General features: G+C 62.6%; 56 protein-coding genes (2 of these 56 only partly in view). 25 read left to right on the top strand and 31 right to left on the bottom strand.

The window, feature by feature from the left end; genetic code table 11:
- The 6 genes from AC1Q61_RS03760 to AC1Q61_RS03785 form a co-directional block, all read right to left on the bottom strand.
- A protein-coding gene (locus AC1Q61_RS03760) for a Gfo/Idh/MocA family protein (protein WP_492650934.1) crosses the window boundary here: on the bottom strand, positions 1-190 show its 5' end (the start). Its footprint begins 905 nt before the window's first position; only the first 190 of its 1,095 coding nucleotides appear in the window; the start codon lies at positions 188-190; its stop codon lies beyond the left edge, outside the window.
- The gene (locus AC1Q61_RS03765; protein WP_492650933.1) at positions 190-1,014 is read right to left on the bottom strand and encodes an aldo/keto reductase; all 825 of its coding nucleotides are present in this window, start codon (positions 1,012-1,014) and stop codon (positions 190-192) included. Before AC1Q61_RS03765 ends, AC1Q61_RS03760 begins: the two co-directional genes overlap by 1 nt.
- Positions 1,011-2,963, bottom strand: coding sequence for an oxidoreductase (locus tag AC1Q61_RS03770; protein ID WP_042921743.1), 1,953 nt, complete (start codon positions 2,961-2,963; stop codon positions 1,011-1,013). The genes AC1Q61_RS03765 and AC1Q61_RS03770 overlap by 4 nt, the downstream gene beginning before the upstream one ends.
- A 44-nt stretch (positions 2,964-3,007) precedes the next feature.
- The gene (locus AC1Q61_RS03775) at positions 3,008-3,889 is read right to left on the bottom strand and encodes a shikimate dehydrogenase (protein WP_133727967.1); all 882 of its coding nucleotides are present in this window, start codon (positions 3,887-3,889) and stop codon (positions 3,008-3,010) included.
- A gap of 63 nt (positions 3,890-3,952) precedes the next feature.
- The gene (locus AC1Q61_RS03780) at positions 3,953-5,329 is read right to left on the bottom strand and encodes an MFS transporter (RefSeq protein ID WP_020908842.1); all 1,377 of its coding nucleotides are present in this window, start codon (positions 5,327-5,329) and stop codon (positions 3,953-3,955) included.
- Between the two features lie 139 nt (positions 5,330-5,468).
- Positions 5,469-6,386 (bottom strand): LysR family transcriptional regulator, encoded by a 918-nt coding sequence (locus tag AC1Q61_RS03785; protein WP_020970528.1) that lies wholly within the window; start codon positions 6,384-6,386, stop codon positions 5,469-5,471.
- 134 nt (positions 6,387-6,520) lie between these two features.
- Here AC1Q61_RS03785 and AC1Q61_RS03790 point away from each other — a divergent pair, with 134 nt between their 5' ends.
- Positions 6,521-7,213 (top strand): SDR family NAD(P)-dependent oxidoreductase, encoded by a 693-nt coding sequence (locus tag AC1Q61_RS03790; protein ID WP_029256054.1) that lies wholly within the window; start codon positions 6,521-6,523, stop codon positions 7,211-7,213.
- Between the two features lie 22 nt (positions 7,214-7,235).
- Here the strand turns inward: AC1Q61_RS03790 and AC1Q61_RS03795 are convergent, their stop codons facing one another.
- Entirely contained in the window at positions 7,236-8,009 is a 774-nt protein-coding gene (locus AC1Q61_RS03795) for a hypothetical protein (RefSeq protein ID WP_019744985.1), read from the bottom strand.
- Positions 8,010-8,114: 105 nt separating this feature from the next.
- On the opposite strand from AC1Q61_RS03795, the gene AC1Q61_RS03800 reads away from it, so the two are divergent.
- Positions 8,115-8,942, top strand: a complete 828-nt coding sequence (locus AC1Q61_RS03800; RefSeq protein WP_019744984.1) for a crotonase/enoyl-CoA hydratase family protein — start codon at positions 8,115-8,117, stop codon at positions 8,940-8,942.
- Complete coding sequence (locus AC1Q61_RS03805) at positions 8,939-10,477, top strand: AMP-binding protein (RefSeq protein ID WP_133727966.1); 1,539 nt, start codon at positions 8,939-8,941, stop codon at positions 10,475-10,477. Before AC1Q61_RS03800 ends, AC1Q61_RS03805 begins: the two co-directional genes overlap by 4 nt.
- On the opposite strand, the gene AC1Q61_RS03810 is transcribed toward AC1Q61_RS03805, so the two are convergent.
- Positions 10,470-11,102: an alpha-ketoglutarate-dependent dioxygenase AlkB gene (locus tag AC1Q61_RS03810; protein ID WP_029256052.1), complete on the bottom strand. Its 633-nt coding sequence runs from the start codon at positions 11,100-11,102 to the stop codon at positions 10,470-10,472. The genes AC1Q61_RS03805 and AC1Q61_RS03810 overlap by 8 nt on opposite strands.
- Before the next feature lie 147 nt (positions 11,103-11,249).
- Between AC1Q61_RS03810 and AC1Q61_RS03815 the strand changes: the two genes are divergently transcribed.
- Entirely contained in the window at positions 11,250-11,666 is a 417-nt protein-coding gene (locus AC1Q61_RS03815; protein WP_003940106.1) for a DUF7144 family membrane protein, read from the top strand.
- Positions 11,667-11,760: 94 nt separating this feature from the next.
- Here AC1Q61_RS03815 and AC1Q61_RS03820 read toward each other — a convergent pair whose 3' ends face one another.
- Positions 11,761-11,988 carry a hypothetical protein gene (locus AC1Q61_RS03820; protein WP_020970523.1) on the bottom strand — a complete coding sequence of 76 codons (228 nt, stop codon included), beginning with the start codon at positions 11,986-11,988 and terminating at the stop codon, positions 11,761-11,763.
- A 246-nt stretch (positions 11,989-12,234) separates the two neighbouring features.
- Between AC1Q61_RS03820 and AC1Q61_RS03825 the strand changes: the two genes are divergently transcribed.
- Positions 12,235-13,026, top strand: coding sequence for a MerR family transcriptional regulator (locus AC1Q61_RS03825; protein WP_024487274.1), 792 nt, complete (start codon positions 12,235-12,237; stop codon positions 13,024-13,026).
- Positions 13,027-13,109: 83 nt separating this feature from the next.
- A complete protein-coding gene (locus tag AC1Q61_RS03830) occupies positions 13,110-13,571 on the top strand; it encodes a hypothetical protein (RefSeq protein WP_029256051.1) in 462 nt (153 codons plus the stop codon).
- A 24-nt stretch (positions 13,572-13,595) separates the two neighbouring features.
- On the opposite strand, the gene AC1Q61_RS03835 is transcribed toward AC1Q61_RS03830, so the two are convergent.
- The 4 genes from AC1Q61_RS03835 to AC1Q61_RS03850 all read right to left on the bottom strand — a co-directional run bounded on the left by AC1Q61_RS03835 (position 13,596) and on the right by AC1Q61_RS03850 (position 16,458).
- Positions 13,596-13,997 carry a hypothetical protein gene (locus AC1Q61_RS03835; protein WP_021345310.1) on the bottom strand — a complete coding sequence of 134 codons (402 nt, stop codon included), beginning with the start codon at positions 13,995-13,997 and terminating at the stop codon, positions 13,596-13,598.
- A gap of 127 nt (positions 13,998-14,124) precedes the next feature.
- Entirely contained in the window at positions 14,125-15,258 is a 1,134-nt protein-coding gene (gene nicT, locus AC1Q61_RS03840) for a Nickel transporter NicT (RefSeq protein ID WP_492650932.1), read from the bottom strand.
- A gap of 140 nt (positions 15,259-15,398) precedes the next feature.
- A complete protein-coding gene (locus AC1Q61_RS03845) occupies positions 15,399-15,728 on the bottom strand; it encodes a branched-chain amino acid transporter permease (protein ID WP_141488508.1) in 330 nt (109 codons plus the stop codon).
- The gene (locus AC1Q61_RS03850; protein ID WP_020970518.1) at positions 15,721-16,458 is read right to left on the bottom strand and encodes an AzlC family ABC transporter permease; all 738 of its coding nucleotides are present in this window, start codon (positions 16,456-16,458) and stop codon (positions 15,721-15,723) included. The genes AC1Q61_RS03845 and AC1Q61_RS03850 overlap by 8 nt, the downstream gene beginning before the upstream one ends.
- A gap of 79 nt (positions 16,459-16,537) precedes the next feature.
- Here AC1Q61_RS03850 and AC1Q61_RS03855 point away from each other — a divergent pair, with 79 nt between their 5' ends.
- A complete protein-coding gene (locus AC1Q61_RS03855; RefSeq protein ID WP_020970517.1) occupies positions 16,538-16,978 on the top strand; it encodes an Lrp/AsnC family transcriptional regulator in 441 nt (146 codons plus the stop codon).
- A 57-nt stretch (positions 16,979-17,035) separates the two neighbouring features.
- Entirely contained in the window at positions 17,036-17,461 is a 426-nt protein-coding gene (locus tag AC1Q61_RS03860; RefSeq protein WP_003940409.1) for a VOC family protein, read from the top strand.
- Here the strand turns inward: AC1Q61_RS03860 and AC1Q61_RS03865 are convergent.
- Together AC1Q61_RS03865 and AC1Q61_RS03870 are read right to left on the bottom strand one after the other, a co-directional pair.
- Positions 17,458-18,468: an AraC family transcriptional regulator gene (locus AC1Q61_RS03865; RefSeq protein ID WP_019744973.1), complete on the bottom strand. Its 1,011-nt coding sequence runs from the start codon at positions 18,466-18,468 to the stop codon at positions 17,458-17,460. The genes AC1Q61_RS03860 and AC1Q61_RS03865 overlap by 4 nt on opposite strands.
- A complete protein-coding gene (locus tag AC1Q61_RS03870; protein ID WP_492650931.1) occupies positions 18,465-19,655 on the bottom strand; it encodes a pyridoxal phosphate-dependent aminotransferase in 1,191 nt (396 codons plus the stop codon). Before AC1Q61_RS03870 ends, AC1Q61_RS03865 begins: the two co-directional genes overlap by 4 nt.
- 135 nt (positions 19,656-19,790) lie before the next feature.
- Between AC1Q61_RS03870 and AC1Q61_RS03875 the strand changes: the two genes are divergently transcribed.
- The 5 genes from AC1Q61_RS03875 (at position 19,791) to AC1Q61_RS03895 (ending at position 23,612) form a co-directional block, all read left to right on the top strand.
- A complete protein-coding gene (locus AC1Q61_RS03875; RefSeq protein WP_141488510.1) occupies positions 19,791-20,369 on the top strand; it encodes a carboxymuconolactone decarboxylase family protein in 579 nt (192 codons plus the stop codon).
- A 125-nt stretch (positions 20,370-20,494) separates the two neighbouring features.
- Positions 20,495-20,890 (top strand): TOBE domain-containing protein, encoded by a 396-nt coding sequence (locus AC1Q61_RS03880; protein ID WP_003940157.1) that lies wholly within the window; start codon positions 20,495-20,497, stop codon positions 20,888-20,890.
- A 24-nt stretch (positions 20,891-20,914) separates the two neighbouring features.
- A complete protein-coding gene (gene modA, locus AC1Q61_RS03885; RefSeq protein WP_141488511.1) occupies positions 20,915-21,724 on the top strand; it encodes a molybdate ABC transporter substrate-binding protein in 810 nt (269 codons plus the stop codon).
- The gene (locus AC1Q61_RS03890) at positions 21,721-22,530 is read left to right on the top strand and encodes an ABC transporter permease (protein ID WP_020970514.1); all 810 of its coding nucleotides are present in this window, start codon (positions 21,721-21,723) and stop codon (positions 22,528-22,530) included. Before modA ends, AC1Q61_RS03890 begins: the two co-directional genes overlap by 4 nt.
- Entirely contained in the window at positions 22,527-23,612 is a 1,086-nt protein-coding gene (locus AC1Q61_RS03895; protein WP_141488512.1) for a sulfate/molybdate ABC transporter ATP-binding protein, read from the top strand. Before AC1Q61_RS03890 ends, AC1Q61_RS03895 begins: the two co-directional genes overlap by 4 nt.
- On the opposite strand, the gene fadD11 is transcribed toward AC1Q61_RS03895, so the two are convergent.
- From fadD11 to AC1Q61_RS03930, 7 genes are read right to left on the bottom strand one after another with little or no spacing between them, the layout of a single operon-like run.
- Entirely contained in the window at positions 23,588-25,390 is a 1,803-nt protein-coding gene (gene fadD11, locus AC1Q61_RS03900) for a fatty acid--CoA ligase FadD11 (protein WP_492650930.1), read from the bottom strand. The two genes, AC1Q61_RS03895 and fadD11, sit on opposite strands and share 25 nt — an antisense overlap.
- Positions 25,387-26,349: an SDR family oxidoreductase gene (locus AC1Q61_RS03905; RefSeq protein WP_031330876.1), complete on the bottom strand. Its 963-nt coding sequence runs from the start codon at positions 26,347-26,349 to the stop codon at positions 25,387-25,389. The genes fadD11 and AC1Q61_RS03905 overlap by 4 nt, the downstream gene beginning before the upstream one ends.
- 4 nt (positions 26,350-26,353) lie before the next feature.
- The gene (locus AC1Q61_RS03910) at positions 26,354-27,811 is read right to left on the bottom strand and encodes an aldehyde dehydrogenase family protein (protein ID WP_492654876.1); all 1,458 of its coding nucleotides are present in this window, start codon (positions 27,809-27,811) and stop codon (positions 26,354-26,356) included.
- Entirely contained in the window at positions 27,808-28,308 is a 501-nt protein-coding gene (locus AC1Q61_RS03915) for an SRPBCC family protein (RefSeq protein WP_042921715.1), read from the bottom strand. Before AC1Q61_RS03915 ends, AC1Q61_RS03910 begins: the two co-directional genes overlap by 4 nt.
- Complete coding sequence (locus tag AC1Q61_RS03920; protein WP_007733536.1) at positions 28,305-29,396, bottom strand: PDR/VanB family oxidoreductase; 1,092 nt, start codon at positions 29,394-29,396, stop codon at positions 28,305-28,307. Before AC1Q61_RS03920 ends, AC1Q61_RS03915 begins: the two co-directional genes overlap by 4 nt.
- Positions 29,393-30,325: a metal-dependent hydrolase gene (locus tag AC1Q61_RS03925; RefSeq protein WP_003940129.1), complete on the bottom strand. Its 933-nt coding sequence runs from the start codon at positions 30,323-30,325 to the stop codon at positions 29,393-29,395. The genes AC1Q61_RS03920 and AC1Q61_RS03925 overlap by 4 nt, the downstream gene beginning before the upstream one ends.
- On the bottom strand, positions 30,325-31,881 hold the full coding sequence (locus AC1Q61_RS03930) for a flavin-containing monooxygenase (RefSeq protein ID WP_042921712.1): 1,557 nt from the start codon (positions 31,879-31,881) through the stop codon (positions 30,325-30,327). Before AC1Q61_RS03930 ends, AC1Q61_RS03925 begins: the two co-directional genes overlap by 1 nt.
- A gap of 183 nt (positions 31,882-32,064) precedes the next feature.
- On the opposite strand from AC1Q61_RS03930, the gene AC1Q61_RS03935 reads away from it, so the two are divergent.
- Both AC1Q61_RS03935 and AC1Q61_RS03940 read left to right on the top strand, forming a co-directional pair.
- Positions 32,065-32,721 carry a TetR/AcrR family transcriptional regulator gene (locus tag AC1Q61_RS03935; RefSeq protein ID WP_042921711.1) on the top strand — a complete coding sequence of 219 codons (657 nt, stop codon included), beginning with the start codon at positions 32,065-32,067 and terminating at the stop codon, positions 32,719-32,721.
- A complete protein-coding gene (locus AC1Q61_RS03940) occupies positions 32,718-33,344 on the top strand; it encodes a TetR/AcrR family transcriptional regulator (RefSeq protein WP_030535343.1) in 627 nt (208 codons plus the stop codon). Before AC1Q61_RS03935 ends, AC1Q61_RS03940 begins: the two co-directional genes overlap by 4 nt.
- A gap of 4 nt (positions 33,345-33,348) precedes the next feature.
- Here AC1Q61_RS03940 and AC1Q61_RS03945 read toward each other — a convergent pair whose 3' ends face one another.
- Positions 33,349-34,527, bottom strand: coding sequence for an acyl-CoA dehydrogenase family protein (locus AC1Q61_RS03945; RefSeq protein WP_003940501.1), 1,179 nt, complete (start codon positions 34,525-34,527; stop codon positions 33,349-33,351).
- 187 nt (positions 34,528-34,714) lie between these two features.
- On the opposite strand from AC1Q61_RS03945, the gene AC1Q61_RS03950 reads away from it, so the two are divergent.
- Positions 34,715-36,436, top strand: a complete 1,722-nt coding sequence (locus AC1Q61_RS03950) for an FUSC family protein (protein ID WP_003940267.1) — start codon at positions 34,715-34,717, stop codon at positions 36,434-36,436.
- Here AC1Q61_RS03950 and AC1Q61_RS03955 read toward each other — a convergent pair.
- Positions 36,412-37,374, bottom strand: coding sequence for a sigma-70 family RNA polymerase sigma factor (locus AC1Q61_RS03955; protein WP_042921708.1), 963 nt, complete (start codon positions 37,372-37,374; stop codon positions 36,412-36,414). The genes AC1Q61_RS03950 and AC1Q61_RS03955 overlap by 25 nt on opposite strands.
- Positions 37,375-37,651: 277 nt before the next feature.
- Between AC1Q61_RS03955 and AC1Q61_RS03960 the strand changes: the two genes are divergently transcribed.
- Genes AC1Q61_RS03960 through AC1Q61_RS03985 form a run of 6 tightly spaced genes read left to right on the top strand, consistent with a single transcriptional unit; the run spans position 37,652 to position 44,021 of the window.
- Positions 37,652-38,731 (top strand): ABC transporter substrate-binding protein, encoded by a 1,080-nt coding sequence (locus tag AC1Q61_RS03960; RefSeq protein WP_007733528.1) that lies wholly within the window; start codon positions 37,652-37,654, stop codon positions 38,729-38,731.
- Positions 38,728-39,549: an ABC transporter ATP-binding protein gene (locus AC1Q61_RS03965; RefSeq protein ID WP_003940477.1), complete on the top strand. Its 822-nt coding sequence runs from the start codon at positions 38,728-38,730 to the stop codon at positions 39,547-39,549. The genes AC1Q61_RS03960 and AC1Q61_RS03965 overlap by 4 nt, the downstream gene beginning before the upstream one ends.
- Positions 39,542-40,414 carry an ABC transporter permease gene (locus AC1Q61_RS03970; protein WP_215516048.1) on the top strand — a complete coding sequence of 291 codons (873 nt, stop codon included), beginning with the start codon at positions 39,542-39,544 and terminating at the stop codon, positions 40,412-40,414. Before AC1Q61_RS03965 ends, AC1Q61_RS03970 begins: the two co-directional genes overlap by 8 nt.
- Positions 40,415-40,445: 31 nt before the next feature.
- Positions 40,446-41,792: an LLM class flavin-dependent oxidoreductase gene (locus tag AC1Q61_RS03975; RefSeq protein ID WP_042921792.1), complete on the top strand. Its 1,347-nt coding sequence runs from the start codon at positions 40,446-40,448 to the stop codon at positions 41,790-41,792.
- Positions 41,789-43,021 carry an MFS transporter gene (locus AC1Q61_RS03980; RefSeq protein ID WP_042451237.1) on the top strand — a complete coding sequence of 411 codons (1,233 nt, stop codon included), beginning with the start codon at positions 41,789-41,791 and terminating at the stop codon, positions 43,019-43,021. The genes AC1Q61_RS03975 and AC1Q61_RS03980 overlap by 4 nt, the downstream gene beginning before the upstream one ends.
- A 13-nt stretch (positions 43,022-43,034) precedes the next feature.
- A complete protein-coding gene (locus tag AC1Q61_RS03985; RefSeq protein ID WP_003940565.1) occupies positions 43,035-44,021 on the top strand; it encodes an LLM class F420-dependent oxidoreductase in 987 nt (328 codons plus the stop codon).
- 9 nt (positions 44,022-44,030) lie between these two features.
- On the opposite strand, the gene AC1Q61_RS03990 is transcribed toward AC1Q61_RS03985, so the two are convergent.
- The 5 genes from AC1Q61_RS03990 to AC1Q61_RS04010 form a co-directional block, all read right to left on the bottom strand.
- Complete coding sequence (locus AC1Q61_RS03990) at positions 44,031-44,693, bottom strand: DUF3239 domain-containing protein (RefSeq protein WP_003940490.1); 663 nt, start codon at positions 44,691-44,693, stop codon at positions 44,031-44,033.
- Between the two features lie 74 nt (positions 44,694-44,767).
- Positions 44,768-46,846, bottom strand: a complete 2,079-nt coding sequence (locus tag AC1Q61_RS03995; protein ID WP_042921704.1) for an amidohydrolase family protein — start codon at positions 46,844-46,846, stop codon at positions 44,768-44,770.
- 102 nt (positions 46,847-46,948) lie between these two features.
- Positions 46,949-48,607: a DNA repair helicase XPB gene (locus AC1Q61_RS04000; protein WP_019744947.1), complete on the bottom strand. Its 1,659-nt coding sequence runs from the start codon at positions 48,605-48,607 to the stop codon at positions 46,949-46,951.
- Between the two features lie 180 nt (positions 48,608-48,787).
- Positions 48,788-49,867 carry an alcohol dehydrogenase catalytic domain-containing protein gene (locus AC1Q61_RS04005; protein WP_215516047.1) on the bottom strand — a complete coding sequence of 360 codons (1,080 nt, stop codon included), beginning with the start codon at positions 49,865-49,867 and terminating at the stop codon, positions 48,788-48,790.
- A complete protein-coding gene (locus AC1Q61_RS04010) occupies positions 49,864-51,057 on the bottom strand; it encodes an LLM class flavin-dependent oxidoreductase (RefSeq protein ID WP_215516046.1) in 1,194 nt (397 codons plus the stop codon). Before AC1Q61_RS04010 ends, AC1Q61_RS04005 begins: the two co-directional genes overlap by 4 nt.
- A 213-nt stretch (positions 51,058-51,270) precedes the next feature.
- On the opposite strand from AC1Q61_RS04010, the gene AC1Q61_RS04015 reads away from it, so the two are divergent.
- Both AC1Q61_RS04015 and AC1Q61_RS04020 read left to right on the top strand, forming a co-directional pair.
- Positions 51,271-51,582, top strand: a complete 312-nt coding sequence (locus tag AC1Q61_RS04015) for a hypothetical protein (protein ID WP_042921702.1) — start codon at positions 51,271-51,273, stop codon at positions 51,580-51,582.
- 54 nt (positions 51,583-51,636) lie between these two features.
- Positions 51,637-52,287, top strand: a complete 651-nt coding sequence (locus tag AC1Q61_RS04020) for a TetR/AcrR family transcriptional regulator (protein ID WP_003940633.1) — start codon at positions 51,637-51,639, stop codon at positions 52,285-52,287.
- 424 nt (positions 52,288-52,711) lie between these two features.
- Here AC1Q61_RS04020 and AC1Q61_RS04025 read toward each other — a convergent pair whose 3' ends face one another.
- Positions 52,712-52,837, bottom strand: a complete 126-nt coding sequence (locus AC1Q61_RS04025) for a hypothetical protein (protein WP_007733507.1) — start codon at positions 52,835-52,837, stop codon at positions 52,712-52,714.
- An 87-nt stretch (positions 52,838-52,924) separates the two neighbouring features.
- Positions 52,925-55,249: a helicase-associated domain-containing protein gene (locus AC1Q61_RS04030; RefSeq protein WP_030535357.1), complete on the bottom strand. Its 2,325-nt coding sequence runs from the start codon at positions 55,247-55,249 to the stop codon at positions 52,925-52,927.
- 60 nt (positions 55,250-55,309) lie between these two features.
- Here AC1Q61_RS04030 and AC1Q61_RS04035 point away from each other — a divergent pair, with 60 nt between their 5' ends.
- Positions 55,310-55,441, top strand: the 5' portion of a protein-coding gene (locus tag AC1Q61_RS04035; protein WP_019744939.1) for a hypothetical protein. Its footprint extends 57 nt past the window's final position; the window shows 132 of its 189 coding nt (coding positions 1-132); its start codon is at positions 55,310-55,312; its stop codon lies beyond the right edge, outside the window.

Genomic DNA, 55,441 nt, shown 5'->3' on the forward strand with positions numbered 1-55,441 from the left:
GTCCGAGGGTGAGAAGTTGCTCCACTGAACTCACGGCTGCGGGAATGCCGTGCGCTGCCGCGAACTCCTGGGCGCGTCCGAGATCGGGATCGCAGCAGCCGATTACCTCGACGCCGGGGACTTGCTGCAGGGCTCGGGCATGGTTGCCGGCGATCTTGCCGCAGCCGACGATTCCGACTTTCAACGTCATCAGAAATGATCTTCTGCTTCGACGTCCCGCGCCGCAGACTCGCCGCGGTCGAGACTGTTCAGTGCTTCGATGTCCTCGCCGGAGAGGGTCACGTCGAGTGCTGCCAGGTTCTCGGCCTGACGCGTCGGGTTCGCTGATCGCGCGACCGGAACCACACCCTGCGCGACGTGCCAAGCGAGGACCACTTGAGCTGGTGTGCAACCGATTCGACCGGCGATCTCCCCGACCACGGCGTTGTCGAGAACATCGCCGCGGCCGAGCGGGCTCCACGACTGCGTGAAGATTCCGAGTTCGTCGTTGGCGCGGCGCACAGGAATTCGCGCGAGCGACGGGTCCATCTGAATCTGGTTGACTGCCGGTGCCTCGCCGGTTTCGGCGACGACGCGGCGCAGGTGGTGCTCGAGGAAGTTCGACACACCCACGTACCGAACCAGTCCGGCGTCGCGGCAGGCCAGCATCGCCTCGAACGACGCAACGTAACGATCGATTCGCGGGAGCGGCCAGTGGATCAGGAACAGATCGAGTTGATCCAGTCCCAGTCGTTCCAGGCTCTGCTCGAGCGCTCCGCGGATGTCACCGGAAACCTGGTCGTTTCCACGAAGTTTGGTGGTGACAAACAGTTCTTCTCGCGGTAGGCCCGACTCCGCCAACGCTACGCCGACGGCGTCCTCGTTGCCGTAGATCGCGGCGGTGTCGATGAGGCGGTACCCGGCCTCGATGCCGGAGAGAACCGAGTTCGTGGCGTCGGCACCGACCAGGGGCCAGGTTCCGAGTCCAATGGGCGGCAATGCAGTTGCCACGGGTGTGGCTGCCTGTGTGGTCATGCGTGAACCTCCTGACGTGCCGCAGCGGCGGCGGTGATCGCGACGGCAACGTCGGCTGCGGTCACGAGTGCGGCATGGATGGACCCGCCGTCACCGCTCGCGTCGCCGACGGTATGTACTCCGAGTCGTGGTGCCAGTGAACGGAGTTCGGCAAGAAGTTCCGAACGCGGCTCGACGCCTTGCGAGATCAGCAGCTCGCCGGGGGCGTCGACTTCGCTCAGTACACCGCCTGTCGAGATCATGACCCGATCGGCGTCGACTTTGGTGACGATCGAGCTCAGGTAGGTCGTGAGGTTCTCACTTGCGGCCAGGCGCGGCAGCAGCACGATCTTGCCGCGTCGGCCGACGTCGTGCGCGATGGTTTCCTGCGGCCCGATCATGACGACCTGGGTGCCCTTCTGGAGCAGATCGTCTGCGACGGCAGCAGCCTCGCGGTCGGCGCCGAAAATGGTGATTGCCTCGGGGGCCGGATCTCCGGAAACAAGGAACTCGCGAACGTCACGGACGGTTCGGGTCTGCGCGCCGGGGAGGTCAGTCACGGGACCGTGCCCACCGGCAGCAAGAACGATCGCGTCGAAGTCGCTGTTTGCGAGCAATGCTGCGTCAGCTCTGGTCGAGGTGTGGCACTGCACCCCGAGTTCGGCCAGTTCCGCGAGGTACCAGTCCACGATCCGCCCGTATTCGGGATATTCGTGCAGCTTCGATGCCAGAGCGAAGTCGCCACCGAGGCTGGGGCGTTCGTCGTACAGGTCGACGCGATGACCGGCAAGTGCCAGGTCGCGGGCAGCGGCCATTCCGGACGGACCGGCACCGATGACGGCGACCCGCACGGTGGCATCAGCCGGCTTTGTGGGCTGATCCAGTTCACGTCCGACCCACGGGTTGACAGAGCAGGGAATGGGACCGGCAGCCAGGCTGTCGATGCAGTAGTTGCAGGCGATGCACGGGCGGTAGCGGCCACCGTCGATAGCGCGATTCGGGAAGTCCGGATCGGCGTGCAACGTACGGGCCATGCTGACGAAGTTGGCCTGCCCGGATTCGATGATCTGCGCGGCGATCTCCGGCGACGTGATGCGTCCGGCCACACCAACCGGGATGTCGAAGTCGCGCTGGTACTGCTCGGAGTACGGCGCGAGGAGTCCACGGGACCATTCACCGGGCTGGATGATCCACTGTCCCGCTTCGTAGTTGCCGGCCGAGACGTCGAGGAAATCGAGTCGGTCGGTGTCGATGGCGCCGATGCGAGCGCGAGTCATCTCGGCGTCGAGTCCGCCGTCGATGCCTTCGAAGGCTGAGAATCGGAGTCCCAGAGTGATTCCCGGTGCGTGCTCGTGGACGGAGGCGATGACCTTGTTGACGAACAAGGTGGGGTCGGCCCACTCGTCGTCGCGGTGATTGTAAGCAGGGGAGAGGAACTGGTGGATCAGATACCCGTGGCCACCGTGCAGGGAGATGACGTCGACGCCGGCCTGCTGGCAGCGTGCCGCGGCTTCACCGAAACATTCGATGATGTGCTCGATGTCGTCGCCGTCGAGTTGTTCTGGCATCTCGCCGCCGACAACCAAACACGGAATCGGTGTCGGGGCAACGGGAACAAACCCGCTGACAGAACCTTGCGCCGTACGTCCACCGTGGTTGAGTTCGACTCCGACGAGGGCGCCGTGAGCGTGGATCGCGTCGGCCATCTTCTTGATGCCGGGAATCCGTTCGTCGACGTCGACGCCCATCTGCCGGATGCGTCCCTTGCCGTCGGCACGCACGTAGCTGGCTTCGGTGAAGATCAGTGCAGCACCACCTTCGGCGCGGCGGGCGAGGTACGCGATGTACTCGTCCGTCATGGTGCCGTCGACTTCGCAGTAGTTGCGTTCCATCGGGGCGGACACGAACCGGTTCCGGAGGCGGACGCTGCCCATGTCGAGAGGTTCGGCGAAAGGCGCAGTCACATTCATCAGTGCTCCTGGTACTTCGCGAGAAAGTAGGTGTTCGGTTGTGCTCATGCGCATGCCGTCTCGGAGAGCAGCTCGCTCAGATGGCTGCGCATGCGATCCGTATCGGCTTCGACACCGGTCAGGAGTGTGAAGGTGTCAGAGGCTTGAGCCACCAGCATCTGCCCACCGTCGAGAACCGCGCATCCGAGAGCAGCTGCAGCGTCGAGCAATTCGGTGTGCATAGGTCGATAAACGATGTCAGCGACCCACAATCCGGAATGCAACGCCGCAGGGTCGAAGGGAGTTCCGGGGTGACCCACCATGCCGATCGGAGATGCATTGACGACGCCGTCGCACGTCGTCAGGTTAAGGGATATCTCACCGATCGCCAAAGCCGTTGTGCGCGTGCCAGGGAAGGCCGAGGCGACGCGAGAACACACATCGGCAGCGCGATCGGGATCAATATCTGCGATGCGAAGATCCGTGGTACCGGCGGCGGCGAGTGCGTATGCCACAGCGGAACCCGCCCCTCCTGCCCCGGCAAGCACCACTCGGTCCAAGGCGGCGTCGGGCAAACCGCGCTGCAGTGCTGTGAGGAATCCGCTGTGGTCAGTGTTGTGGCCGATCAAACGGCCGTTGTCGACCACAACCGTGTTGACGGCACCGAGCAACCGCGCGTTGTCGGACAGCTCGTCGAGCGCGTCCACGACAACCTGCTTGCACGGGTGGGTGATGTTCAGTCCGGTGAAATCGCCCGCGACGGCGCCACGCACCACCTCACCGGTTTTCTCGACCGAGATGTTCAGGTTCTCGAGATCGATCAGTTCGTAGCTGTAATCGTCGAGTCCGAGTGCTGCTGCTTCGTGTGCGTGCAACGCGGGCGAGAGTGAGGTGGCGATACCCGACCCGACAAGGCCGATACGGTGACGTGTGTATTCGGTAGTCATGACATTCTCCTGCATAAGTGGGGACGGCCCCTCGCGGCAATTCATCGCGAGGGGCCGGTCCGGTCAAGCGTTGTTGCTGGTGAGCTCTGAGTCCTGCTTGATCGGCAGGCTCGGCTTCGGTTGGCCCAGTTCTGCTGTGGGCGTGCGGTACGTTTCCGGTCCGGTCATTGCCGCGATGGCGGAGATGACGGCGAAGCCCAGGCACATCCATGCAACCGGTGTCCAGTTGCTCTTGTCTCCGGCCGAGATCGCCTGGGCGATAGCCGGCGTGAAGCCGGCGACAAGGAGTCCGAGCATGAGGCTGACGGCCATTCCGGTGTATCGGACCTTCGCGGGGAACTGCTCCGGGAAGTATGCCGGGTACGTGCCGTTGGGCATCGCGTAGAAGATTCCGATCATGACGATTCCCGAAGCGAAGACCATGGGGACGCTTTGGGTTCCGATCGAATGGAAGAACACGAAGATCATCAGGCCGGCTCCGATGGCGCCGACGACGAAGATGGGCTTACGTCCGTAGCGATCCGAGAGAATGCCGAACAGCGGCTGAGTCAGTACGGCAACAAAATTGGCGGTCGCGATGGCCCACAGCATCGTGGAGCGTTCGAAGCCGGATTCGACGGCGTACGCCAGGGCGAAGACGTTGACGATGGTGTTGATCATCGCGAAGGTCGAGCTCATGCTGATACGGATCACGGTGCGCCAGTGCGAGCGGAACATCTCGACGACGGGAATTCCGGCCGTCTCGTCCTGTTCCTTGAGTTCCTCGAATACCTCGGGCTCATCCAGGGCGCGACGTAGCCACAGCGCGACGACGGTCACGATGATGCTGAGCCAGAAGGGAACTCGCCAACCCCACGAGTAGAGGTCTTCGTCGGGCAGGCTCGCCACTGGGATGAATACCAGGCTGGAGACGACGATGCCGAACATGATCCCGCTCATGGTGAACGAGGTGAAGAACGAACGACGGTGATCAGGTGCGTGTTCGAGCGTCAGTGCCGAAGAGCCGGGTGATTCACCGCCGGCAGAGAGCCCTTGAAGAAGGCGAAGCAAGACGAGAATGATCGGCGCGGCGATGCCGATCTGGTCGTAGGTCGGCAGGCAACCGACGATGACCGTCGCAACACCCATGAGGAGCAGGCAGGCGAGAAGCGCGTTCTTGCGTCCGTACCGATCGCCGAGGTGTCCCCACAGCACTGCGCCGAGTGGGCGGGCGACGTAGGCCACGCCCAGGGTGCTGATCGAGAGCAGCGTTGCCGTCGAGCCGCCGCCAGGAAAGAAGATCTTGGGGAACACGAGCGCGGCTGCGGAGCCGTAGATGAAGAAGTCGTAGTACTCGAGGGTGCTGCCGAGGAAGCCCGAAACGGCGGCGCGGCGCGCATTCGAATTCGGGTGCTCCGCAGTGGAGTGCGTGGAACCGGTGGAGTTGATCGGTGGTGCCATGTGAAGTCCTTTCGTCCCGATGGGCCGGCCGTGGCGGCACGTTTGGTGATGCACCACGCATCGGTGACGTCCCTCACCTTTCGGCGGCTGAGACGACAGTGCCACGAAGGACTATGGCGCGTCCAACACTAAATGAGTCTCAGATAATGACGTTTTTGGTCTCAATCTCCGGCGTCGGCAGAATCTCCTCGGACGTCTCCAGTGCGACGGCGAGTGCATCGGTCATATGCCGGGGTGACCAGGCAATTCCGTGATTCATGAACGTCGGCTCGCCGGTGAGTGGGACGAACACACTGCCAGGTGGGGTGATAGCAGCCATGCCGGACGTCATCAGCGCTACACCGACGCCGGCGGCAACGAGCATCAGGATCATGTACGGATCGGTGATTTCCTGAACCACGCGAGGCCTGAAGTCTGCGTTCATGCAGGCGCGCATCGCGGTTTCCTGGAGGGCGGAGCCGGCTGAGAGCGGGGTGGTCACGAATCCGTCGTCGGCCAATTCGCGGAGATCGATCGCGTCCCTCTCGGCAAGGGGATGGTCGATCGGAAGTACGGCGCCGAACGCCTCCCGTCGGATCAGCCGGGTAGACAGTGATGCGGATTCCACCGGTAGTCCGACGAAGGCGAGGTCGAGGGCGCCGCTCTCGAGTTGAATGACCGCGTCGCGCGTCATGATCCGGCCGAGGAGTGTCAGTTCGACTTCCGGATAGCGCTGACGCAACGCGCGGGTGAGTGGCGGAAGTGCTTGATAGTTGAGCACTCCGGTGAACCCGATTGTGACTCGTCCGTAGACGCCTCCCGACGACGCGCGCGTAGCGTGTCGTGCCGTCTCCATGTTCTCGATGACGCGATAGGCGTGGGGGAGAAAGGCATGTCCGCCGGATGTGAGTGCGACGCTGCGAGTGCTTCGTTCGAACAACTTGACGCCGATGTCCTTTTCGAGCTTTCGGATCATCTGGCTGAGCGGCGACTGGGCCATCTGGAGCCGTGATGCGGCCCGCCCGAAGTGAAGTTCTTCCGCAACCGCGACAAACGCGTGCAACCAGCGGGTTTCCATCGGCAAGGCCTCCAGGTATTTGACGTTGACAACAAACGCCATATATTCAGAATTTCTACACAGTGTGACGGCAATTATGCCTGTTTGCAACATAAATTGAGTGCGAAGCGCACAGAAACTCAGGAGTGAATGCGATGCAGGGTTACCCGGAGGGTGTCACCGCGCTCGTTACCGGCGGTGCGAGCGGAATCGGCGCCGCCAGTGCAAAGCTGCTGACGGAGAGGGGAGTTCGGGTGGTAACGGCAGATCTTGCCGAGGGTGCGGACGAACAACTCGACGTGAGTGATCCGACAGCAGTCGATGCGCTTCGAACCAGACTCGGCAGAGTCGACATCTTGATCAACAGTGCGGGAATCGTAGGACCATCAGCGCCACTCGTCGACGTCGACCTCGCGGCTTGGCGGCGTACGTTCCGCATCAACGTCGAAGGGACATTCCTGATGTGCCGGGCGTTCGTGCCGGGGATGGTTGCGTCCGGGTGGGGGCGGGTCGTCAATCTCGCGAGTATTGCTGCCAAGGACGGAAACCCGAATCAGAGTGCATATTCCGCGTCCAAAGCGGCAGTCGTCGCGCTGACGAAGTCGCTCGGCAAAGAGGTCGCCACCGCCGGTGTGCTGGTCAACGCGATTGCTCCCGCGGCCGTGGAAAGTCCTATGAATGCCGGCACCGATCCGGCCATCCTCGCCCGCTCGCAGTCTTTGACGCCGATGGCGCGGATGGGGCGGGCCGACGAGATCGCCGAATTGATCTCCTGGCTGTCGTCGTCGGCGGTGAGTTACTCGACGGGTGCTGTGTACGACGCCAGCGGTGGCCGCGCAACGTACTGAATTACCTTCTGGAAGAAGTCGATCAGAACTGGAGCAGTGACTGCCACAGTTCGCGAGATGCGTCCTGGTACTCGAGCATGTGCGAGATCAGTTCACGCAGTGGCTGCGTCGGTTCGAGTTCTTCCGGAAGGAGCGGATTGCGCACGATGACCGCGATCACCGCGCTGCCCAAGGCAAGTGATTCACGGGCAGCCTCCTCGCGACTGATTGTCGCCAGGCGTGTTTGCGCCTGTGTGAGTGCTTCACGGGCCTCGGCGATGTCGACCAACAGTGCTTCCGAGTTCCAGAGTGTGCGGATTGTCGAATCATCCTCGGGGGCAAGGTGAGCGATTTCCATGACAGCCGATTCGGGGGCGGCGCCGAGTCGGCGGAGAGTGCGGCGGGCGCTGTCCGTGCCGCCGAGCAGATTGTTCGGGCGGACGGCGAGTGTGGGCTTCCACTCCTCGTAGCCCGCCAGGCGCAGCGCCTGATCGTGTCTTCGGGCGGCAGTGCGGTCGCTTCGTTTGAGCGCTGAGTGCTCGACGGCTATCCACGTGCCGTCCCAGGGGCGTATGCGATCGGTACGAGTTCGCCACCCCTCGACCTCGCTGTAGGTGGGGATGCCGTCCGGGTTGAGGACGTACGTTCCACGAGCGGTGCGACGCAGTTTGTTCTCGCGGCACAGGCGGCCCGTTGCCACGCGAACGCTCGATGCGCTGACACCGACGATCTCGCCGGCCCGGGTCAGCACTGCAGTGCTGAACTCGGTGTCCGGACTCGCCGTTGCGAGGTCCAGCACAACTCGGGTTGCGGACATTCCTCGATCAGTTTGTAACAACTTTTGAACAACTCCTGACAAATTCTGTTACAAGTGGCATGGTGGGTACCGGGAAACCTTATCCGCGAGCAGTGAGGAAATATCGTGACCGACTCCGATCGACCAGGTGGCGATGTCTATGTGGAGCGTGACGGTGGCGTCACCGTCATCGTGATGAATCGCCCTGATCGCAAGAATGCGGTGGACGGGCCGATGGCGGCGCAGTTGCGTGATGCCTTCCTGGAGTTCGAATCGGACGAGAGTCAGAAGGTGGCGATTCTGTGGGGCGCGGGCGGCACATTTTGTGCCGGTGCGGATTTGACCGCAGTCTCCGACCCCGCCCGCGTGCACGAGTTGCATCCGGAAGGCGGCGGCACCGGCCCGATGGGGCCGAGTCGGTTGGTGTTGTCCAAGCCATTGATCGCCGCCGTCAGCGGATACGCGGTTGCAGGAGGGCTCGAGCTTTCATTGCTCGCGGACCTGAGGATCTGCGAGGAGGATTCCGTCTTCGGAGTCTTCTGCCGGCGCTGGGGAGTTCCTCTCATCGATGGTGGGACCGTGCGACTGCCGCGAATCGTCGGGCAGGGGCGAGCGCTCGACATGATCTTGACCGGTCGCCCGGTCGACGCTCCGGAGGCGCTGGCCTTCGGACTGGCCAATCGTGTTGTTCCAGTGGGGCAGTCACTCCAGGCAGCCAAGGAGCTTGCGCACCAGTTGTCCGCTTTCCCTCAACTCTGCATGCTCGCGGATCGCGCGTCGGCCTACCGATCTTTTGATCTACCACTTGCCGAAGCACTGCGGGCCGAGGGCGTCGCGGGAAATCCCATTGTCATCGCTGAAGGTGTGCGCGGCGCTGCTGCGTTCGCCGCGGGCGCCGGCCGGCACGGCCGGTTCGAGAACAACCCGAATTCGAACGAGGAAACTGAACCATGATGCCCATAACCAGAGACCTGATCGCCCGTGGTGCGCGACAGCACGGATCGCGAACAGCCGTCGTTTTCGGCGATCGATCGATGACGTTCACGGAAGTGGACGAACTCAGCAGCCGATTGGCGCACACATTCATCGCCCTCGGTATCGGGCGTGGTGCACGGGTTGCATTGCTGGTCAACAACTCTCTTGCCAGCGTCCCCGTCGATTTTGCCTGTGTCAAAGCCGGCATCAACAGGGTTCCGCTCAACTCGCGTCTCTCGCTCGACGAGCACGCGAGAATGCTCGAGGACACCGACACCTCGCACGTCGTCTTCGGTAGTGACCTCGCCGTCCGCGCCGCTGAACTGTCCGCCAGGTTCCCCGAACGTACGTTCATCGGGCTGGAAACAGGTTCGGCGCGGCAGCGTTCGCTGCTCGACCAAGCACAGAGCATGCCTTCGGACACACCGGACGTCGAGTTAGCTCCCGACGATGTGATCCTGACGCTGTTCACCTCCGGGACCACGGGAACATTGAAGGCCGCGCAGCACACTCAGCGCAGCTACGCCGGCATCTGCCGCAATGTTCTGCTCAATCTGCTTCCGGCGACTCAGGACGATACGATGCTGCACGCGGCATCACTGATTCATGCCAGCGGTGTCTTCGTGCTTCCGTTCTGGCTGCGTGGCGGCAAGACCGTCATCCTTCCCGGATTCGACCCGTCGACCTTCTTGGACTCGATAACCGAGCATCGGGCTACGGCAATCAATCTGGTGCCGACGATGATTCAGATGCTCCTCGAACGCCCTGATTTTGCGAGCGCAGACATCTCGAGTCTGAAATCCGTGATCTACGGTGCGTCGCCGATGCCGCTGGCCACCATCGAACGTGCAATGCAGGCGTGGGGGCAACACCGTTTTCTCCAGTACTACGGGCAGACCGAGGCACCGCTGTGTATTGCAGTCTTACGGCCCGAAGATCACACGGAAGATCGCCTGCTGTCCTGTGGTCAGCCGGCCATCGACGTCGAGATCAGGCTGCTCGACGGCGAGGGAAACGAAGTGCCCCAGGGAGAACCGGGTGAAATCGTGATCCGCTCGCCATCGGCGATCGCCGGATACTTCAATGCACCGGAACTGAATGCGGACACCTTCACCGAAGACGGCTGGGTTCACACCCGTGACATCGGTCAGTTCGACGCCGAAGGATTCTTGTTCTTGAAGGACCGAGCTTCGGACATGATCATCAGCGGCGGATACAACGTCTACCCCCGTGAAGTCGAGGACGCACTCCTGACGCATCCGTCTGTCCGTGAGGTCGCCGTGGTGGGTACCGCCGACGCCAAGTGGGTGGAGGCGGTCACGGCTGTGGTGGTACTCGAGGACGGGACCGTCGAAAATGACGCGCTCCAAGGATCATTGGTCGCGCACGTCGGCGAGCGACTGGCGTCGTACAAGAAGCCGCGTCGGGTTGTTTTCGCAGAATCCATACCGAAGACGGCCGTCGGCAAGCTCAATCGGAAGGCGCTGCGAGACGAACTCCGCGACGCTATCTAACTCCGCGAGTGCGGAATTGAACGCTGATTCTCGGCCCGAGGGCCCGCGCGCTCTTCGGGACACAGTGTTCCCACGTGCGTTGGCAGGATCCGCCCATGACGAGTAGATCTCCGTGTCCGAGATTGAAGCGGATGGATTCGCCGCCCCCACGAGGGCGCAATAGGAGCGGGCGAGCCGCACCGAGAGACAGGATGGCCACCATCGTGTCCTCGGTGCGACTTCGTCCCGTGTCGTCCCCGTGCCAGGCAACGCTGTCGGAACCGTCGCGATAGAAACACAGACCCGACGTGGCGAATGGTTCACCGAGTTCGTCGAAGTAGTGACTGCTCAGCGCGTCTTTGGCTTCGGTGAGAAGCGCGTCCGGCAGTGGTTGATTCTCTGCGTAGAAACACACCAGACGAGGGACGTCGACAACGCGGTCGTACATCTGACGCCGTTCGGAACGCCACGGCACCGTAGCCTCCAGATTGTCGAACACGGCCTCCGATCCGGTCAGCCAGGCCGGGCGATGGTCGACCCATGCGCCGGCGGTGAGAATACGTCGCTGCACCGTGCCGTCGAGATCGGCCAAAGAAACGCCGAGGTCACCGTTGTCGAACAGAGACGGTTGCATCGTGGCGGTCATAGGCTCCACCGTACACCGAAATCGAACATATGTTCCCATGAATTTTGATTGCAGTGCTGGACGGCTGTTCATCCTTGCTGGGTGATGTCCGTCGGCGTGAACCTTTGAATACTGTTCTCACGCTATTTCGCCGAAGAAGGGGACGTCATGACTGCTCCGCACCAATCTCATGCGAACCATCCTGTCCGACAAGGCTTTGCCATCGGGACCACGGTGGCGGCAGCCTGCCTGCTCTTCGTCGCGGGAATCGTCGCGTTGCTCCAGGGCATCGCGGCTCTCGCAGACAACGACCTGCTGATCGTCGGAGTCAACTACACCTTCGAATTCGATGTCACGACATGGGGTTGGATCCACATCGTGCTCGGAATCATCGGCATCGCGGTGTCGCTGGGATTGTTCGTCGGCATGACGTGGGCCCGCGGCATGGCCTTCGTGATCGCGGCGCTCTCGATCGTGGCGAATTTCCTGTGGATGCCGTACTACCCGCTGTGGTCGATCGTGATCATCGCCCTCGACGTCGCCGTGATCTGGGCCGTCGCGACCTGGCGACCTGACGAGGTGTGATCCTCTGACCGAAGTGAGTGGTTCACCTGCGACAGGTGAACCACTCACTTCGCTGTGTCCGGGCCTCCACGGTCGGCCTCATCCCTACACGGCGTCAGCGCCGTTTCGGTGACTCGCGATCCTGGTTCTCGCGCGGACGCATGTCCTTCGTCGATCGGTGTGGGAAGCCGTGGATCATCGAGCAAGAGATCCAGCAGATCACCACCGTTGCGATTCCGAGTCCGATCGACGCGAATGGTTCCTGCGTGGCCAGCCAGACGCTCAGTCCGATTGCCGTCCCGACGATCAGAATCAGGATGGTGTCGAGTCGTGTCGTTTGCATCGAAATCATCGCCTGGCACAGATTGTTTTCGGCGGCCCGCTGGTTTTGGCGGCCCGCCACCCGGCGAGTGACAGCCGGGGGCAGACCTTGCGCGGCTGACCCCTCGCTCTGGAAATCGCCGCCGCAAGTGATCAATACCCGCGAAATTCGTCTGCGAAACTATTGGCAGGCAGAACAGGACCTTAGGCCTCAAGGCCGGCATGCCGGCCTTGACTATGACGTAGCGTCATAGTTGATGCTGTTCGTATGCGAATCAGCGACGTGGCCAGTGCGGCAGGCACCACTCCGCGGACCGTTCGGCACTATCACCGACTGGGGCTGCTGGCCGAGCCGAGACGACTGTCCAACGGTTACAGAACTTACGAACTTCCCGATCTGGTCAGGCTGATGCGCATTCGTTGGCTCTCCGCCGCCGGCATTCCACTCGGATCCATTGCCGCGATGATCGAACCGAAGCCGATCGATGCACGAGAACCGGACGACTTCGCCGAAGATCTTTCCTCCCTGATCGCGGAGATAGACCGGAAACAGCGCGTCCTCGCAGACCAGCGAGTGCGCCTCCAGGAAATGCTCTCGGCGCGAGGCGCCGGCCGGGTGGTCTCGCCGCTTCCGGTGGAGTTGCTGTCTGCGTTCGACGAGTTGATCGCGTCGTCCCCGACGGATTCGGTTCGGCGTCTGTTCGAGCGTGAACGCGACATGTGGGAATTGGTGGCGATCTCGGGAGCAGCGCCACACGAACTGTTCTCCACGGCTGCGCGATTGCTGTCCGACGAGGGCGACCGGAAGAGAATTGTCGATCTGTACCGTCGTTTCGCCGCTCTGTCTGGGCGCGAGGTAGCCGAGGTTGCAGACGAGATCGCGTACTTGTCGGACGAACTGGAGGAATCACTGGACGGGGTGCTCGGCGATGTGTACTCAGACGGAGACTCCGCAGGTGTGGGATTCTCGGTTGGGATCGCGGACCTGGTGCCCGATCCAGCGCAACGTGAAGTGGTCGCGCGCGTCGCAACACGTCTCATGTCAGGCGGTACGGCGTGATCCGATCACTGTGGTTGCTCTCGACGGGTCGGAGAGACGGAGGTTCCAGTGATACAGCGACTTTCGGCTACGCGAGGGGGACAATGTCGATACCGGTGGCATTTGTTGCGGCGAGTGTGATCGAGGCCGTAGCGATTCACTTCCTGGTGCCGTGGCAGTGGCTTCGCGTCGTGCTGCTCGTTGCAACGGTGTTGTCGCTGATTGCGATTGGCGGTTGGCTTGCCGGACGCGTCGTGCACCCGCACCTCGTCTCGGCTCGAACGGTAGTGTTTCGATCCGGCACGGGCATTCGAGTCGAGGTGGACCGATCACGGATTTCGCGGGCGAGCATGGTCCGAAGGTTCGGTGAGACAGCAAATGTGATTGTCGACGATCGCTTGGTTCTGCCGGGGCCCGACGGCACTGTCGTGGACATAGACTTCGATCGGCCGCTCTCGGTCACGCTCCCGAAACGGCTCTCGAAGGCCAGTCCCACCACGATCGGTGGGCTGCGGTTGCATGTCGATCAACCCGGCGAGTTCTGTGCTGCATTGGCGCCGAACTGAATTCGCAACGATCGTTGGATCCGGTCAGTGCGGAGACCTCGGTGGAAGACCTTCACGGAACGGATCGACAACCAGCCACTGCACCGTGCCACCGACATTCCATAGTGCACCGGGGTTGTCGAGCGAGGCCGCGTACGTTGCCGCAGCTTGGTCGCCGGCGATCTCACCGCTCTCGCCCGACGGCGGGTTGGGCTCGAGGAATTCGGAGGGGTGCGGCCCTGGCCATGCAGGCACGTCGAACGGGGAAATGCTGGTGTCGATGAAGCCAGGTCGATGCACGGTCACCCGGTCGGGAACTTGCTTGGTTCCCGCCGCCACGGCGATCCCTGGTCCTTCGGCAGCTTCGCCGTCGCCGCTACCGCAGCCTGCCACTGCAAGAACAAGTCCCGTGATTGCCACACCCACTACCGCATGACGTATCCGCACCGTTTTCTCCTAGCCGGGGCTCACCCCGTTCGAACTCCACTATTGCATCTCGCCAACTCCGCGGGACGCGTCTTCCGATAAATGTGGGAAACGCACTGAATGTGCGTAGAAGACTCGGATTGCCAAACTATTCAGCGGTCGATCGAGGTGCGGCGGCAACGGATTGTGCCTGCCACCGTTCTTCGATGCGGCCGTACCGCCACACGAGGAGGGCGATCATCCAGGTGGCAACGAAGAGTCCGACGATGATGAAGCCCATCGCGCCGAGATCCAAGTTCCCGATGGCGCCGAGAATCCCGTCGTGAATGTCGAGTTTGTCGGTGAAGATCGAGATGATTTCCTGGGTCCCGATCAGCAGTGCCACTGCCACCGAGAGTCCGGTGATCACCATGTTGTAGTAGATCTTTCGTACCGGCTGGGCAAATGCCCAACCGTAAGCGAAGTTCATGAACGATCCGTCGATCGAGTCGAACAGAGACATCCCGGCGCAGAAGAGTATCGGTAGAACGAGGATCGAATACCACGGGAGCCCTGTCGCTGCCGCGCCGCCGGCGATCACCAACAGCCCCACTTCGGTGACGGTGTCGAATCCCAGTCCGAACAGTAGGCCGACCGGGTACATGTGCCAGGGCTTGCGAACCATCTTCATCACCGGGCCCAGGATCTTGTTGAGGGCGCCGCGGCTGTCGAGTTCCTTCTCGAGTTGCTCCTCGTCGAAGGTTCCGGCCTTGTACTTCGTGTACACCCGATGAATCCCGATGAGAGAGAAAAGATTCAGGAGGCCGATCAAGATCAGGAACGTTCCGGAAATGGTGGTGCCGAACAAGCCGGTCCACCTCTCCAGATCGGAGTTGTCGTCGGAAAGGCTGGTGGCAAGTTGCCGCACACCCAACGCCAGAAGTGCGACGAGAACAAAGACGATGGTGGAGTGCCCGAGTGAAAACCAGAAACCGACGGACATCGGTTTCTTGCCGTCCGCCACCAACTTCCGAGTGGTGTTGTCGATGGCGGCGATGTGATCGGCGTCGAAAGCATGGCGCATGCCGAGCGTGTACGCCGTGACACCGAGTCCGATGCCGAAGACACTGCCTTCGATCGTGTAGTGGCCGGGGACAACCAGACCGAGCAGAACTGCCCACCCGACGACGTTGAGTGCAACGACGGTGACGGTCATTCCGATGATGCTTCGACGCTGGCCTCGATCCAGACTGTGCCAAGCGCCGGCGATTCGGGTGCCCGTCGTGGTCATTGTCGTGGACATCGAACCTCACCGATCTTTCAGTCGCGGCCGGCGGCCACCCTACTGAAATCGTATAAGTGTTCAACTGTTCAGATAAGCGCCTGGAGGTTACAAATCACCCATCCGGGAGTAAAACTGCTTTGCTCCCGGATGGGAAACGCTCAGGCAAACACGGTATTGACCAGCGCGACGTAGATCGTCGTTCCGACAACGATGCTCAGGACGGCATTCTTTCGCCACAGGTGCGTGGCGATTGTGGCACACACTGCAATCAGTTCGGGGAGGCCGTGGGACGGGGCGGTGATCGACACCCCTTTGAGTGAATACATCACGAGGATCAGCATGACGCCGGCCGGCATGTAGATGCCGAGGTAGCCGACCAGGGCGGAGGAGCGCAGCGGCATGAGCGCGGCGAAGGGGATTGCGCGCAGCGCGAAGGTGACCACGGCCATGACTGCGACCGCCGCAAAGATGTACGAGGTGTCAGGCATCGATCTTCGCCTTTCGTGAGTCGTAGACAAAGCGGCCGATCAGGAAGAGCACGAAGGCGCCCATTGCAATTGGCAGCATGTGATCCGGGGCTGCGAGCCGGGCGACCAGAGCGCAGGTGACCGCAGCGACCGGCACCGCGAATCCGTTTTGTGCGCGAATTGCCTCGATCGAGAGGACGACGAACAGTGCGGTCAGAGCGAAGTCGAGACCGACTATCGAGTCCGGAATCCACTGTCCTGCCGTCGCGCCCAGGATCGCGCCACCGATCCAGTAGCCGTGGAGGTACAGCTGGGAGTAGACGATGACGCGTCCGGTGAGTGCCTTGGGATCGGCAGTTACCGACATCGCATAGGCCTCGTCGGTCAGCGCGAACATGCTGTAGAAGCGGGCGAAGGGGTTGCGAATCTTTTCCAGCGGAAAACTCAAGGCGTAGAACACATGTCGAAAGTTGACCAGCAGTGCGGTCAGCGCGACGTACGGCAGTGGTGTCATGGCCGCGACCATTCCGACGGCGAGAAACTCCAGCGATCCGGCGTAGATCAGCGAGGTGAAAGCGACTGCCCACCAAGGGTTGAGGCCCTGTTGGACCACAAGAACGCCCAGGGCTATCCCGAGTGGGAGCAGGCCGAATCCGACCGGCAGCGACAGTTGGAAGGCGTGCCGCCACGCCGGGGTTCGCGGCGAGAGTTCGACGGCAGGCGCGGCCGTCGACGATGCTGGTTCGATCACGACGCAAATCTATAACAAAGATCGAGGTGATCGATTGCTCAGAATGCCCACATATTGAACAGTGCGCAATAATAGTGCGATGGATGCCATGGATGACGCAATTTTGTTTCACCTCCGTCAGGACTCGAGTCTGACGAACACGGAATTGGCGGATCTGGTGGGTCTGACACCGTCCCCTTGCCTGCGCCGCGTGAAAAAGCTCGAAGCCGACGGAATCATCACCGGGTACCGCGCGATCGTCAGTCAGGAAGCGCTTGGCCGAGGATTTCAGGTGATTGTCACCGCCGAGATCGGAGTCAACGACCAGGCGACCATCGAGGACTTCGAATCCCAGGTCGCCGCCTTCGACGAAGTGATCGAATGTCGGCGGTTGTTCGGAATTCCCGACTACTTCATTCGGGTCGCGGTGAAAGATCTCGCGACGTACGAGAACTTCATGGTCACCAAGCTCAGCGGGCTTCCGGCTGTCTCGCGGGTGACATCGCTGATCACCATGAAGACCATCAAGAGTGTCGACTGATGCCCGGGCTCGGCTGAACCTTCACTAGGTGTCGGTGGTCGGCGTTAACGTCGGAACATGGGATACGAATTTCAAGTCACAGTAGATTCGGCACACCCGCACGAACAGGCGAAGTGGTGGGCCGCAGCACTCGGGTGGGCAGCGGAGCCCAGCGACGAAGACTTCATCAGGGGCCTCGTCGCTGCTGGTCACGCCAAGGAATCTGACACCACGACCTTCGAGGGAGTTCTCGTCTGGCGCGAAGGTGCAGCCATCAGCGATCCGGAGCATCCCGAACGTCCCCGCGTTCTGTTCCAACTGGTTCCGGAATCGAAGACGGTGAAGAACCGGCTCCATTTCGACATACGAGTGGGCGACAAGCGCGAGGATGTCGCAGCGCACCTCGAGACGGTGGGGGCGACGATCCTGCACCGGGGAGCGCAGGGGCCGAGCGTGTGGATCACGATGACCGATCCCGAAGGAAACGAGTTCTGCGTCAGCTAGCGGTACGAACTCGGAGTGTCGCCGGTCCATCGTTTGAAGGCCCGACGGAACGCGCTGGGCTCGGAGAACCCCAATCGCGCTGAGAGTACTTCGACGGATTCTCCGCGCCGCAAACCAGCGATGGCTACGTCGCGGAGCACTTCCTCGCGTAGTTGATTCAGTGATGTTCCGTCACGCCGCAGCAGTCGACGCAGATGGGGAACGCTGATCGAGAGCATCTCGGCGATCTCCTCGGCCGTGGAGGTTCGCCCCTTCACTCCGAGTTCCAGGACCCGTCGCACCTGCGCCGACGCAGTGCTGTCGTAGTCGCGTTCGGACATGAGCTGAATCGGAGATTCTCGGAGGTACTCCTCCAACGTCTCCTCGGTTTGGATGATCGGTGCGCGCATGGCCGAGTTGTCGAACTCCAGTGCCGCTCGCTGCGCGCCGAAGGTGACCGGCGCTCCGAAGATGTAGTCGTAGTCCTGCGCCAACCGCGCATCCGGTGCCGAGTACGGAAATTCGACTGCCCGAAGTCGGACGCGCTTTCCGATCAACCACGCGGAAAATCGGTGCAGCAAGATCAGGACAAAATCGGTTGTGACACGTTCTGCGACATCAGGTTCGGCGACGCCTTCGCGAGCTCGGACTGCGAAGCTCACCCGCGTGCTTTCCTCGCCCTTTTCGATCGCCAGTGGGGCCAGAGCCGGTAGCGCACGGATCACGTCGGACATTCGAGCGAACGCTGATCCGAGGTCAGGGCAATGGATCAACGTCAGGCAGATCAATCGGAAAGTGCCACGGGGGACCGGGGCGGATCCGAGGCCGAACAATTCGTCGTCGGTGATCTGCCAGGTGGTTTGAATGAAGGTGGTGACCTGAGTTGGGGTCAGCCGCGCGCGAGCGTCCGACAATGTCTCCAGGTCGATCCCAGCAGCTCGCAGTGCACCAGACAAATCGACGTCGTTGTCCGGCGAGAACGCGAGGTAGCGGTGGACGAATGCGGTCGGGATGGTCCGCGCTGTCATGGGTGCGCTGCTCCTTGGAGCAGGTGGAGACGGCGTGCAGCTTCGGAAAGAATGTGGTCCTGCTTGCAGAAGGCGAAGCGCACCAGGTGCTTCCAATCGTCGCGGTTGTCCGCGAACACGTCGACCGGTACGGCCGCGACGCCGATACGCTCGGGCAGTGCGCGACAGAAATCTCCCGCGTCGGTTTCACCCAACGGTCTGATGTCGGCAAGGAGGAAGTACGTGCCGCCGCCGGAATGCACCGTGAAACCGGCCTCGGTCAGAGCTTTTCCGAGTACGTTCCGTTTGCCCTCCAAGCTCTGTCGAAGTTCGACGACCCACGGCTGTTCGTTGGTCAGCGCGTAGGCAACGGCCGGTTGAAATGGTGCACCGGCAACAAATGACATGAACTGCTTGGCGGCACGGACTCCGTCGATGAGTTCTCGGGGGCCGATCGCCCAGCCGGTCTTCCAGCCGGTGACATTGAAAGTCTTTGCGGCACTGGACACAGTGACGGTGCGCTCACGCATGCCCGGGAGCGACGCCATCGGTGTGTGGGTGAGGCCGTCGAAGACCAAGTGCTCGTAGACCTCGTCACTCAACACGATCAGGTCGCGTTCGCACGCGAGTTCGGCGATCGCTCGAAGTTCGTGATCGGTGAATACGGTGCCGGTGGGGTTGTGAGGACTGTTGACGATCAGCATCTTCGTCTTGGCGGTGATCGCGCCGCGCAATGCATCGAGATCGACCGCGAATCCGTCTCCCGCGGCGACCAGCGGAACAGTCCGACGCACAGCGCCTGCCAATGCGACGGATGCAGCGTAGGAGTCGTAGTACGGCTCGATCAGCACTACTTCTTCGCCGGGTTCGACCAGTCCGAGAATTGCAGCACTGATCGCCTCGGTGGCGCCGACGGTGACCAGAACTTCGGAGTCGGGATCACTGACGAGTCCGTAGCGGATGCGCCGATCCTCCGCGATGGCTTGGCGCAAGACGGGCATGCCCGGACCGGGCGGGTATTGATTGACGCCTTCGGCGATGGCTCGGCGCGCTACTTCGAGCATGGCCGCAGGACCGTCGGTATCCGGAAAGCCCTGACCGAGGTTGACCGCGTCGTGAAGTGTGGCCAACGCTGTCATCTCGGCGAAGATCGTGGATGCGAACGGCTGCAGACGCGAGACGGTGCGGTTGCGGGGCGTCGAAGGCATCTTTGCAGCTTAGTCGGCTGACACCGCATCCTCACATCCGCTCGGACGCGGTGCTTGTCACGTTTGAATCGCCGCCATCGTCCAACTCTGTAGAGAGCATCGAATCCGGTGCCCCAGAACATACGGAGGCTTGCCATGACTCGCATTCCAGCAGTGACACCGTCAGAAGCCAGTCCGTTGATCAAAGTGGCATACAAATTCGCCGCCAGGCAGTACGACGAAGTCCCCGAGCCCTTTGCCGTCCTGGCCAACCATCGGAAATTGTTCGTCGCGGCTGCCCGTCACGAGATGGCCGTGCAGAAGGCGTCGAAGGTGCTGCCGTCGAACATTCGTGAACTGGCCGTCTATCGCGTCGCCTGGACTGTCGGCTGCTCGTGGTGTGTCGACTTCGGGACGATGCTCTCGCGCCTGGACGGTTTGGACATCGACAAGCTGAAAGGGATCGCGAATTACCGGGATTCACCGAAGTACAGCGAGGACGAGCGGGCCGCGATCGCCTACGCCGATGCCATGACCGGTGACCCGCACGGGGAGAACGGGGTGACGGACGAGCAGGTCGCGGATCTCGAGCGCAGGTTCGGGCGAGCGGGCGTCGTGGAACTGACCTATCAGATCGGGCTCGAAAACATGCGCGCCCGGATGTATTCGGCGTTGGGGATCACCGAGCAAGGGTTCAGCACCGACTCCTGCCGCGTGCCCTGGACCGAAGAATGATGCGCTGACTCGTCTACGGCAACTATCGACAATGCTCCGCAGATACGTGATCATGATTGACTAGTTCACGCATCTGCGGAGTATTTCGGCTTGTTAGGTCCGCACTTGCGACCTACGATCACCTGGTGCCCAACATTCGAATCCGCGAAGCTGCCGGTCTGCTCGGTGTCAGTGACGACACCGTTCGACGGTGGGTCGACGGTGGGCTTCTCACCGCGACGACGGACGACTCCGGCCGCAAGGTCATCGACGGTGCCGAGTTGGCGGGCTTCGCCCGGTCCAACGCCGGACCCGCACCGGCCGATCCGCTCACGGGTGCGAGTTCGGCCCGCAACCGGTTCGCCGGCCTCGTCACCAAGGTCGTCACCGACAAGGTGATGGCCCAGGTCGAAATGCAGTGTGGGCCCTTCACTGTCGTCTCGTTGATGAGTACCGACGCGGTTCGGGAGCTCGGACTCGAGGTCGGGAGTATCGGAGTCGCAATCGTGAAGGCCACCACGGTCATCGTGGAAACGCCGTAGTTCTGAACATACTGGAGGAAATTCGTGAAGCGTGTAGTCGGACTTGTTGCAGCAGGTGCCTTTTCGCTTGCCCTGGTGACCGGTTGTAGTTCCTCCGACAATTCGTCGTCGGAGACGTCGTCGGCCGCTCCGACCACGACCACTTCCAGTGACAGTGCCACGGGAAGCATCACCGTCTTCGCGGCGGCGTCACTCAAGAACAGCTTCACCGAACTCGGCAAGGAGTTCGAGTCCGAGAACCCCGGTTCATCGGTCACATTCAGCTTTGCCGGGTCCTCGGATCTCGTCGCCCAGATCACCCAGGGCGCACCGGCTGACGTGTTCGCCTCGGCTGACGCCGCCAACATGACCAAGGCCACCGATGCCGGTGTCGTCGCGGGGTCGCCCTCGGATTTCGCGAGCAATACCTTGACGATCGTTGTACCGCCTGGCAATCCGAAGGGCATCGCGTCCTTCGCAGATCTGGAAAAGGAGGGGACACAACTGGTGATCTGCGCTCCGCAGGTCCCGTGCGGCGCGGCTACGAAGAAGGTCGAGACGGCCACAGGTGAGACCCTCTCGCCCGTCAGTGAGGAATCGTCGGTGACGGACGTTCTCAACAAGGTGACGTCCGGGCAGGCCGATGCCGGCATCGTCTACGTCACCGACGCGAAGTCCGCGGGTGACAAGGTGCAGACGGTCGCGTTCCCGGAAGCCACCACGGTGGTCAACCTGTACCAGATTGCGGTGCTGAAGGATTCGAAGAATTCGGGAACGGCAACCAAATTCGTCGATCTCGTGAAGGGGCCCAAGGGCCTGGCAGTTCTGAGTGACGCGGGATTCGCTGCCCCGTGACACACCTAAGACCGGCAGTCCGGGCTCCGCTCGGGTTGCCGGTATGGATTTACCTTCCGGCGCTGATCGGCGGAGCGTTTGTCATCGCGCCCTTGGCGGCGATGCTGGCTACCGTGCAGTGGTCGCAGTTCTGGGAACTCGTGACTTCCGAATCGTCGGTTGCCGCGTTGAAACTGAGTTTGAAGACAGCGGCAATGAGCACGCTGCTGTGCATCCTGTTCGGGGTACCGATGGCCGCGGTATTGGCGCGCAGTCATTTTCGGGGACTGTCCGTTCTTCGATCGTTGATTCTGCTCCCGCTGGTTCTGCCGCCCGTGGTGGGCGGTATCGCGTTGCTGTACACGTTCGGGCGCAAAGGGTTGATCGGTGAGCAGTTGGAAGTGCTCGGCATCCAGATAGCATTCTCGACAACCGCGGTGGTCCTGGCGCAGACGTTTGTTGCGCTACCGTTCCTCGTCGTCAGCCTCGAAGGTGCACTACGCACTGCGGGTACAAGATACGAGGCCGTTGCCTCGACGCTCGGAGCCCGCCCGACCACCGTGCTTCGCCGGGTGACTCTGCCTCTGGTGCTTCCCGGTCTGGTGTCAGGGGCAGTTCTGGCTTTCGCTCGCGCGCTGGGGGAATTCGGTGCGACGCTGACCTTCGCGGGGAGTCTGCAAGGGGTGACGCGTACCCTGCCGCTGGAAATCTATCTCCAGCGCGAGACCGATCCGGATGCAGCGGTAGCGCTTTCGCTGGTGTTGGTCGTAGTCGCGGTGGTCATCGTGGTTGCGGTGCGTGGACGCGGATCGGCGGGTTCGTTGTGAGTGGCCTCCACGTCGACATCGAGATTCCGGAGCGCGACGTCGTTGCGACGTTCGACGTCGCGGCGGGCGAGGTGACCGCCATCCTCGGGCCGAACGGCGCCGGCAAGTCGACGGTACTGGCGGCGGTTGCCGGACTGCATCATCCGCGGCGCGGATTGATCGAACTCAATTCCCGCGTTCTCACCGATACCCGTAGGGGAGTCGTGTTGGCACCCCATCGGCGCGGCACTGCCCTACTCGCGCAAGAGGCACTTCTCTTTCCCCATCTCAGTGCGGCTGCGAACGTGGCGTTCGCGCCGCGCAGTGCAGGGCGGTCGCGTCGCGATTCCGCCGAGTCCGCGCGCCATTGGCTGGAGGCAGTCGACGCCGGCGATTTGGCTGACCGCAGGCCTTCACAGCTCTCCGGCGGCCAAGCGCAACGGATTGCAGTGGCGAGGGCATTGGCTGCTGAACCCGAACTGCTTCTGCTCGACGAACCGATGTCCGCGCTCGATGTCGCCTCCGCCCCCGCGCTGCGGTCGTTACTGCGCCGAGTGCTCAGGACCGGCGATCGCACTGCCGTACTGGTCACGCACGACGCTCTGGACGCACTTGCGCTGGCCGACACGGTTGTCGTCATGGACGGTGGCCGGGTCGTCGAACGTGGTGACGTACGAACAGTTCTGACCCGCCCGCGTAGTGCATTCGCAGCACGCATCGCCGGGATCAACTTGCGCAGCGGCACGATGGCCGGAGACGGAGTGCTCAGAAGTCCGGTCGGGGTGGATATCGCGGGCCAGACGGAGACCGACCTACCGGCCGGCAGTGCCGCCGTGGCGGTCTTCGAGCCGCGAGCAGTGTCGGTCTACCTGGATCCGCCGCACGGCAGCCCACGAAACGCGTTTGCGGTCACGATCGCGGAGATCGAAAACCGAGGCGATGTCGTCCGAGTGCGAGCCGAGGACGAAGCCGGCCAGCCGGGCTTGTCTGCCGACATCACGGCGAGCGCAGCGGCCGAACTCGATCTGGTTCCGGGATCGGCCGCTACGTTTGTGGTCAAGGCCACCGAGACGCTGATCTATGCGCAGGGCGCAGGCTCGTAGACGTCCTCTACGACCGAATCCGCATAGAGGGCTGCAATTTCGGATGCGTACTTCTCGGCTATCGGCTTGCGCCTGAGCTTCATCGTCGGTGTCAGCTCGTCGCCGCCTGGCTCCCAGAACGTGGTGAGTACGTGAAACCGCTTGATCTGCTCGGCCCTCGACAGACGCGAGTTTCCCTCGGCGACAGCAGTTGCAACGACGTCGACGATCCGAGCGTCCTTGGCGAGTACCGCGGCCTCGGCCGCAAGTCCCAGTGAGCGTGCCGCTCCGACCGCGGCGTCGGCGCTGAGTGTGATCAACGCTGTGTTGAACTTTCGGCCGTCTCCGATCGTCACGACCTCACCGATCAACGACGACGACGTCTTCACTGCCGTCTCGATGGCGGCCGGTGACATGTTCTTTCCCGACGCGTTGATGATCAGCTCCTTCTTGCGATCGATCACCGTGAGGTAGCCGTCCGCGTCGGCGGTGACGACATCTCCGGTCGAGAGCCACCCGTCTGCACTGATCGCTTCGGCCGTTTTTGCCGGTTCGCCGCGGTACCCCTTCATGACCAACGGGCCTCGAACCAGTAGCTCGCCGTCCGCCTCGATGCGCATTTCCATGCCTGGGAGTAACTTTCCGACCGTTCCGAGCTTGGTCGGCTCGGCCGGCGCGGTGCTCGCGATGCATGTCAGCTCGGACATTCCCCAGATCTCCGAGATCGGAACTCCCAGGGCTGCAAAGAATGCCAACGTGTCCGGCGGAATCGGTGCGGCGCCAGAGATGGCCCACTTCAGTTCGGCAAAGCCGAGTTTCGCACGCAGAGCGGACAGGACCATCGTATCGGCTCGGGCGTAGTCCGCTTCCAGTTCGGCGGGGACTGTTTCACCGGCTCGTAAGTGTGCGAGACGAGTGCGACCGACGTCGAGTGCCCACTGCAACGCCGCTCGCCGCGCGTCGTCCGGTTCGTTGGCGACAGCCGATTCGACTGCAACTTTCAGCTTTTCCCACACACGGGGGACGCTGCCCCAGATCGTGGGGCGACAGTCCGGAAGCGCGGCCGCTACCTGGCTCGGATCCGGCACGACAGTGATCTGGGTGCCGAACACCATTTGCATGTACAGGCAGGTGAGCCGATCGGCGATGTGCGCCGATGGCATGTACGAGGTGATGCGGTCACCGAATTCGACGGGGAGTACAGCGCTTACGGCGTTGGTTTCGAACAACAGGCATGCATGAGTCGTCTCGACGCCCTTGGGGTTGCCGGTCGTGCCGGAGGTGTAGATCAACGTGGCGACGTCGTTCGGTTTCACCGCACGCCAGGTGCCCTCGAAATCGAAATCCGATGCGGCAGAATTCTTCATCTGCTCCAGGGTCACGGTGCCGGGCTGGTGGACATGCGATTGCGCGTCGACGACGACGATCGTCTCGAGTGTGGCGCCCGAGCGGCGGACCGTATCCACGTACCGGTCTTCGCAGACGAGAACCCGTGCACCGGAATTGGCGAGGATGTAACGGATGGCTTCGGGTGCCGACGTGTTGTAGATGGAGAAGGACGTCGCGCCGAGATGTTGGGCACCGACGTCGATCGGATAGAACTCGATGCGGTTACTCATCATCAAGGCAACCGTATCGCCTTGTCCCACGCCGATTCCGGCCAATCCCGCGGCAACCTCGCGGACCTGTTCGGCGTACTCGCGCCACGTCAGTGTTCGCGCATCGCCGATGTCTCGCAGGGCCACCGCGTCGGGCGCTACCGCCGACACTCGCTGGAAGGCTGCACACAACGTGGTCATGATGATCTCCTGGATGCCTTTGTCAGGGCTGATACATTCGTCGGGGCCGCAGCGGTGGTTCTGTCTTCGAGTTCGCGGATCAGGTCGTGTGCCTGTTTGTCCCTGGCCAGATAGCCGTCGGCCAGGACATTGATGAATCCGCGTCCCCACGCCCAGGGTTCCCAGGCAGCGGGGGCAAGGGTCCGCGCGGCGCGGCGCGCGATCGCGTCTGCGATCACCGTGGCGGCACGGTCCGGGGAGATTCGATGACGGAGGGGACCGGGTAGTCGAGCGTCGAGTTTGCGCCCGATCTCGTCGTCGTCGAGTGTGGCGCGTGCAAGTTGTGTATCCACCATCCCGAAGTACGCGATGCCGGCAGTGGCGCCGTAGCCGGCAACCTCGAGACGCAGCGCCCGGCCGAGCGCTTCGACCCCAGCCTTACTGATCATGTACGAAGCGCCGCCCAAACCGGGGGCGAACGACGCCGCCGATGACACGACGACGATGTGCCCACTGTTGCGGATCACCTCGTCGATGGTCGGATGCACGGTGTTGAAGACGCCGGTGAGATTGACGTCGAGCACACGATCGAAGGCGTCGGGATCGATCTGGCGCAATGTTGCCGGGGGAGGGGTGATTCCGGCGTTGGCAACCACGACGTCGATTCTGCCCAGCTGCTCGATGATCGTTTGCACGGCTGCTGTCATGCCGTCCCGATCTCGGACATCGGCCGTCACCGTCACGACTCGCTGTGACTCGAATGAGCGCTCGGCCGTTGCCAATGAACTTTCGTTGACGTCGACCAGCGCCACGGTGGCCCCACGCCGGTGGAGAGTGCGCGCCAGCGCGGAACCGATACCGTCGCCTCCGCCGGTGATCAGCACGACCTTTCCGGCAACGTCGTAGTCGATTCGGCGTCCGGGCAGTGGAATGCCCAGATCGCGGACTGTTCCCGCAATTGCGGACATGCGTCCCGTCATTGCTTCAGTGCCTTCCGTGTAGAGCGCGGATGAGAACCTTGACCAGCCAGTCGATTCGGGCGGTCCGTCGAAACGTCGTCAGTGGTAGGGGCGAACGGAATCGTTGCCTGGTCATCGACCGGGCATAGGTGAACTCCTTCAGACCATCTGGGCCGTGAACGCGTCCGAAACCAGATGCTCCGACCCCACCCAGTGGCAGGTTGGGAACCGCGGCATACATCACGTAAGAGTTCACCGACGCTCCTCCGGATCGGAGCCGATCGGCAACAGCCGCTCCATCCTTGCCGAACACGCTTGCTCCCAATGCGTATGGCGACGCATTGACCAACTCCACCGCCTCGTCCATCGAGGCGACCTTGGTGATCGTCATCGTCGGGCCGAAAGTTTCCTCCGTGACGGCGAGGCTGTCTTCGGGGACGTCGACCATGATGGTCGGTTGCACGTACTGGCCGGAGATCGAGCCGAGCCCTCCGAGAACGACACGTCCACCCCGCGACATCGCGTCGTCGATGTGGCGCCGGATTACAGCCACTTGCGCGGGCATGGTGATCGGACCGATCTTGTCTTCGGCACCCGGACCGGCATGAACTCGGGCAGCCAAAGTGATTGTCTTGTCGATGAACTCGTCGTATACCTGTTCGTGCACGTATACACGCTCGACGCCCAGACAGGTTTGACCGGAGTTGGACAATGCGCCCCACACCGCAGCATCCGCGGCGGCACCAACATTTCCGTCGGCATCAAGGATGAGCGCGTCCTTACCGCCACATTCCATCAACACCGGTGTGAGGGTCCCGGCGCACGCTGCCATGACTTTCTTGCCCGTCGCGGTCGATCCGGTGAACCCGATCTTGTCGACACCGGCCAGGCACAGTGCCGCGCCGACCGAACCGTCGCCTGTGACAACTTGCAGCACAGGATGTTCAGGGACGACCTCGGCGAAGGCGCGGCCCAACCATTGCCCGACTGCCGGTGCGAACTCACTCGGCTTGTAGACCACGGCGTTGCCTGCCGCCAGCGAGAACGAGAGCGAACCGAGTGGGGTGAAGACCGGATAGTTCCACGGACCGATCACACCGATCACCCCGAGAGGTCGATACTCCACCGAGGCGGCCTGATTGACCGTCAACAAACTGGAGCGGACGCTGCGCCTGCCCAATACCTTTCGGGCATTCTTCGACGCCCACGCGAGATGTTCGAGTGCCATGGCGATTTCGAGCATCGCGTCAGGGTGCGGCTTGCCCATGTCCCGGTGCACGACGTCGGCGAGTTCGGATGCGCGACGAGCGATGATTCCTCGCCACCGATCCAGTCGACGAGCGCGTTGCTCGAATGTCAGTTCTGCCCACCATTCGGAAGCAGTCCGGGCGTCGCGCACTGCCTGTGTCACCGTGTCGTCGGACGCCTGTGTCACCGTGTCGTCGGACGCCTGTGTGGTCGTGTCGATCTCGGTCGCCGTCATCGTGGAGTTCCTTGAAGTGTGTGGTGGACGGCGCCGTCGGCCCAGCCGCGGGTGACGCGTTGGAGGATCGGTCGGGACAGAGTCAGAATGGGGGCGAACCACGGCTGCGCTTGCACAGCGAACGTCCAGGTGAGGCGGCTGCCAGTCGAAGTCGGTTCCAACACCAGATCTTCAGCGAAGCGTTTGAACCCCGGAAGTGACGCCGACTCCACGTAGAAGGACATCCGGTGCCCCTCGTCCCAGCGGAAGAATCGCTCGTTCAGTGCAGCAAAAGCGCCGGCTCGCACGGTTCGCGTAGTCCCGACGCAGAATGGTCTGTCCGAGGTCCAGTCGGCTCCGGTGATCCCGTGCGCCCACGACGTGAGCGCTCCGTCCGAGGTCAACGTCTGCCACAAGCTTTCACATGTCGCTTCGGATTCGATCCGGTGAGTGATCACCAGCGGAGCGGAGCGGATGAAGGCTGCGTCGGCCGCAGAAAGAGAGAATTTTCCCTTCACAGGTCCACCACCAAAGACCCACCGGTGGAACGTGATCGACAGGTCAACATCGAACCAGTACGTTCGGATTCGGTGAGGAGGGTGTCTCGATGCTCGACGGTCCCGGAGAGCACCCGGACCTTGCATGTACCGCAGAAGCCCTGTTGGCATGAATACGCTACTCCGGGAAGTACGCGTCGTATTGCAGCCAATGCACTTTCGGACTCGCCCACATCGACGGTGAGACCGGTGCGCGCCAGATGCACCGTGAACTCCTTGCCGTCGACTACCGGGAGTGGGGAGAACCTCTCGCTGTGCACCGATCCGGTCGGGTTGGCGGCGAAAGTTGCCGCACGCACCGTGTTCATCAGCGGAACCGGTCCGCACGTGTACACCGCGGCACCTGGATCCGCAGCAGCGACGAGTGTTCCGATATCCGTCGGACCCAGCTCGTCGTCGGGTCGGATGGTTACCCGGCCGCTGGAATACTCCTCGATCTCGTTCAGGAATGGCATAGCTGCCCGAGTTCGTCCGAGATAGTCCAAACGCCACGGGACTCCGCGGCGGTGACAGCGTTGCACCATGGGAAGTATCGGAGTGATCCCGATTCCGCCCGCAACAAAGAGGTACGACGGAGCAGTGACAAAAGGAAATGCATTCCGCGGCCCTCGTACGTCGACAACCATTCCGGGTTTCAGCGACTCGTGTATCTCGCGGGAGCCGCCCCCGCCTTCGTCGATCCGCCGGACGGCGATCCGATACGAGGTCAAGTCGTCGGGGTCTCCGCACAACGAATACTGTCGTTGTCTTCCCGAGGGGAGAATGACGTCTAGGTGAGCGCCGGGAATCCACGACGGCAGGGTGATTCCTTCCCTCGGGGTCAAGGTGACACTCAGGACGTCTGCGCACTCGAACCGGACGGACTTCACGTCCAGCGTCATGTCGAATCCGCTGTAGCGGACCGGGTTGGGACGCGAAAGTATCTGCGCTGCAGGACTTGACGCAAAGATTCGACGGTATGCGCTCGTCGCCTGTGCGGCAATCCTCAACGACCGGGTCGGTGTGAAGTCTTGTGCGTCGTGAGGACGGTCGGCAGTCGTCTTGTTCATCCTTCACTCTTTTCGGAAGAACGATTGGCGGCAGGTGAGCGAGCGAGGTAGCGCATGGCTACGTCCATGTCCCCGATCTGGGACGGATGGAAGCTCGGCCGCAGATACGGAGGAATCTCGGTGATCAGGAATTTCATGTTCGGGACCAGGCCGCGGCGAGTGGCGCTGATCAGTTGCAGAGGCCACAGGCGGCCCTTCGCCTTCGACGGGTCCTGCCGGAAGAGGTAGTTCATCGAGGCGATGAACAACACGAACAACGTGAAGCTGGCGAGCAGCGCCGTGCGAACGCGGCGGGCGTAGCTACCGTCCACGTACATGTAGGCGTCGAAGGCCACGTTGCGGTGCTCGACTTCCTCGGCGCCGTGCCACTTGACCATGTCGAGCATCGTCGGGTGCATGCCGGCATCTTCGAGGGCGGGATCGGTGAGCAGCCATTCCCCGACCACCGCCGTGTAGTGCTCCATCGCGGCAAACAAGCCGAGACGTTCACAGAGCCAGGCGTGCTTGGCTTTTCCGGTCAATCCTTTGTCGCCCAATATCTTGTCCACGAGCCAGTCCATCCGGCGTGACATCGGTTTCATGTCCATGCCGAGGTCCGCAAGATGCTCGCGTGCACCTTTGTGCGACGACGCGTGTGTTGCTTCCTGTCCGACGAATCCCACCACCTCTTCGTGCAGGCGGGGGTCCTCGATGAGCGGGAGTGCTTCGGCGAGCGTTGCGGACATGGCCCGCTCTCCCTCGGGCAACACGAGATGCATGAAGTTGATGACGTGGGTGACCATCGGTTCGTTCGGCACGTAATGCAGTGGTACGCCGTCCCAGTCGAATTCGACGTCACGGGCGGCGATCGCATGTGCTTCGTCGGTGTATCGGCGCGCGCCGGACGGTGCGACGACGGGTGTGCCTCGGAAGGCGTTGATGCCGAGCATTATCGGCTCCTCACGGTTTCTCGGGCAGTGGTGAGTGATTCGGACGAGACGGGTTGTACCTGCGCGTAGTGAGCGAGGTCGGCTCGTTTGGTCCTGGTGCGGAAGGATCGGTTGAATCCGGGATAGAAGGTGTAATTGCGGCCGCCGTCGACGAGGTAGTAACTACTGCACCCGCCGGCGTTCCATACGCTGGTGGCGAGTCGGCGGTCGGTCGCGCGCACGAACTCTCTCTGCACGTCTGCCCGGACGTCGATACTGCCGATGCCGCGCTCGTCCATTTGAAGAATGCAGCTCACGATGTACTCGACCTGCGCTTCGATCGTGACGACCTGCGAGGTGTAGACCACGGAATTGGGGCCGAGGATCATGAAGAAGTTCGGAAACCCGCTGATGGTGGTGCCGAGGAAGGCCTCGGCACTGCCGTTCCACGTCTGCGCGAGGCTGCGGCCGTCCTTGCCCCGGATGATGTCGAACGACGGGTTGTCTCCCATACGAAAGCCGGTTCCCATGACTATGGTGTCGACTTCCCGGAAGGCGCCGTCCGCGGTGAGGACTCCGCGCTCCTGCACCTCGACGATTCCGTCCGTCACCACCTCCACATTGGGTGACGCCAGCGCGGGATAGTAGGTGTTCGAGAACGTCGGACGCTTGCATCCGAATGCGTAGTGGGGGAGCAGCTTTGCGCGAAGCTCCGGGTCCCGCACCTGCCGGCGAAGGTGTGCTCGGCCGAGTGCGGCCAGCCCTTTGAGCAGTGACGGCTTGTACACGAATCCGGGTACCAGGGCTTCTTGGAGCAGGTCGAGTCCCTTGCGTGCCAGTCGTTGGGTGAGCGGCACCCGCTCGAAGAGAGCGCTCGGCCAGCCGGTCATCGGCTGATCCGGGTGCGGCAGGATCCACGTCGGTGTCCGCTGGAACACGGTCAACGTGTCCGCGAGCGGTTGCAGTCTGGGGATGATCTGCACCGCAGAGGCACCGGTGCCGACCACGGCTATCCGCTCACCGCGAAGGTCGTGGTCGTGGTTCCAGTCCGCGGTGTGGAACATCTGACCACGAAACGATTCGAGCCCGGGAAGGTCGGGTGTGGCGGGGGCACTGAACGGGCCGGTGGCCGCGACCAGGAACTGTGTCTCCCACACGGTTTCCGCAGTGTGTACCCGCCAGATCTGGGCTTGCTCGTCCCACGAAGCTTCTGTCACGTCCTGGTTGCAGTGGAAATGACCGGCCAGTCCGAAGCGATGGACGCAATCCCGGAGATAGTCGTAGATCTCGGGCTGTAGCGGATACAGCCGCGTCCAGTTCGGATTTGGCGCAAACGAGAACGAGTACAGAATCGACGGGATGTCGCACTGTGCACCGGGGTAGGTATTGACCTGCCAGGTCCCCCCGGGCTCCGCGGCACGTTCCAGAACGACGAAGTCGTCGATCCCGGACTGCTTCAAGCGGACAGCCGTTCCGATGCCGCCGAAACCGGCTCCGATGACGACGACTCGTGTTCGGCGAGTTCGAGTTTCCTCGTCACCGGCCGATGGCCCCGAGGTTGGGTCGATGTCGACCATGTGTGACGCCTCCTGATTGGTGCGTGAACAACTGAACGAAGAGTAAGTCTGACATCAAGTGATGTCAACAGCGGTTGATGTCAGAATTCAACTGATTGACATCGGGCGATGTCAGTTCGCTTGCGGAGGTCGCCGCGATAACCTGAGGTCGAGAGCGCTGCCGGTCAGTGAGAACATGGGGACATGACGGATACCGAGGCTCGGCGCACCGGCCCGCGCAGGTGGCGTGGGCAGGAACCGGAAGATCGCCGCGCCGCGCGCCGGACACAGCTGATCGAAGCCGGGTTGCAGATCATGGGCACCGAGGGAGCGGCCGCCGCGACCATGCGTGCAACCTGCCGCGAGGCCGCGCTGACCGAACGGTACTTCTACGAGAGCTTCGCCAACCGTGACGAACTGCTGGTCGCCGTGCTCGACGAGGTCGTTCTCGGTGCGCGTGACACTATTCTGGACGCTCTCGAGGCGGCGCCTTCCGCACCGTCGGCCCTGATCCGCCACGTGGTGAACGCCTTCACCAACTACGTATTCAAAGATCCTCGACGTGGACGCATCATGTTCGTCGAATCCCAGGCGGAACCTGCGCTGTGGGATCGAGGGCGAGAATTGATGGCGGAGTTCACGAATCCGATTTCCGCGTCGCTCGAGCTGATGTACGGCGGCGAGGCAACCGACTCCGCGAACTCCGAACTCAATTCGGTGGGGCTGTTCGGTGCCCTCGCGTTCATCTATCAGGCGCACACCCCGTCCTCCAAGATCTCTCGAAAGCGTTTGGTGGAGCACATTTCGCTCATGGTCGAGGCGCAGGCGACGGTCAACAGCACGCCCGCGAGAAAAGAATGACGTCCGCGTCGGCCACAGGCGGAAGGCGTCTCGGTCCCGAAGACCGGCGTGAGCAGATCATTGTCAGCGCGGCAAAGGTTTTCGAGGAGAAGTCTTTTGCCGACGTCTCGATGACCGAGTTGGCCAAGGCGGCTGGGGTCGGACGTCCGCTGCTCAATCATTACTTCGGCTCCAAGCGTGAGTTGTATCTCGACGTCGTGCGGCGGTTCGTCTTCATTCCCGAAGTGGCGGTGGACCGCATTCCGCGATCGGCGAGCCAGGAGAAGCGGATCGGCGCCGTGATCGATCGGTGGCTCGACGTCGCCTGGCGTCATCGCGACATGTGGATCTCGACAGTCATGTCCGACGACCTCCGCCGTGATCCCGAGATGGATCGGATCCTCCAGGATGCTGACGACGTTGCTGCGCGACGCATGATGGATGCGCTCGAGATTCGACCGAGTGAAGGCAGCGAGGCTGCTGTTCATTCGATGATCGTGGCGTACGGAGGCTTGGCGAAGGCCGCCAGTAAGCAGTGGTTGGTGACGGGAGCCCTCGACCGCGAACAGGTGCACCTTCTGCTGGTACGCAGTTTGCTCGCCATCGTGCGTGACGTTCTGCCGGCGTGCGAGGCGGATTCCTGATTGCTCAGAGTGATCTCGCCACGAGGTCCTTCATGACTTCGTTCGATCCGGCGTAGATTCGCTGAATACGAGCGTCGGCATACATCTGAGCGATGGGATATTCGAGTATGTAGCCGTACCCGCCGTGTAGTTGCACGCAGCGGTCGATCACGGCGCACTGCTGATCGGTGAGCCAGTACTTGGCCATCGCGGCGGTAGTCGCATCGAGCTGCCCGGCAAGGTATTTGACGATGCAGTCGTCGATGAACGTTCGTGAGATACGAGCGATGGACGCGCACTCGGCAAGCTCGAAGCGCGTGTTCTGCAGATCGAAGAGCGTTTGCCCGAACATGTTTCGGGATTTGGTGTACTCGACGGTGAGGGCGACTGCACGATCCATTGCCGCAGTGGCTGCAACTCCGCAGATCAATCGTTCAGGCAGTAGCTGCTGCATCAGCTGGGCAAACCCTGTGCCTTCGCGGTCCCCGAGCAGGTTTGTTGCAGGCACCCGCAAGCGGTCGAAGAACAGCTCGGTGGTGTCCTGGCCCTTCTGTCCGACCTTCTCGAGTATTCGCCCGCGCTCGAAACCCGGTGTGTTGTCATCGACCTCGGCCACGATGAGCGACACTCCACGCGCTCCGAGGCTGGGATCGGTCTTGGCGGCGATGATCACCAGATCACAATTGCGACCGTTGGAGATGAAGGTCTTTGCGCCGCTGATCAGATAGTCGTCACCGTCGCGGACGGCTCGGGTGGTGATGTTCTGCAAGTCGGATCCGGTGCCGGGCTCGGTCATGGCGATTGCGCCCACCCACTCGCCACTCACCAGCTTCGGTAGCCAGCGCAGTTTGTGCTCGTGATCGGCGTAGGCATTGAGGTAGTGCGGCACGATTCCCGAGTGCACGCCGAGTTGGAGTGAATGATCACCCGCCATGACCTGCTCGTGGAACAGCACGGCGTCGTGCGCGAAAGTTCCTCCTCCGCCGCCGTACTCGGTGGGGATCGACATGCCGGCGAGCCCGAGCGCCCCGAGTTCTCGATATGCGGATTTGTCGGGAAAACCTTGGGACGCGAAGCGTTTCTGATGCGGTGTGACGTGTTTGGCGAAGAAGTTCCTTGCCAGGTCGGCCACGGCCTCCAATTCGTCGTCCATCCACGGGGACCGTCGTTCTGCGGTCCGGGTTGCGGTAGATCCTTGCGTCATCGTGATTCTCCCGATCGATGAAGTGCGACCCGCGAGCGGATCCGACTCCACCTATCATCCACACTGTTGACATAGTGTCAATAAAGGGGTGGTCGAATCGACCTCCGGACCCGCCTCGAATTCCACGTCGGCCGCCCGCAAGAATGGGACGACACAGACACGAACAGGCCGGCGCGAAGGATGGGCAGTGGACCCCGAAGAAACATCAGCGGGTCGCGAGTCCAACCTCCCGGCTCCGCGGCCGGCGCGCAGCGTCCTGTTCGGATTGCCGCCGGTGGGAAACAGGTACCCCGGAGCGGTTCGCGTCGCCCTCGCCCTGGCGATTCCGGCGGCCATCGCCACACTGCTCGGATTCGGGTCTGCTTCGCTCCTGGTCGGCCTCGGTGCATTTGCATCGATATACGGTGAGGGTCGTCCGTACCGGAGCAGGTGGAAGGCAGTCGGTATCGCTGCGACGGCGCTGACGATCCTGTCCTTCGTCGGGGCATCGGTGGGTGAGCCCGTCCACCGAGCCATCGCCGGGGGAGCGCCGACGGTGCTGCTCGTCTTTGTCGTGCTGATCATGGCCGTCGTGGTGTCGACCTGCGCCTTCACCGTCGACGCGCTTCGATTGGGTCCACCGGGCGCGTTCTTTCTGTTGCTCACCACCGAGATCAGTTCCGTGATCGCCACTCCCGGTCAGCCGCCGGTCGAGGTCGCGATGTGGACGGCAATCGGTGGGATCAGCGCGGTGGTCGTCTCGATGACGGGAATCCTGTGGGCACCGAGAGCTGTCGAACGCAGCGCTGTACAGGCAGCCGTCTCGGCCGTTGCGGAGTACACGGACGCTCAGGCGACGTACGCCCCACCCGAACTCACGCGAGACAAACGCCACGCTGCAGCACTTCGGCTGCACGACGCGTGGCAGTGCCTCTACCGCGGCGCAATCGTCGGGAAAGACCACCCGTTGACCCGTGAACTCGAACGAGCGCAGATCTCGATGGCCAGGGCGATCTCCGACGACCACGATCCGGAACTCATGGCCGACCCCGCGTTCGACGTCGACGACGTCGGTGCTCACCCGCCTCTGCCCGACCCGACGATCCGATATCGGTTCCTCCGCGCCTGCAATCGGTCCAGCCGAGCGTCGGTGACGGCACTTCGGCTGTCCATTGCCTGTATGGCGGCGGGAACCCTCACCGTCCTGCTCGGCATCGATCGCCCGGACTGGGCGGTGATCGCCGCGGCGATGGTCCTTCATCAAGGACCGGATCGAATACTGGGCACCTATCGCGGAATCCACCGCATCGGTGGGACCGTCCTCGGGTTGATTCTGTTGGGTGCCATCTACTCCTGGAGTCCGACCGGTCTGTGGTTGGTGGCGGTACTTGCAGTCCTGATGGCGGGGATCGAGCTGTTCCTGGTGCGGAATTACGGGATAGCCGTCATCTTCATCACCGCCCTCGCGATTCTCCTCGGCGCGGCCGGTGGTGCGCACGGGACCGTCCGACATCTGATCCTCAGCCGCATGCTCGAGACGGCAATCGGCGTCGTCGTGGCGTTGGTGGTCCTGTGGACGGTGGGGCGCGGTGCGCATCGACGCACTCTGATCTGGGTCGACGAACGGGCGGGTAGCGTCCTGTTCAAGCTGCTGACCGAAATTCGCGCGAGGCACTATGCACCACAGGCGAATTGGTCGGAGCTTTCGGAGCTTCGTCGGGACCTGGACTTCGAACTGCGAGGTAGCGCGATGGCCGGGATCGACGCCGCCCACAACGAACCCGAGTGGGCGTCGCAGCAGTGGAGGACGCACACCGAATTGCATCATCTGGGATCGGATGTACTGCACCGACTGTGGTTCGGCACGCAGGTGTCCAGATCACACCTCGAGGAATGGGAGTCTCGCTACTTGCGTTCGGGTTCGGTGTGATCGAGCATCGGCACAGCGCTGAACTTGGCTGGATTCGCAATGTCGTAGGCTGCGCACACAACTCCGTCGCGGACAGTGAAGCCGGCAACGCGAGCGGCGAACTGCGGGTACTGGTCGTCCCCCGGTGAGCCGGCGAATACACCGCCGAGCTGTCCGTTGACGAGAACCGGTGACATCGAGAACACCGCTGCCGGTCCGTACTTGCGGGCCAATCCCAGGTAGAACCGCGCCACACGATCACTGCCGCGAACGACGTTGACGGCCGTGCGGGTAGTTCCGCCTGCGTCACCGATCAGGACGGCATCGGGATCGAGTGCATCGATCACGGCGTTCAGATCTCCACTCGCGATAGCCGTCACCAATCGCTCGACGGCGGCAGCATGTTCCTCGCCACTGACCGGGGCCGGCGCCGACGCTGCGGCTTTACGTGCCCGCGAGGCCAACTGACGGGCAGTGGCTACTTCGATGTCGAGGATGCGCGCTACCTCGGCGAAGGGCACGTCGAATCCGTCGTGCAGGACGAAGGCAACGCGCTGAGCGGGAGTAAGAGTGTCCAGGACGACGAGGGCTGCAAAACGATTCTGTTCCTGCCTCACGACGTACTCGAGCGGATCGGGTGTCGCTGAGGGTGTGCCCGAGGTGGCGTCGACGGGCGTGACGATCGGCTCCGGAAGCCACTGTCCGACATAGCTTTCTCTTCTGACCGCGGCCGATTTGAGATGATCGAGGCAGATTCGGCCGACAACTGTGGTGAGCCATCCGCGCAGTTCGCGGATCTGCAATTCGTCGCCTCGCGTGTTTTCGGCAACTTGAAGCCGTATCCACGCTTCCTGCACCGCATCCTGAGCGTCGCTGAAACTTCCGGTGAGACGGTAGGCCACCGACGTCAGGTGGCCACGGTGTTGCTCGAAGTCCTGCGCAGTCGTCGGCGAAAGCATGCCCTCATGATACGGACCTCACACATTAAATCCGGCATGAATGTAACCGTTGACCCAGGTAGTGGGTGCCGACGTATGGTTTCGGCACTGCTCACGGCTCGATCCTGTCTGCACATTCATTGGAGTCTCACGTGTTTCGGTCTTTCCCGCTCATGTCGCTCAACTGTTGTCGTTGAACTGACATTCCCCACACCTGCCTGTGCCGAGCGCCGCACACGGCGCTCCGGACAGGTGTAGCCGAGAACTGAACCAATCATCTTCTACAGGAAGCAACTTCATGATTCGCCCTCGTTTCGCGCGCTCGGTAGCCGCGGTCGTCGCTCTTGTCACTCTGTCCAGTTTTGCAGTTGCCTGCTCGGGCTCCTCCGACGAAGTGGTCAAGACCGCCGACGGCAAGACCGTCCTGCGGTACGAGGGCAGCACCGGACAGGTCATCTACCCCGAACTGGCCGCTGACCTCGGCTACTTCAACGACGTGGAGCTCAACTGGATCGGCGATACGACCAGCGGCCCTCAGAGCATTCAGAACGCAGCGACCGGTCAAACCGAGTTCGGCGGAGCGTTCAACGGGGCGGTGGTGAAGTTGGCTTCCGCGGGTTCACCGATCACCTCGGTCATCGGGTACTACGGCTCCGACAAGGAGAGCTTCAACGGGTACTACGTTCTCGACGACAGTCCGATCAAATCGGCGAAGGACCTGATCGGCAAGAAGGTCGGGATGAACACCCTCGGTGCGCACCACGAGTTCGTCGTGCGTGAATGGCTTGCGCGGGAGGGGCTTACACCGGACGAGATCAAGCAGGTGGAACTGATCGTGGTTCCGCCGGTCAACACGGAACAAGCGTTGCGGCAGGGACAGATCGACGTCGCCACCCTCGGCTCGGTCTTCCGTGACTCCGCGCTCGAACGTGGTGGCCTTCGCGAGCTGTTCACGGACGAATCGTTGTTCGGCTCGTTCACCTACGGCACGTTGGTGTTCCGTGACGACTACATCGCGCAGAACAAGGAGGCGGTCGCCGATTTCGTGCAGGGAACAGCGAGGGCCATCCGCTGGACGCAGACACACCCACGAGAAGAAGTGGTCGCGAAGCTGACGTCGATCATCAACAGCCGCGGACGCAACGAGGACACCAAGCTCATCAGCTACTGGAAGAGCCCAGGAGTCGCCGGCCCCGGCGGAACGATCACCGATACCGAGATCAGCACGTGGATCGACTGGCTCACCCGTAACGGCGAACTCGAAGAAGGAAAGTTGAAGCCGTCGGACATCTACACCAACGAATTCAACCCGTACGCCAACGGAACGTATTCACCCGACAGCGGCGCTGACGGACAGGCACTGGAGGCAGCAAAATGAGCACAGAACCGAAACTACGGCTCGAGCACGTCACCAAACAGTTCGACATTCGTGGGACCGACGAAGTTTTCACCGCGGTCGAGGACATCAACATCGACGTGGCGCCGGGGGAGTTCCTGGTCCTCGTCGGGCCGAGTGGTTGCGGCAAGTCGACTCTGCTGGACCTCCTCGGAGGACTCAGTTCGCCCACTTCCGGTCGAATCCTTCTGGACGGCAAGCAGATCACGGGCCCAGGCTTGGATCGGGGAATCGTCTTCCAGCAATACGCGCTGCTTCCATGGCGAACTGCACGTCACAACATCGAGTTCGGACTCGAAGCGAAGGGCGTGAAGAAGAGCGAGCGACGCGAGCTCGCCGAGCATTACCTCGAACTGGTCGGTCTGCAAGGTTTCGCGGATCGCTATCCGCACGAGTTGTCCGGTGGAATGAAGCAGCGAGTCGCGATCGCCCGCAGCCTGGCATTCGACCCCGAAGTGTTGCTGATGGACGAACCATTTGCAGCGCTGGACGCACAGACGCGAGAGTCGCTGCAGGACGAGCTTCTGCGCATCTGGAAGGCCACCGGCAAGACGATCCTGTTCATCACCCACGGAATCGACGAGGCCATCTACCTCGGGCAACGTGTTGCAGTACTGACTTCGCGGCCGGGGCGCGTCAAGACGATCGTCGACATCGACATCGACCGGTCCGGCGACGACGTGCGATCAGGTGAGGAGTTCCGAGTGTTCCGGCACCGGATCTGGACGCTACTGCACGGTGAAGTCGAGCGCGCTCGGGCCGGCGAACTCGATCCTGCCAAGGAGGTTGCACATGTCTAGCGCATTGGCGACGCCGGAGGTGGTCGCCACTCCGAAACCGTTGGCCGACAAAACACCTGACATTGCGCAGCGGAGCCAGGCCGGCGGCAAAGCGGCGCGCTACATTCGTTCCATCGCCTGGCGGATTGCCAAGCCGTCGATTGCGATCGCGATCTTCCTCGGGATCTGGGAAGCGGCACCTCGGCTCGGGCTGGTGGACAAGGTCTTCCTCCCGCCCTTCACCGAAGTTGTGTCCGCATTCTTCACCCTCGCCGAGAACGGACAATTGCAAGAGCATGTTTCCGCCAGTCTGACGCGTGCGCTGACCGGCTTCTTCGTGGCCATCGCGATCGCGATTCCGTTGGGAATTGCGATCGCCTGGTACCGCCCGGTCTCCGACTTCCTCAACCCGATTCTCGAATTGTTCCGCAACACAGCAGCCTTGGCGCTGCTTCCCGTCTTCGTGCTGATTCTCGGAATCGGTGAGGAATCGAAGATCGCCCTTGTGATCTACGCCTGCACCTTCCCGATTCTGCTCAACACGATCTCCGGTGTGCGAACAGTGGACCCCCTGCTGATCAAGTCCGCTGCCTCGCTGGGGTTCTCCTCGATTCGGCTGTTCCAGAAGGTGGTTCTGCCCGCCGCTGTTCCCACGATCTTCACGGGTATCCGCATGGCAGCCGCGTCGTCGATTCTCGTGCTGATCGCCGCCGAAATGGTCGGGGCCAAAGCCGGTCTCGGGTATCTGATCACCGCTTCACAACTCAACTTCCAGATCCCGAACATGTACGCGGGCATCGTCGCGATCTCGTTGTTGGGTCTGACAATCAACGCGATTCTGGTCCTGATCGAACGTCGGCTCTCGCGCTGGCGCGTCACCACCTGACCACACATTCACGGAAAGATTCTGCGAACTCATGTCCGAACGACAATTTCATCTGAACGCCTTCCTGATGGGCGTCGGCCATCATGAGGCGGCGTGGCGCCACCCACGCACAAATGCGGCCAACCTCCTGGACGTCAAGCACTTCCAGGAATTGGGGAGAATCGCCGAGCGTGGAAAGCTGGACTCGGTGTTCTTCGCCGACGGTCTAGCAGTCGGCCCGCGGGTCAAGTACAACACCCAGGCGATCTTCGAACCCGTCACCTTGCTGTCGGCGATCGCGGCGGCCACCGACAAGGTGGGGCTGATTGCAACCGCGTCGACCAGTTACAGCGATCCATACACTCTCGCAAGGAAGTTCGCTTCCCTCGATCACATCAGTGGTGGACGAGGCGGGTGGAACATCGTGACGTCGGCCGGCGCCGACGAGGCCGCGAACTTCGGCCTCGATGCGGTACCGACGCACAGCGGTCGTTACGAGCGCGCCGAGGAGTTTCTCGACGTGACGCTCGGACTCTGGGACAGCTGGGAAGAGGGGGCAGTTGTCCTGGACGAAGAGACCGGAATCTTCGCCGATCCTGATCGTGTCCATCGCATCGACCATGACGGTCAACGATTCACGGTGGCTGGCCCGCTCAATTCGCCGAGGTCTCCACAGGGACGTCCGTTGCTCGTGCAAGCCGGTTCCTCCGAGAGCGGTAAGGACTTCGCGGCGAAGTATGCCGAGGCCGTGTTCACCGCTCAACGAACACTCGAGCAGGGGCAGGATTTCTACACCGACCTCAAAGCGCGGCTGATCAAGTACGGGCGTAGTCCCGACGAGATCAAGGTGCTGCCAGGCATCGTTCCCTTCATCGCGGATACGGAAGAAGAAGCCAAGGCACTGGAGCAGTCGTTCACGGATCTCATCTCACCTGAGTACTCACTGCGCCAACTCTCGAACATGGTGGGCGTCGACCTCACCGAGCATTCGCTGGATGCCCCGCTGCCACCGTTGCCGGACATCGATCGCATCCAAGGAAACAAGAGTCGATACCAGCTCGTCAAAGACCTTGCGGAGAGCGAAAACCTCACCGTCCGTGAACTGATCGGCAAACTCGGCGGTGGCCGTGGGCATCGGACATTTGCCGGGACACCGGAGCAGGTCGCGGACGAGTTGACCGAATGGTTCGACAAGGGCGCCGCGGACGGCTTCAACATCATGCCGCCCTATCTGCCTGGAGGGCTCGAGGTGTTCGTCGACCGGGTCGTGCCGATTCTGCAGGCGCGTGGGATCTTCCGGACCGAATACACGGAATCCACCCTGCGGGGTCACTACGGCCTCGATCGTCCGGCGAATCGGTTTTCGCGGGCCGCTGACGCGGCAGAAGTGAGCGCGTGACGGAAACACTGCCCAAGGAACAGCCGGCGATTGCCGGTCTCAAGCCACTCGTCACAACGGTTTTCGTACCGGCGGCCATCTTCGGGATCGGTCAGGGAGCGGCTGCCCCCATCATGGCCGTCACCGCGCGCGACCTGGGTGCATCGGTTGCCGTCGCCGGCCTGATCGTTGCACTCGGTGGTTTGGGCGCCGTACTCGGTGACCTCCCCGCCGGCAGGATCGTGTCGCGTTTCGGTGAGCGCAGGTCGATCATCGGCGGAAGTTCCTTGGGTGCAACAGGAGTGGTGATTTGTCTCCTTGCGCAGACTCCGTGGATGCTCGGTATCGGCGCACTGTTGACCGGATTGGCGAATGCGGTGTGGGGCCTTGCGCGGCAGAGCTACCTCGCCGAGACCGTGCCACTCGGTCTTCGGGCCCGAGCAATGTCGTCGTTCGCCGCGATGTGGCGGTTGGGTTTCTTCCTGGGACCGCTCATCGGGGCCGGCGTGATTCTCCTGGTGGGAGCGCGCGGAGGATTCCTCGTCCAGTTGGTGGGCGTCGTGCTCGCCGGGGCGCTGATGGCCCGCGTTCCCGACCCGCCACGAAAGGTGCAGGCAGGCAACAGTGATCACGGACACGTCACGCTCCCGGAGATCCTTCGCCGTCATCGTGCCGCTCTGTCGACGCTCGGGACAGGCTCCCTTCTGATGGGCGCCGCCCGCGCTTCGCGTGAGGCCGTTCTTCCATTGTGGGCATTGCACCTCGGATTGGATGCAGCCCAGGTGAGTGTGATCTTCGGTATCGGTGCGGCCGTGGACTTGCTGTGCTCGTACCCGGCCGGACACATCATGGACCGATACGGCCGCAGGCTGGTCGCGGTGCCTTCGCTGACGGTGATCGGTGTGTCGTACCTACTGTTGCCGTTCTCGACGGGTGCAGTGGGATTGACCGTGGTCGCTGTCGTGATGGGGATCGGCAACGGGCTGGGCAACGGCGTGATCATGACCCTCGGTGCCGATATCGCCCCGCCCGAAGAACGCGCCGAGTTCCTCGCTGCATGGCGATTGACTCACGACACCGGCATGTTCGGTGGGCCGCTCGCGATCGGTCTACTCGCCGCGGTGCTCCCACTCGGGTGGGCATTCGCCGCTCTGGGCGCGACGTCGTTCGCCGGCGCGGCGATGATGTTCCGCTTCATTCCGGTCTACTCTCCGCGGGTGTCACCCCGGTCGCGCGTCGGGAAACTGTAGGTAGGCTCGCTACATGCGATTCGGACTGTTCGTACCTCAAGGCTGGCGTCTGGACCTGGTCGGCATCGACCCCGCGAAGCAGTGGGAGGTGATGCGAGACTTCACGCTGCGCGCGGAGGCAGGGCCGTGGGAGTCGGTGTGGGTCTACGACCACTTCCACACCGTTCCCCAGCCGACGGAAGAAGCGACTCACGAGGCGTGGACGTTGATGGCCGCACTCGGTGCATCGACGTCGCGTATCCGACTCGGCCAGATGTGTACCGCCATGAGCTACCGAAACCCGGCGTACCTCGCCAAGGTCGCCGCGACCACCGATCTCATCACGGGTGGACGCGTCGAGATGGGCATCGGCGGCGGTTGGTACGAGCAGGAGTGGCGTGCGTACGGCTACGGTTTCCCCTCTGCCGGTGAGCGTCTGGGCCGCCTCGACGAAGGAATCCAGATCATGCAGCAGGCGTGGTCGACCGGCAGCTCGACGCTCGACGGCAAGTACTACCAGGTCGACGGAGCGCTGTGCCGTCCACTTCCGTTGCAAGAGGGCGGAATTCCCATCTGGGTTGCCGGTGGCGGCGAGAAGGTCACACTCAAGATCGCGGCCAAGTACGCGCAGTACACGAACTTCGACGGCACCCCGGCCGGCTTCGCGCACAAGTCCGAAATCCTGAAGAAGCACTGCGACACCGTCGGTACCGATTTCGACGCCATCGTCCGTTCGGCCAACTACAACGTGGCCATCGGCGCGACGGAATCCGAGGTGGCTCAGCGGTTGGAGACACTGAAGGACAGACTGACGCCGTTGGTCGGCGAAGCTGCCGCCGATGCGTCGCTCGACGCGTTCCGCGGAATGCCTGCCGTCGGTACACCCGAGCAGATAATCGAGAACCTGTCGGCGCTCGAGGCGCAGGGACTCGAGTACGGAATCTTCTACTTCCCCGAGGCCGCGTACGACACGTCGGGAATCGAGATGTTCGAGAAGGAAGTGCTGCCCGCGCTCGCGTAACCGTTTGGACTAGCGCAGCGAGTCAGGAAGATCGGCCGGGTTGATCAGAACCCGGCGATCGGGGTGGGTGCGAACTTCTTCGGAGTCGGGGATCCGGCTCTGCAGGAAGTTCCACTCGCTCGCACTGACAGCAGCGATCGCGCGTGCCAGCACTGCCGAGTCCTTGGTTCCCCACTCGATCGGCATGGGGCTGACCATCTGCCACGTGTCAGCCTTGCTTCGGGTGGAACGATCCGAACGCAGTGCCACCGACGGAATGCGGTCGCCGACTCGCCACTTCGGATTGAGTCGAACGTTGCGGCTGACGAGCGCGTACTTCGGTGCTCCGGCCGCCGGCTTCGCGATGTCGATCAGTGCCGTCAAGGTCGCCGCTCGAGGGTGAACCTCGGTGACGATCGCGGGAACCAGTGGGTTGTCCGCATACAGAGATTCGACGCTTCCCACCTTGCGAGGTGCCCACACGGCAACCCACAGGGAACTGGCCGCACCGATGGCGAGGACTGCGCCGATGATGATGGACCACACCTCGCCCATGCTGATCAACCAGGCCCCGACCGCGGCGAGGACGATCGCGAAGATCACCGCAGAAATCTGCAGGCGGCGTACATCGGCCAGTGTGTCGTTGACCGACTTGGCGTGAGCCTTGTCGACGGTGAACTGGAAGTCAGCCACGAAAAATTCCTTCGGGTGGTGCCGGACGATCTAGGACCGGCCCCCGATCGCCCGGGGACCGTCCACCAGCGTAGCTAGTTTCGCGCGCGCTCCCACATCTGCAGGTAAGCCTCGGCGCCGCGGCTCATGTCCTCGATGATGGTGTCGCCGTCGGCTCCCGCGGCGATGCGCATGTCCGCGATCCAGTCGGGAATCATCCCGTACTGCGCCACGCCGTCGGTGTTCACGTCGAAAACCCGGGTGCCGGCGCGCTGCTGGTCCATGACCGTGCCGTCGAAGGCGGTGTACGGATATTGCAGCGGATTTTCTGCGGCGTCGCCGCGCGGTGCGGCCTGCGGCCCGAAGCCGTTGGTGTCGGCGCCGTAGCCGAAACCGAAGTAGTAGTTCTCGCTTCGCATCGCCCGTGCGTCCCGCCACTGGTCGATGAACCCACGCTCTTCGGGCTTTTCGTCCGATGCGTCGAGTTGTCCGGCGTACAGGGCGACAAATCCGCCGAGTGCGTAGATCCGCTTGTACAGGCTCGGGTCGCTCCAGCTGTGACTGGAAACGACGCCGGAGTAGTTCGCAGCTTCGAGAATATCGAGAGCCGCTTCGGCGGTCTTGACGCTCATGTGATCGATGTCCACGATCATCCCTCGGTCCATCAAACCTCGGATCGTGTACGCGCCGAGGTCGGTCAGGCCGTGCGAATTGCATTGCGGACCAGAGGGGTACACCGGAAGCGTCACTCCGGGTGGGAGTACCGCGAGAAGATTCTGTGCGCCGTCGACCTTGGTGGGCAGCACATTGTCCTCGGCAACGCCGGTGCATGGTTCCGACTGCCAGAACTCCCCGGTGCCCAGGTAGTTGCCGATGTTGACGGCCACCCCGGTGACTCCGCCGTCGAAACGGGCACCGCCGAGGGCGTTGTCGAACTTGTGCGTGACGATCATCTGCCGGACACCGAGGTCGTACAACTCGTCCAGGCCGCGGTCGATGTCGTCCTCGGTGCACTGCGGAATACCGTTGCGCACAGAGCAACCGAAGGGTTCGGACACCTCCACCCCGAGGGTGACGGCCAGCTTTCCGTCGGCGGCCACCTGCCTGGCCTGTTCCGGCGAGCTCACGATGCGGAACCACCCCCGGCCGGGACCACCGTACTGGGCGTCGATGTAGTCCTGGAGTTCGCGTGTCTGCTGCGCCTGGATCCGGACGGTCTCCATCTCGTCACAGGGATTTCGCTTGCTCGGATACAGCTCGCACAGGACACGATTGGCGACAAAGAGATTGGTGAAGATTCGCAGCCCGCCGCGCCAGGCCCGCTCGACCCACTTGTAGTACGTCTGCTCGTGCGTCAGTGAATCGTGCGCCGGCCAGTCGGCGAAACTCGGCCAGCCGGTGGTGTCGTGAGTTTCGAAGGGATTGCCGTACGACAGAACGTTTTCGAGGAGCGCCGGTATCCCGTCAGGTTGATGGTCCGGGCAGTCGACGAGCGCTGCGGTGACGCCCTGAGGATCGAAAGGTCGGCCGCAGTGCAGGTTTCCGCCCATGAACTCGGAAGCGTTCATGTGCACGTGTGTGTCGATGAATCCGGTGACTTCACCGTTCGGTCCGATTTCTCCTGGAACGCCGTTTGCGCCCACCTCCGCTTCGGGGAAGTCGGCGCAGCCGTCGCGCGGGATCAGCGTGAACGCAGATTCGGGAACGTCACCGGGATCGGACATCGTGAGCGTCAAGTCGCGCGAGATCAGTTGACGGCCGTTCGAGGTCGCGGTCAGAACGAACGATTCACCGGTGGACATCACGGTCCAGTCGGTGGAGGGAGTTGCTTCGGAAGTGGCGAGTACCGAGTCCGCGCCGTCGTGCGAGAGCATCGACCCGTCCGGGCCGTACAGCATGAAACGACCCAACTGGGCCGCATGTAGCCGGAACGGTTCGGCGTCTGCGGCTTTCGTTACGTCGGTGAGGTACGCCGACCCGTCACGACGGACGAAATCACCAGACTCGGTGCGCAGCGCGAAGCAACCGTTCGCAAGTGCGTACACCGAGTTCTGCGCGGTAGGAGCAGGACTCGGTGCCGCGGCGCTGACGCCGGTCGTGGCGACGACGACGGCGGCAGTCAGCAGCGAGATGGTTCCGGCGAGCCGACCCCGTAGACGTGGAACTGAGCGCATGGTGCTGGTGACCCCCGGCCGATGGACACGACTGTGACAGGGGACACTCTACAGGTAACTGGACGTATGTCCATTTGATTCTGCAACGTGTTGCAGAAATGCTCAGCCGATTGCAGGTCCGAGCAGGTCATCGGCGTCGGTGATCCGGTAGGCGTAGCCCTGTTCGGCGAGGAATCGCTGACGATGTGCCGCGTATTCCGCATCGAGAGTGTCGCGGGAAACCACCGAATAGAAGTGGGCCTGACCGCCGTCGTGCTTGGGTCGCAACAGTCGTCCGAGCCGCTGAGCTTCTTCCTGTCTCGATCCGAAGGTTCCCGAAACCTGCACGGCGACAGACGCCTCCGGAAGGTCGATCGAGAAGTTCGCGACCTTACTCACCACCAGCGTCTGGATCTCACCGTTACGGAACTGATCGAACAGGATCTCACGTTCCTTGTTCTTGGTGGATCCCTTGATCACCGGCGCGTTCAGGGCTTCGCCGAGTTCGTCGAGCTGATCGAGATACGCACCGATCACCAAGGTCGGGGAATCGGGGTGCTTCGCCAGAATGGACTTCACGACAGCAATTTTGGTGTGCGCCGTGGAGCACAGTTTGTAGCGCTCCTCCGGTTCGGCGACGGCATAGGACATGCGCTCGGCGTCCGTCATCGTCACTCGCACCTCGACGCAGTCTGCCGGCGCGATCCAGCCCTGCGCTTCGATGTCCTTCCACGGAGCGTCGTAGCGCTTGGGCCCGATGAGCGAGAAGACGTCGCCTTCGCGGCCGTCCTCACGAACCAGCGTTGCGGTCAGGCCGAGACGGCGGCGCGACTGCAGGTCTGCCGTCATCCGGAAGACGGGCGCGGGCAGCAAGTGGACCTCGTCGTAGATCACCAGTCCCCAGTCGCGGGAGTCGAAGAGTTCGAGATGCTTGTACTCGCCCTTCGTACGACGCGTGATCACCTGGTAGGTCGCGATCGTGACCGGCCGAATCTCCTTGCGCTCGCCGGAGTATTCGCCGATTTCTTCCTCGGTCAACGACGTGCGGGCGATGAGCTCACGCTTCCACTGACGACCGGCGACGGTATTGGTGACGAGGATGAGTGTGGTGGCTTTGGCCTTTGCCATGGCTGCTGCGCCCACCATCGTCTTGCCGGCGCCACATGGCAGCACGACGACGCCCGAGCCGCCGGCCCAGAACGAATCCGCGGCCATCTGCTGGTAGTCGCGCAGTTCCCAGTGGCCCTCTTCGAAAGCGAGATCGATCGGGTGCGCTTCGCCGTCCACATAGCCGGCGAGGTCCTCGGCCGGCCAGCCCACCTTGAGCAACATCTGCTTGAGGCGGCCGCGTTCGCTCGGGTGGACGATCACCGTGTCGTCGTCGACCTTCTCACCGAGCATCGGTGAGATCTTCTTGTGTCGCATCACCTCGGTGAGGACTGCCCGGTCGAGGCTGACCAGGATGAGGCCGTGCACCGGGCTCTTGACCAGCTGCAAGCGTCCGTACCTGGCCATCGTGTCGACGATGTCGACCAGCAGCGGTTGCGGAACAGCGAATCGTGAGAACGAAACCAGAGCGTCGACAACCTGCTCGGCGTCGTGTCCGGCGGCGCGGGCATTCCACAGGGCCAGGGGAGTGATGCGATACGTGTGGACGTGCTCGGGGGCGCGTTCGAGTTCCGCGAAGGGGGCGATTGCCTGCCTGGCATCGCCGGCGCGCTCGTGGTCGACCTCCAACAGCAGCGTCTTGTCGGATTGGACGATCAACGGTCCGTCGGTCACGGAAGCCTCCTAGTGAAACAAACGCAGCAGCCACAGAGCGTTGCACCGCGTTGTCGGCTGACGCCAACCCTGCCATTGTCCTGGTATCGGAGCGCAGACGCCAACAGGCGACGCTCGCACAGCCAGAAGTAGAGGTGCCCGAGTTCGGGCACCCCTACGTCAACAGAGCAGGACCAACCGCTATTCCGGACGACCTGCAGCGGGCAGGACGAGGATCTTCACGTGCTCGTCGGGTGCGCGAAGAGCCGTAAAAGCGTCCGAGACTCCGTCGAGCCCGATACGGCCGGTAATGATCGCTTCGGCGTCGATCTCGCCGGCGGCCAACCGAGCAAGGGTGATGTCGTACGCGTTCTCGTAGGGGCCATGACCGAAGTTGATCGAGATCCTTCGGAACTGCCCGATGACGGGAACGATGGTCTCGTCGCCGAACGGCGCAGCCAGGACCTGAATCCGCGAGTTGAACGGCAGGGTGCGCATCAGTTCGCCGATGACCCCCGCCCGGCCGCTGCATTCGTAGGCGATCAGGATGCCGTTCGAGGCCTGGCCCACGAGCGGGTTGCCTTCGGCGACCATCTGATTCCACAGTTCGATCGGATCCTGTGTGAAGGGGTCGACGACGATGTCCGCACCCATCTTCTTGGCGAGCTCGCGGCGTTTGGGGGAGGGCTCGGACGCGATGACGATCTGTGCCCCTCTCGCTTTCGCCGCGACGATGGCACCCAGTCCGATCGTGCCGCAACCGACGACGAGCGCTGAATCGGCCGAGGTGAGGCCGGACTGCTGGAGATGCATCTCGCCGACGTGTAGAGGTTCGGCCAGTGTGGCGTGCTCGAGTGACAGATGGTCGGGAACCTTGCGCACCCAGAAGGCGTCGACAACGATGTAATCGCCGAACGCACCGTGGTATTCGTTCGAGTAACCGATGATCGTCGGGATCCCGGTAGCCGTGTCGGTGGCCAAGCCGATGCCGGCCACCCGATCACCGATCATGAAATCGTCTACTGCAGAACCGGTCTCGGAGACGATACCCGCGTATTCGTGCCCCAGCACCACTGGCGCGTCCGGATCGAAGGTGGCGAGCGGGTAGCCCCCGTCGTGCGCGACCTGAACGAAGCGGCACGGGTCCTTCGACATGCTCAGGTCACTGCCGCAGATCCCGCAGGCGACGACGTCGATGCGGATCTGATGGGGTGCCAACGGCGGCGGGTCGGCGATCTCGGTGACCGCGAATTCTCCCTGCTGGAAACGGACGGCCCTCATGCGCGCACGGCTCCCGTCTCGGCCGGCCGGCCGTAGTAGTCGGTATGGGCTTTGGTGATCGCTCCGACCAGCCCGCCGATCAGGTATTCGCGGTTGTCCTCGGCGAACTGCATGCTCGCCTGACGCCCGACATTTCGCTTCCGGAAGTGCGGGACCACCTCGGAGGCGAACAATTCGTAGCTGCGTTTGGTGTCCTCCCAGCTCGCCATGTCGACGTGAAGGATCAAGAACGTGCCGAACCCTCCCGTCTTCTCGATCAGACGCTCGATCTGTGCGATCGCATCGTCGGGGGTACCGATGATCGCCTGACCGAACTCGCCGAGCGTGTCGTTGCGCCACTGATCGATGACTCCGGCCGGTGTATCTGCCCAGGCCGGGTTCTGGCCGGTCTGTCGATTCACGTAGGAAGCCATCGATCCGATCCGTCGGCTCACGGCGCGCTCGGCCTCCGCTCGGGTCTCGGCGAGGAACATCGGATTGACCACACGCCACGTCGCTCGGTCGGCGCGGTGGCCGTGTTCGGCCGAGACCTTCTCGTACACATCCCAGTTGCGATCCAGTGCGTCGAAGCCGCTGGGTGAACTCGCCGCCAATGAGAGCAGGGAGAGGCCGTTCTTGCCTGCGAGCACCGAACCGTTGGGGGAAATCGTGGACGCTGTCACTGTCTCGATGCCGTCCGCGCGGTAGGTGGGCAGCTGTGCGCGTGCGTCACGCAACGTGAACCAGTCGGTTTCCATGTTGACGACCTCGCCGCGAAGCAACGCGAGAATGGCCTCGAGCGCTTCGCCCTGGCGACGACGCTGGTCCGACGGGTTGATGCCCATCATGTGTGCATCGAGGGGGATCTTGCCCGGGCCGGTGCCGAAGATGAGCCGTCCGCGGGTCTGCAGATCGAGCTGAGTGATGCGGTCGGCCGTGATCAACGGGTGGTGATAGGGCAGAGACGTCACGCCTGTGCCGAACTGGATGCGCTCGGTTCGCTCTGCGGCGGCCGCGATGAACATGTCCGGGGCAGGCACGATCTCGGCGCCGGTCGAATGATGCTCACCCATCCACGCTTCTTCGAATCCGAGGTGGTCCAGGTGTGTCATGAGGTCGATATCGCGTCTGAGTTGCAGGGCGGGATCGGCGTCGAGCGGATGGTACGGGGCGAGGAAGGCTCCGAAGCGGATGGACGATGCGGACCACACGATGACAACTCCTGTCGACAGGGGAGTGATTTGGATCACTCGCTCTGATCGAGATGTCTAACATGGATCAACTGATCCAATAAGTTGAGCCTCCCGCACAGTGGGAGATTTGTAATCACCTGTAGTTCAACATTATCTGGTGCAATGACGTCGGATATCGTTGTTACAAGTCGATCGACTGAACCAAGTACTTCGAAGGGGTAGTGAAGAGGTATGCAACTGGACGTCACAATCACCCCCGACTCCTCGACCGTCGAACTGAACAGTGTCGACGACTTCACCAGTCTCTCGGTCGTCGTTGGCGGCGACGATCGATCCGAGACTCTGAGTCGGGTACTGGAACCGTGGGGGGAAATCGAGGGGGATCACGTCTGGCTCGACATCGGCCACTTGGAGCAAGCCGTTGCTGCCCGGATCGGAAACACAAAGTGGAGACAGAAGTTCTCCGCGATGGTGGACTACGCACGCGCCCACGGTTGGGTGGATCGCGACAACAGGGTGCGAGCACACCGTGAATCACTCTGACTCCGCGTTCGCCACGGTTGAGACGTTTGCCGAGCCCGTGCGAAGCTCGTTCGTATGACCGACTCCCGGCAGAACCGTCAAGGCGACGCGACGCGTCTGCGTTTGCTCAAAACTGCTGAACGGCTTTTCGCGACAGAGGGATTGGATGCAGTTTCGCTGCGCTCGGTCAACGCCGCGGCCGGTCTCGGGCCGTCATCGGTCCACTACCATTTCGGAACCAAGGACGATCTGGTCGCAGCGGTGCTATTGGACATGGGAACGTCGGTGCGAGATCAGATCAGCGCGAACGTGGACGCCCTCTCCGCCGACAAGACGCCGCCGACGGTCGAGGCGCTGGTACGGGCCGTCACTGCGCCCTACAAGGCATTGCTCCTTCGCCATCGCACGCGGGGAATGCGATGGATCAGAATCGTCACGCAGATCTCGCAGCCGCAGATGTCACGACCGGGCCATCCAGCCCTCGAGGCGACCGAGCTGCACCTGCGTGAACATCTTCTCGACCAGGTCCGTCGTACTTTTCCTGCTACCGATCCCGAACGGCTCGAGACTCGCTGGGCGATTGCCTTGATGGGCTTCCTCCAGGCGTTGAGCCGGGCGGACGATTGGAGCGGAAGTGGCAAGCCGCTCGCGCCGGAGCGGCTTGCCGACTTCTACGAGGACCAGGTCGTCTTTCTGGTGGGTGGTGTGCGGCAGTTATTGGGGTGAGCGCCTAATCGATGCGTCTCCTATTTCTGCGCGACCACTGACTTCCGCATTTCCATTACATGAGTAATAGCTTCGGAAATTCCGGACCGGTAACCGATATTCTTTTCGGAATCACCCGGAGTGGAATCAAGCTCCGATTCGAGTCTCGTTTGAATGCGGTCCAGGGTATGGATTGTTCTTTTCACGATGGTTGATTCTCTTTCTGCGGTAAATCCGATAGAAGTATTCCGGATTGCCGAGCGTGTTCGTCGAGGACGCAGAGTGAAGCGAGGGTCATGCCCGCTGCGTACCCGCGCGAGCGTGCGTCAGTTCCTCGATTACGTGACTTGAACAGGTTGAACGTTTCGTGCAGGTGCACGAGGGTGTCGGTGGAGGCAGGCATTGGTCAGCTTCGCAATCAGCTCGTCTTCTCTGGACTTTGCTGTCAGCTCCGCTTCCGCTTACGGATGAACTCGGAAGACTCCGCAGTTTTCGCCCGCTTCTCCGCGCGGCGTTCCTTGATCGACTGGGCGGGTTTCTTCATGTTCTTACCCGGCGCCTTGTCAGCCATTGTCGCTCCTCATTTTTCGAAGTGGCAATCACAAACTGACCTCGACCATACTTCATTTACAGAAAAAAGCCAGTTGCTTCTTTTTTGCTACTTTTTTCCGGAGTCGACGGGGCTGACGGAAGTAATTCGGTGCAACGTGAAACGGCGAACCGCGCCGCTCGCGGGGTCGAAGGCGTCCAGCTGTCCGCCGCCCACGCTGACGGGGTCGACGATGCGATGCGTCGCGACCCCCTGGGCGTCGACGTAGCCGATGTTGACGCTCGAATTGTCTCGGGCCGCCGTGGCCAGCAAGGCGATGGTGGCGGCGTTGTTCTCCCGTGAACCGTCCGTTCGCACTCCGCCGCGGCCGGGGGCGGAAGCACGGTCTCCGGCCCGCATCGTGCGGACCAACGACGCCAGCTGATCCGCCGACGGGCTCGCCGGCATCCTCGACGCCGGTCGGCTGCGACGGTTGGGTACACGTGCCCCACGTGGGCGGAGATCGACCAACGTGCCCGAAGAGTCCTCACCTGCCGGCGCGAATCCGGCGGCTCGCAGCTCGGTCAGGACTTCGCGGAGAGGGGCCTGCGAAATCGCGACGGTGGGAGCCAAGGCGCGCAGTGCCAACGGCTCGGCCACTGCGGATGCGAGGACCTCCGCCAGCAGTGACGCGTCCTCACATCGAATGAACGACGCCGCCACTCCGGCACGCAGTCGTCCGTGTCGACGGGCGACATCGTCGATCAAATACGAAAGTGATTGGGGGACAGGAGTCTTCGATTTCGAAGCGAACATCGCATGCAGTTCGGTGGCCGTCAGACCGGCGTCGAGCGCACGACGCACGCTGTCCTCGCTGATGCGGTACATGGACGCCGATCCGGCCGACTCGATGTCTGCGACCAGGCTCACCTGCTCGAGCAGGTCCGGTACCAGCGGGCCGGGCGCAACCAGAGTCAGATCCGCCTGGACCAGGATGTAGTCGATGGGCTCGGGTAGCGCGGACTGCATTTCGGCTTCGGCGTCCCCGCCGTGCAGCAAGGCTCGTCCAGGTGACGACAACGCGCCGCGGGCCACCAGCCCGAGAGCGGCGGCCTCGTCCAGAGTCCGCTCGATCGCGAACGTCCGCAGGCGCCCGCTCCATCGCGGGCGTCGCCACGCCAGCAGCCGACTTACCTCGACGGCCGACGCGGTCTGGCCGCTGTCGAGTTCGGAGAGCAGCCCCAGAATGGCCTGACGATCTCGCGGAGCCGCCGGAGCGCGGCCCTCCTCGGACAACGCCGCGATCGGCTTGTCGGTGGAATCGCGCAGCCCGATCATCCACGGGACTCGAGGTACGTCGACCCAGGCGGACGCCAGGACCTCCCACCGTCGCGCTGTGGATGCGTTCAGCCAGCCGTCGACCGCAAGCGTGGGCGTCCAGTATTCGTCCGCGTTGTCCGAGACCGGCGCCGGATCTGGTGTTCCACTGGCGATGAGTCCGGCTGCCGAGAGCAACTCGACAAGTAGGCTCACGCGCGCTTCGTCGAGATCGGCCGTCTTGGCCACGCGTCGTAGTTCTCGAACGCCGAGCCCACCGGCTCGCAGTGCGGGGGCCGGCGCTGCGCCCAGAACAGCGATCACGTTCTCGCATTGGCGTACCAACTCGAGCGCCTCGCCGGCTGCTGCGGCGTTCACGTCCGCCGGCTTGAGTTTGTCGCCCCCGATGACAGGTGCGGTCAGCGTCGTCGGATCGAAAACCGGCTCGCCGCGGATGACCTGACGAACCGTCGCCGGAAGCTCGACGGTCTGCTCGTCGAGCCACCGCAGCAGGCCGGCCGCCAGCAGTCGTTGAACCGGGCGCTCAGGCGGCGTTCCGGGGGCAGCGTCGCGGGTGCGACCGATCGGGCTGGAGTTGGCGAGTGTCTCGAGGAGATCCCGCTCGCGGGTGTCCAGAGCGTTGAGCGCAGCCGAGATCTCGGTCTCGGTCATCGCCTCGGCAGGTTCGAGGGCGCGCCCCACACGCCACGGAATCATCCCGATGACTGCCGGGACGACGCTGATGGGATCGACACCCCAGATGAGGGCGGACGCGCGCATCTTCGACAGAGACTTGTCGACGGCCTTCTTGGTGACCTTGCCCTTGCCGGTCAGGGCGCGTTCGGCGATCGCACTGTTGAGCTCCGCCCGCGTCATCGGAGTTTCCTCGGCGCCGGCCAGTGCCAACAATTCGAGAAGACCGAAATCGAGGGTGTCGAGTTCGTCCGCGGCTCGGCTGACCGACGCGCGTTGCTGTGCCCGACCGCTGAGAACCACCATCGTGCTCGGCGGCGGTACGGCCAGATCGGGGCGCAGACGCAGCAACTCCGTCAACTCGGCGTCACTGCGCGCCGAGAGCCAATCGGTCAGACTTTCGGCTGCGGAACTGCCCGCCGGGGTGCCACGTGTTTCGGTCATCAGGTATCAGATTAGAGACCTGGTCTGTACGGCGTAACGGCGTCCTGTCAAAATGACTTCGTGGCCAACAATTCGAAGCAACACTATGTAGATCCAGGATGGCCGGAAACTGCAGACGGAGATCACGCAGTGACCGAATTGTCATCGACCCGCGCAGGTGGACTTTCACCCTTCGGCGAGGACACCACCTTT

The organism is Rhodococcus sp. MPR-R1B (genome assembly GCF_058793255.1).

What these genes read in the sequence shown, in the direction of transcription:
- AC1Q61_RS03810 (WP_029256052.1), bottom strand. Translation starts at nt 11,102, where the DNA reads ATGACCGCCACGATGCAACCGTCTCTGTTCGACAACGGTGACCTCGGC.
- AC1Q61_RS03860 (WP_003940409.1), top strand. Translation starts at nt 17,036, where the DNA reads ATGGGATACGAATTTCAAGTCACAGTAGATTCGGCACACCCGCACGAA.
- AC1Q61_RS03925 (WP_003940129.1), bottom strand. Translation starts at nt 30,325, where the DNA reads ATGCTCGGCATCAACGCCTTCCGAGGCACACCCGTCGTCGCACCGTCC.
- AC1Q61_RS03785 (WP_020970528.1), bottom strand. Translation starts at nt 6,386, where the DNA reads ATGGAAACCCGCTGGTTGCACGCGTTTGTCGCGGTTGCGGAAGAACTT.
- AC1Q61_RS03960 (WP_007733528.1), top strand. Translation starts at nt 37,652, where the DNA reads ATGATTCGCCCTCGTTTCGCGCGCTCGGTAGCCGCGGTCGTCGCTCTT.
- AC1Q61_RS03935 (WP_042921711.1), top strand. Translation starts at nt 32,065, where the DNA reads ATGACGGATACCGAGGCTCGGCGCACCGGCCCGCGCAGGTGGCGTGGG.
- AC1Q61_RS04015 (WP_042921702.1), top strand. Translation starts at nt 51,271, where the DNA reads ATGCAACTGGACGTCACAATCACCCCCGACTCCTCGACCGTCGAACTG.
- AC1Q61_RS03780 (WP_020908842.1), bottom strand. Translation starts at nt 5,329, where the DNA reads ATGGCACCACCGATCAACTCCACCGGTTCCACGCACTCCACTGCGGAG.
- AC1Q61_RS04025 (WP_007733507.1), bottom strand. Translation starts at nt 52,837, where the DNA reads ATGGCTGACAAGGCGCCGGGTAAGAACATGAAGAAACCCGCCCAGTCG.
- AC1Q61_RS03955 (WP_042921708.1), bottom strand. Translation starts at nt 37,374, where the DNA reads ATGCTTTCGCCGACGACTGCGCAGGACTTCGAGCAACACCGTGGCCAC.
- fadD11 (WP_492650930.1), bottom strand. Translation starts at nt 25,390, where the DNA reads ATGACCACGTTGTGTGCAGCCTTCCAGCGAGTGTCGGCGGTAGCGCCC.
- AC1Q61_RS03930 (WP_042921712.1), bottom strand. Translation starts at nt 31,881, where the DNA reads ATGGTCGACATCGACCCAACCTCGGGGCCATCGGCCGGTGACGAGGAA.
- AC1Q61_RS03820 (WP_020970523.1), bottom strand. Translation starts at nt 11,988, where the DNA reads ATGCAAACGACACGACTCGACACCATCCTGATTCTGATCGTCGGGACG.
- AC1Q61_RS03790 (WP_029256054.1), top strand. Translation starts at nt 6,521, where the DNA reads ATGCAGGGTTACCCGGAGGGTGTCACCGCGCTCGTTACCGGCGGTGCG.
- AC1Q61_RS03815 (WP_003940106.1), top strand. Translation starts at nt 11,250, where the DNA reads ATGACTGCTCCGCACCAATCTCATGCGAACCATCCTGTCCGACAAGGC.
- AC1Q61_RS03875 (WP_141488510.1), top strand. Translation starts at nt 19,791, where the DNA reads ATGACTCGCATTCCAGCAGTGACACCGTCAGAAGCCAGTCCGTTGATC.
- AC1Q61_RS03825 (WP_024487274.1), top strand. Translation starts at nt 12,235, where the DNA reads ATGCGAATCAGCGACGTGGCCAGTGCGGCAGGCACCACTCCGCGGACC.
- AC1Q61_RS03795 (WP_019744985.1), bottom strand. Translation starts at nt 8,009, where the DNA reads ATGTCCGCAACCCGAGTTGTGCTGGACCTCGCAACGGCGAGTCCGGAC.
- AC1Q61_RS03905 (WP_031330876.1), bottom strand. Translation starts at nt 26,349, where the DNA reads ATGACGGGACGCATGTCCGCAATTGCGGGAACAGTCCGCGATCTGGGC.
- AC1Q61_RS04030 (WP_030535357.1), bottom strand. Translation starts at nt 55,249, where the DNA reads ATGACCGAAACACGTGGCACCCCGGCGGGCAGTTCCGCAGCCGAAAGT.
- AC1Q61_RS03975 (WP_042921792.1), top strand. Translation starts at nt 40,446, where the DNA reads ATGTCCGAACGACAATTTCATCTGAACGCCTTCCTGATGGGCGTCGGC.
- AC1Q61_RS03965 (WP_003940477.1), top strand. Translation starts at nt 38,728, where the DNA reads ATGAGCACAGAACCGAAACTACGGCTCGAGCACGTCACCAAACAGTTC.
- AC1Q61_RS03765 (WP_492650933.1), bottom strand. Translation starts at nt 1,014, where the DNA reads ATGACCACACAGGCAGCCACACCCGTGGCAACTGCATTGCCGCCCATT.
- AC1Q61_RS03920 (WP_007733536.1), bottom strand. Translation starts at nt 29,396, where the DNA reads ATGAACAAGACGACTGCCGACCGTCCTCACGACGCACAAGACTTCACA.
- AC1Q61_RS03995 (WP_042921704.1), bottom strand. Translation starts at nt 46,846, where the DNA reads ATGCGCTCAGTTCCACGTCTACGGGGTCGGCTCGCCGGAACCATCTCG.
- AC1Q61_RS03775 (WP_133727967.1), bottom strand. Translation starts at nt 3,889, where the DNA reads ATGACTACCGAATACACACGTCACCGTATCGGCCTTGTCGGGTCGGGT.
- AC1Q61_RS03910 (WP_492654876.1), bottom strand. Translation starts at nt 27,811, where the DNA reads ATGACGGCGACCGAGATCGACACGACCACACAGGCGTCCGACGACACG.
- AC1Q61_RS03985 (WP_003940565.1), top strand. Translation starts at nt 43,035, where the DNA reads ATGCGATTCGGACTGTTCGTACCTCAAGGCTGGCGTCTGGACCTGGTC.
- AC1Q61_RS03870 (WP_492650931.1), bottom strand. Translation starts at nt 19,655, where the DNA reads ATGCCTTCGACGCCCCGCAACCGCACCGTCTCGCGTCTGCAGCCGTTC.
- AC1Q61_RS03805 (WP_133727966.1), top strand. Translation starts at nt 8,939, where the DNA reads ATGATGCCCATAACCAGAGACCTGATCGCCCGTGGTGCGCGACAGCAC.
- AC1Q61_RS04005 (WP_215516047.1), bottom strand. Translation starts at nt 49,867, where the DNA reads ATGAGGGCCGTCCGTTTCCAGCAGGGAGAATTCGCGGTCACCGAGATC.
- AC1Q61_RS03865 (WP_019744973.1), bottom strand. Translation starts at nt 18,468, where the DNA reads ATGACAGCGCGGACCATCCCGACCGCATTCGTCCACCGCTACCTCGCG.
- AC1Q61_RS03940 (WP_030535343.1), top strand. Translation starts at nt 32,718, where the DNA reads ATGACGTCCGCGTCGGCCACAGGCGGAAGGCGTCTCGGTCCCGAAGAC.
- AC1Q61_RS04020 (WP_003940633.1), top strand. Translation starts at nt 51,637, where the DNA reads ATGACCGACTCCCGGCAGAACCGTCAAGGCGACGCGACGCGTCTGCGT.
- AC1Q61_RS03845 (WP_141488508.1), bottom strand. Translation starts at nt 15,728, where the DNA reads ATGCCTGACACCTCGTACATCTTTGCGGCGGTCGCAGTCATGGCCGTG.
- nicT (WP_492650932.1), bottom strand. Translation starts at nt 15,258, where the DNA reads ATGTCCACGACAATGACCACGACGGGCACCCGAATCGCCGGCGCTTGG.
- AC1Q61_RS03855 (WP_020970517.1), top strand. Translation starts at nt 16,538, where the DNA reads ATGGATGCCATGGATGACGCAATTTTGTTTCACCTCCGTCAGGACTCG.
- AC1Q61_RS03770 (WP_042921743.1), bottom strand. Translation starts at nt 2,963, where the DNA reads ATGAATGTGACTGCGCCTTTCGCCGAACCTCTCGACATGGGCAGCGTC.
- AC1Q61_RS03970 (WP_215516048.1), top strand. Translation starts at nt 39,542, where the DNA reads ATGTCTAGCGCATTGGCGACGCCGGAGGTGGTCGCCACTCCGAAACCG.
- AC1Q61_RS03945 (WP_003940501.1), bottom strand. Translation starts at nt 34,527, where the DNA reads ATGACGCAAGGATCTACCGCAACCCGGACCGCAGAACGACGGTCCCCG.
- AC1Q61_RS03830 (WP_029256051.1), top strand. Translation starts at nt 13,110, where the DNA reads ATGTCGATACCGGTGGCATTTGTTGCGGCGAGTGTGATCGAGGCCGTA.